Below are 57,671 nucleotides of genomic sequence, written 5' to 3'. Positions count from 1 at the left end.
AAAACTAATCCAGTTACTGATTGACCGTTGAGTAGCAGCAGCTTTAAAAATGTCGCTATGGCCAATAATCCAGTTGGTCATAAAACCTCCATAGCTTCCACCTGTCACACCTAAACGGGATTCATCGATAAATGAATATTCTTTTAGGGCATATTCGACTCCCTTCATGATATCTTCGTAATCTCCTCCTCCATAGTCGCCTCTTACTGCATCGACAAACGTTTGTCCGTACCCGTAACTTCCTCTTGGATTGACATATAAAACGGCATATCCTTTACTAGCCAGAACTTGGAATTCATGAAAGAATGTGTTTCCATACATAGTATGTGGACCGCCGTGTATTTCTACGACAAGAGGGTATTTCTTTCCTTCTTCGTAACCGACCGGCTTCATTATCCACCCTTGCACTGGCCAATCTTTGGAACCGCTGTACATAAAAGTTTCCGGTGAAGACAATTCTCTCTGTTCTAGCCAACTCCCATTCAGGTTCGTAAGTTTTTCGAGTTTCCCTGTTGGAACATGCAGAGTATATAACTCGCCAGGTTCAGTCGGCTTGCTCATTGCTACTAGCATCAATTGTCGTTCTGAATCAAAATCAAATCCATATACATGCTGCTCTTCCTGTAATAATGCCGGGTAGATAGCTCCTTCAATATGCCCATAGTAAAGAACCGTATTTCCAGTATCAGAAGCTAGAAAGTATAGACTTTCATTGTCTTTTGACCATACAATTCCAGCTTGTGAAGAGCCTTGGATACTGTCACTATTGAGATAATCCCCTACTGGTACATCCATTTCTTCTGTAAGACAAACAGATTGATCTGACTCCATCTCATATAACCATACTTTATTGTGTGTAGCATTCTCGAATTCTCGATTATGACCGACGTAAGCCAGGTACCTTCCGTTATAAGACCAGCTCGCCCCACCATAATATCCTTCTCCTGGATTCACCTTCTTTTGATTATTGTTTTCAAGATCAAAAATATATAAATCTGATTGAAAGGAGAAATCTTTCTCTTCTTTCAAATCCGCTGAAAATGCGATGTATTTCCCATCCGGGGACCAGGAATGCATTGAATAATCATGTTGATCATTTGTTAGTCTCTTTAATTCTTTCTTTTTAACGTCAACAATTGCTAACTGAGCGTAGCAATTGTCATGAAAGCCTCGATCATCTGTTTTATATTTCATAGAAGAGGTAACAAAAGGCTTCAATTTTTCCTCTTTCTCTTCATTGCATTCAATAACCTCCCCTTCTTCTAATCGAATGGAGCAAGCAATTCGCTCTCCACATGGAGACCAGACTGGGTTGGAAACTCCTTTTCTATATTCAGTTAGTTGTTCAGCCTCTCCTCCGTCATACTGAATGACATAGAGTTGATTCACTCCTGAACGATTGGATATGAAGGCAATCCTTTTCCCATCTGGAGACCATCTTGGCGAGGATATTCTTTGTTCTTCGAAAGTCCACTGACGGATACGCTTACTCTCTATGTTTATGCTATGTAAATGTGAGAAATATTCATTCTTTTCCTCACACATCATCGTTTGAATGAAAATGGCTTCCTCTCCATTAGGAGAAAGTCTTGGGTCGGATATAGCTTTTAATTCATATAAATCGTTGATTTCAATTCCTTTATGATTCATTTTATACATTCCTTCCTTTCTAACACTCACGTTATTGTATTCGACGTTATCAATGCATATCCTTTATGGATAAAGTTCTGATAAATGAAATTGTTGGATTCACTCCTTGAGGGTGATCCCTGTTGTGGAAATCAACTATTACTCGCTTTTTCAAAAGCAATAAAGTTTACTAAAACACCCTTAAGAAAAAGCCTCTCAAAAAATCACCTGTAAATAATCCAGGGATAAAAAAGACCTCTGACCTTCATAATAGAAACAAAATCACATTCTAACAACTTTCCCTATTGAAAGTAAATTGAATTCAACGTAGAATATAAATACGAACACACGTTCTATATCAAAGTGAAAAGGAGCCTTTTCATATGACCAGAATTCCAGAAAATGACCGTAACATCCTTGAGCAAGCTATTTATCTCCCTATGGTGTTAACGATTTTAAACCGAGATATGCAAATTGTTGATAGCAGTCCGTTTAAATTAAAAAGACCCTATTTAGAATTAATTGAAGAAACGATGAAAGTCATACAAGGAGAATTAGCTCATGTAAAAAAGTATATGAGGGTGAATAAAATGAAGGTAGAAAGAATTCAGTCAGATGATGCCTTTACGATGTACATGTTTTTGTACAAAGGATATGAAGAGCATCATAATTATTTTAATCCGAGGTTAAGAAACCGTGTAGAGGAATTAATGAGACATTATTTGTACCGAAGATTAATGAAGCCGACATCTGATTCAACAAAAGAAGCGTGAATAAAACTACTCTCACGCATCGGATGTCTTACTATTTCTATTCAAATAAAACGTCTTAACCTTTTTCACTTCAGTATTGACCATCGTGTATTTGCTCTCCATTTCTGATATTCTTTGTGAATAAGCGATTCGTAAGTCAGAAGTGCGAAGCATTTGATTCTCAAAAGAACTATATGAAATAGGAATATCACACGATTGACGATTTTGAAAAAAAACTTTTGTAAAACCAGCATTTGATCGATCATAACGACGTACATGGGAATGTGAAACCCAAGCACACTCTTGTTTAGTGGGCGAAACCGTCGGGAACAGAAAAATAGACATTTGAGGATTAACAATGATAGGAGCCTTATAGACAATTCCCGTTAACTTTTTAGTACCTTCTTTCCTACCTTCATATGATGAGCCAAAAAATTCACAGCTCTTCCTTAAAATTTCAAATGGTTTAAAAGGTGACACTAAAACATCATCCACTTCTAATATTTCAGTAAATGTTCTAGATCCGTATTCTATTGGTTTAAGCATCATCGTATGGGGATTAACTTCATATTCCTCTATAATTCGAGATTTCCCTCTCATTTATCCGCCCTCCATTTACATTTTTCTCCAAAATAATACCATAAAATTCGACGGTTGTCTCGAATATTTTTAAAAAATTCAGAAATTAATCTACTATTTTCATGAATAAAAAAATTTTCAGAATATTTAATTTTTTGGTTGAATTTTTTCTTCTTTCCCCATATACTAATAAAAAGAATTCAGAGGTGATCGTATATGGAAAACAAAAAATCCTATACCGAAATGATGAAAGCTTCTGCGATGACCCGGAAAAAGTCCACTGAAAAAAGCGTACTGGAAATTTACATTGACATGGTGCTGAATGAAAGCATTCTAAAAACGCGCAAAACAAAACTCTTAAAAGACATTGATGCCGCCTTAGATAATAAAAACAAGTCATTGTTCATGGAACTGACAAATGAACTAAACCAACTCAACCTTAGCTACGGATAATCAACAATAGCTGACTCCTACACGAGTCAGCTGTTTCTTTTTTTGAGGGGCGTACCTCTACATCATTCTCCACTGCCAGGCACCCCTATCTCCGAAATTGTACTCTATCTCATAGCGTCAATCCCTCACACTAATCAAAGAAAAAGCCTCGTCTCTGAAGGAAGACGAGGCTTTTTTTCCTTATTCTTTTTTCTCTAATTCATATTTCTCAAGCATGGTTAATCTCTCGAGCATCGTTGGGTGACCGTACCGGAAAATTTTCACCAGAAGCGGTGGATTCACTTGCGACAGCCCTACTTTAGACAGCTTCTGGAAGGATGAAATCGCCGCTACCTTATCACCTGTTAATTCAATGGCATATCGGTCGGCTCTCGTTTCTTCGTATCGAGAAATCCAGTTACTAAATGGACTAACGGTAAACAATAGCATAGACGTTATCATTAAGAACAGCGGTAGAGAGCTTAAGCTGGACACACTGGACACTTTCATATCATCTTTATAATTGGCTACTATACCTCTCATTAGCTTTGCTGTAAGGAATAAGCCAAAGAAGGAGAGCACCAAATAAATGGCGATGCCTATATAGATATGCTTCTCCACATAATGAGCCATTTCGTGCGCCATGACAAAGAGAATTTCTTCATCGGTTAATTTTTCGAGAGTCGTATCCCACAGGACGATTCGTGAATTGGATCCTACTCCTGTTACATAGGCATTAAGGGAATTTGTTTTTTCCGACATATCGACTTCAAAGACATGGTCAGTTGGAATCTTCGCTTTATCTGCAAGAGAAAGGATTTGTTCCTCCAATGCTTTATCCTTTAATGGATAAAAGTCATTGTATAAAGGGTCAATTAATACTGGCTGCACAAACATCATGAAAATGGTAAATGGGACGGACAGTGCCCATGCTGCCAGCCACCAACGCTGCTTGAACCTTTTCATCAGTCCATATAAAACAGTTACGATGATAAACATCATGAGATAGTTCACCCAGAAATCAGTAAACTCATCTTTCATCCACATGGAAAAGGTTTGAGTCGATATATTATAGGTTTTCGAAACTTTATATGAAATGTATTGCAACGGAAAAATAGCGACAAATGAAGCAAGAGATAACCAGAAGAGATAAATCGCTGTCTGAAGGAAGCCATTTTTCACCGTTCCTCTAGCCCATCTTTCAAACCCTTTTGAAACCCCAAGAATGAGAATCAAGAAATAAAACAGCCACTCATATGGTGTTGATAAGAAAAACAATAAATTCTTAATCTTTGAAAATTCCTCACTCAGCATGAGTTCACGATCATTCATAAAAGTGGCTGGATCCGCACTGCTCCCTTTATACATATCAGGTAGTGTGGAATCAGCCAGGAAAAATAAATACACATATAAAAATAAGCCTAATAGCAAATAAGCTAGTACAGATCGAAACGCCCATTTTCTAACCAACATACTTCCCCCCTTATCTTCTTCTATACTATATGTAATACCTTGTCCTATCATTTAGAACTTAAACACATCATACGGGGATTCTAATTAGTGGAGAATGTTTTATCTGCCGTTTTACGGATTTACATGCCAAAATGGAAAAATATCTGCCGTATTCTCATTATATCTGCCATAATTATTTTTTATCTGCCATTATTTCAATATATCTGCCATTCTATAAAATTCGACACACTCCCCCCAACATCACGCCAATCAAAAAAAGCCACGAAAGAATCGTGACTAACACTCTACATTAAGAATAACGAATAAAGGGACAAAACGGAAATCGCCCCGATGACAACGATCATAACATTGGCACCTAAAAAAGCAATGGCAAATGCCGATGCGGTCCCGACTACTCCAAACATTAGATTTCCCTCTTGGATCAATAAAATACTTGGAAAAATTAGCGCTCCCAATACAGCAAAGGGAACGTTCTTTAATACCCCTTGAATAAAGGGTGGAAGTTCTTTTCCTTTAAAAACAAGGAAGGGAAGCATTCGCGGAATATACGTAACAACCGCCATTCCAACAATCATCCACACGACTGTACTATTCATAAGCTATTCCCCCTTTTTTCAGCATTACGATGAATTCAACAATGACTGCTGAAACAAGAGTTGCTAAAACGATGGACCAGCCATTTGAAAGACTGGTGGTAAAAAGTAGGACGCTATTTAGAGCACCTGCAATCAAAGCCAAAAACATAACTTTTACACTTTTCTTCATTGAAGGAACGAGCAATCCAACAAACATAGCATACAGGGCGATAGTCATACTTGCCTGTAAAAATGCAGGCAGGATTTCACCAATGAGATAACCAATACCAGAATTCACGACCCAGCTTCCATATGAAATCAATATAACCCCAAAGGCAAAACCTGTTTTTACCTTGCCTTCTTTTACACTAATAACCGTAAAGGTTTCATCCGTAATACCAAAAGCATAGAATAGCTTTTTAAATAACCGATCATCTTCGAGTTTTTCACTTAGAGAGGCTGACATAAGGAAGTGACGGATGTTCACAATGAAAGTTGTTAAAATTATCTCAATAATTCCTGTTCCAACAGCAATCAAGCTAAGTGATATGTATTGTGCAGCTCCTGCAAAAACAAACATGCTCATAAGTATGGTTTCGAAAATCGTAAGGCCCGTAGTTCTGGCTAATAAGCCAAATGTTAATGCAACAGGCATATAACCGATGGCAATACTAAGTCCTCCCTGCAAACCATATCGAAAATCACTAACTTTTTTGGTAGAAAGAAGTGCCTCCACTCCATCACATCCTTTATAATAAAAATAATAAACTATTTTAATACTTTGATAATTTATTATATTATACATATAGACGTTATAGTATACAAGAGAGGTTATAGTATGGAAAACTTTCCGATTCAAATTGGCGATAATATAAGAAAGATTCGTAGAGAACGAGGTTTAAGCCTCGAGCAAATGTCTGAACAAACAGGGGTTAGTAAAGCGATGATCGGGCAAATTGAACGAGGAGACTCGAACCCAACCGTCGCCATCCTGTGGAAGATTGCAAACGGATTAAAGGTGTCGTTCTCATCTCTAATCGAAAAACCAACCAATCAAATATCCATCATTCATTATGAGGATGTCCAGCCTGTCCTTGAAGATAATGGAAACTACATCGTTTACCCTATCTTCCCTTTTGACCCTTTTAAAAAATGGGAAAGCTATCGTGTGGAAATGAAGCCAGGATGCTCATACAGGAATGAAGGACATCCTAAGGGTGTAGAAGAGTACATTACGGTATTGTCTGGGGAAATAGCCCTTAAAATTGATGAAGAAATCTATGAATTGGGAGAAGGCAGCTCAATTCGATTTGCGGCTGATTCCGGGCATGAATATTTGAATGTATCAGAAGAAGAAGCTGTATGTCAGATGGTTATTTATTATGGTGAGGAATAAACAGAAAAAATCCTGCATGTGAACACATATGTAGGATTTTTTAGATAAGCATTCATCAAAATGTGTCTTTCGTTTTCTAGAAAAACTCATATAACCCTTCATTAAAATATTGGAATTCAGCATTAGTTACTTTGTAGCGCTTGTATCCTTCATAGAAAGAATTTATGTATTCAGGGTTGTTTAGAAATTTTCGAATAGCTAAGGATTCATCATAACGAGGGTCCCCTACGGTCATACCGGCCACATCAATAAATAGCTTTACTTTACCATCAACTACAAGGACATTATCTATAGTACAATCTCCATGGATCATGGTTTGCTTCACCGGTAGGGGTTTGTGACTCATTAACTTCTCTAACAACTGTATGGTCCCATCTGCTTGCCCATTTTCAACATAGTTTTTTGCCTTATCCAATTGGTCATCTAGCCAATCATCCTTCTTTTCAAAGGAATCTAGTGGGTTCATTTCATGGAAGTCATGAAGAAACTCTCCAAAACTACGAATCAATGTTTTCTTTTCTGACAGGGACGTAGCTGCCTTCAAAGCAGCTGTTAAGGTCATTCCCTTTTCAAATGACATCAATAAATGGCTACTATCCTTTTCTTTAATAAACCCATAGTAATGAGGAACTGCCATCCCTTTGTGATTTAGCTTTTCTAATAGTTGAGCTTCTGACTCTAGCCAAGGACGATATTTTTCCTTAAAGGAACTTTTGAGTAAGTACAATCCCTTTCCAGTATTAAGCTTACGAACCTCTGAAGTGCACCCTTGCTCATCTAGAAAGGTTACCGAATATACTTCACCTATTACTTCTTGGATTTTTGTTTTTAATTTATCATTCATTTTACTAATCACCTATCTATTTTTGATATAACCAGTTTTCCACTTGCTCTTCAAAATCCTTTTCTTTCCATGCAATGATTGCCTTCATTTCCCCGAGCGTCATTATTTGATTTTGAAAAAATATATCTCCTAGAAAGTATCCTAATCTACTAAAGCCAAATTTTTTTCCACCATGTATAGAAAACCACTCACGAAAGATGGATTGAGGTGTTTCTGCTCTGTAGTCTTGAGCAAACTCCCATTTAATAGCATTCTTATTAGAATTAGCAAAGGTTAGCCATTCATACCCTTCTTCATTAAAGTGAAAATAAATAGAAGGATGTAAATGAGCTACATTCCCCCTGGAAAAATGAATAGCGGCTCCTTCTTGATTCAGCCAAGTGAGGGGACTGGTCCACTTAATATTTTCCCATTGAATTCCCGACTCATCTGAAAGGATATTATGAGCAGCATGACCAAATTCATGGGCAACAATGGTTTTTAGATGGTCAGGTTCTGGAGATAACTTTTCCAGTGCAAATGTGATGTTAGGAATGATCTGACGATGTGTATAGGCGTTGGATCCAAATCCTCCAATAATTAAATTCACCTCTATGGGAAAAGAGACTTTATATCGTTTATAGTATTCCTCCGTTATCTCTTTAATGATAGGGATAATGTTTTGGTGGACTTCCTTGATGTTTGATAAAACTTCTGGATACTTTGAAACAGCCTGATTAAGTCTTTCATCAGTATTTTTGCAGTGATAAGCAAAATATTCATTAAATACTTCTGGATATTCATTATAGTAATTTTTTAAATGCTCTAAAGAAGGTTGATAGTTTTTTAGAAAAAATGGGATGGTATCAATGATTTTCATGAGAATCACCTCTGTATATAGGGGGTTAATCAAAAATTTTCAATACGTATATCTCGTTTTGTGCAAAAAGGAAATCTAATGCTATCATTCTCATAGCCTTTTTCCAAATACTCTTCATATAGAAGAATACTAAAAGAGAAACTTTTGCCCCTTTAGTTAAAAAACTCCAACCACCAGGGATAATCAAACTGTCCATCAGAAATTCGAATAAACTTTCCGAATAATCCTAGATAACTTACACCGTACTCATCAAAAAATACTGGGGTATATGCAGAGAAAAAATAAAAGTTTATTCTTTCAATTTCTAAACCAGCGGGATTGGGTTGTCCTATGGACTCTTCAGAAAACTGAATATAGTCGTCTTTAGACGGGTTTGTTATGATTGCCGTAAACAGAAGAATAAATAGAAAAAAGACGAGAACATACTGGTGTCTATCCTTCCTCATAATCCCCCTCCCTAGTATGACCCTTTAGAATGCTTTAATAACTTGGAGATGTTATTTAATTCAAGCCAAAAAAAGAACCCAAAATGAGTTCTTTTTTCACAAGCAAAATCATTTCCCCTTAAACTCTGGCTTCCTTTTCTGACTAAACGCCATTAATGCTTCTACCCGGTCTTCAGTGGGAATGGTAATCTCATATGCTTTCCTTTCAATTTGCAACCCTGTTTGAAGATCTACGTTCATTCCATTTTTCACTGCGTACTTTGCTTGTTGAAGAGCAATTGGTCCGTTAGCCAGCATTGGTTCTACAAAGGCATGAACTTCATTTGAAAAATTATCTTTTTCTACTACTCTAGTCACCAATCCTAAATCTAGTGCTTCGTTTGAATTTAGTCGTCTTGCTGTAAGGATTAACTCCAGAGCTTTAGATTCTCCAATTAAACGTGGCAATCGCTGGGTTCCGCCTGCTCCCGGGATAATGGCAAGACTGGTTTCTGTTAGTCCCATTGTGGTACCAGAGACAGCAATTCGGAAGTCACACGCTAATGCCAACTCCATTCCACCTCCAAAGGCATAGCCGTTCATAGCGGCTACGGTTGGTTGCGGGAGGGTAGCAACGGATTGAAAGACTTCACCAATTTTATAGACATTACGAATGACTTGTTGTTCTGTTAAGGTTTTTCTTTCCTTCAGATCAGCTCCAACACTGAAGGCTTTTTCCCCGCTTCCAGTGAAGATGACTACTCTTACGTCTGGATTGATGCGAAGTGCTTCTACAACCTGCTGTAATTCGTTTAACGTATCGTAATTAAAGGCATTCATTGCCTCGGGTCGATTAATGGTTACGGTTGCCAGGTGTCCCTTTTGCTCTAATAAAATAGATTCCATAAATGTTCTCCCCTTTGTGATAGTGTTTCCCCTGTATGTAGCATTCGACACAAAATTCAAAAACCCTTTCCTGTTTTTAAATAGGTCTTAACACATTTTGAACAAACTGCATAAGCTAAACGTGACGCATACCCATAAAGGAGTTGAATTTCTAATGTATTACCGCACGAATCAATACCCATATCATCATCATTACCAAGTGAATTACGGAAATCAGTATAGAGAAGATCAAAGTCTCCCTGATCAGTGGGTTGAATATATCCAGCCACTTGTCACACGTGCCCTTTCTGAAGTGGAAGAAGGAATAAATCTTACTCATTTATTCCAGGAATTCATTTTATCTGGAGTATTGGTTGGTCAAGGATTTACCCCAGAGCAAGCTATTGAGCAAGTGGAGACCTGGGAAAAAGGAGAATCGAAGCTTCTTCAACAAAGTAAAGCAATGAAATAATGACAACATAAAAAGATGTTCAGTTGTTAACAACTGAACATCTTCTCTTTTAGGATTGTAAAACTTGCTCCTTCAATGCTCTTCTAAGAATTTTTCCTGTTGTATTCTTTGGAAGCTCATCTAAAAATTCAATGGACGCCGGTAGCTTATATTTTGCTAGATGCTCTTTACAATAACTCATTAATTCCCCTTCAGTAAGGGTAGAATCATTTTTAACCACATAGCAGCTTACGGCTTCACCCATTTCTGGGTGAGGTACACCAATTACGGCAGCTTCGACAACTTGAGGATGATTGTATAAAACCTCCTCGACTTCACGAGGATAGACGTTGTATCCACCCACGATGATTAGCTCCTTTTTACGATCTACAATGTAAAAATAACCATCTTCATCTACGCGTGCCAAGTCTCCAGTGTATAACCATCCATCACGTATCGTAGCAGATGTTTCTTCTTCCATTTTGTAGTAGCCCTTCATAACATTTGGACCTCTTACAATTAATTCGCCTACTTCACCAACTGCTACTTCATCACCTAATTCATCCACTACTTTATTTTCTACATTCATAATGGACGTACCGATTGATCCTGGTTTTCTAGGACGGTCAAGTGGATTGAAGCATGTTACAGGTGACGCTTCTGATAAACCGTACCCTTCAGAAATCATTACATTGAATTTTTGCTCGAAATTTTTCAGTAGTGCAACTGGTAATGAAGCACCACCAGAAATACATAGACGAAGTGTAGATAAGTCCTCTGGATTTCCTTCCGGATACTGGAATAAGAAATTGTACATAGTTGGTACACCAGCAAATACTGTCGGTTGGTAGTGTTTTGATAGTTCAAAAATTTCCTTTGGACTAAAACGTGGCACGATTAAAAGTGTTGCTCCTGTCATTAGTGGAGCATTTAAGACAACTGTAAGACAAAATACATGAAACATTGGAAGTGCCGTTATGACACGGTCTTCTTCATTCATTTTTAAATAGCTGCCAACATCTGTAGCATTAGAATATACATTCTTATGAGTCAGCATTGCCCCTTTAGGTTTCCCTGTCGTTCCGGAAGTGTAAAGGATGATCGCTACTTCCTCTTCATCTACTTCAGGCCCCTTGAAAGAAATATCCCCTTTTTCAAGAACCCCTGTAAACGATTTCATTTTAGGGTACGCCATTGAGAGCTTTTCAAGATCAATCCCTTTTGCTCTTTCGTCTCCTGATTCGCAAATAATAAAGTGATCTACAGTTGAAAGTAATGGCTGCATTTTCTCAACTAATGGCACAAGCAAGTCAAGGGTAACGATGGCTTTCACATCACCATTTTTAATAATATATCCAATCTCATCTGGCGTATAAATTGGATTTACAGGAATAACTTTTAACCCCAATCGTAAAGCTCCATATAATCCAATCACGAAATGTGGTGAATTTCCTAAAACAAGGGCAATATGATCCCCTTTTTTTAGCCCTAATTGCTCTAAGCCACTGGCGAATTTTGAAACAGCCGCATTTAACTCTCCATATGTACTAGAGGTATTTAAGAAATGATACGCTGTTTTATCTGCTTTCTGTTGAGCGATTTGTTCTAACCGTGTTGAAATATTCAATGATATCCCTCCCCTTTGGATAAACTGAATGAATAGTCATTCATCAAACTATTAAAAGTATTCAAAATATATTTTATATAAAGAATACTATTAATACAAGTATTTACAAAAAGAATTAGAGTGAATATCGAAAAGTTTCTGTCAGATTCAAATTACTGGATTATGCGTGAGTTTGTTGTATTTATTCGTGAAATATTCAATTTATCCGTAGTTCCAATAGGTTTATCCGTAAGTTTTTTCAATTTATTCGTGATATTAGCTCATTTATCCGTTTGACTGTGAATAATAATAATGATTCTAATCTATTCAATCTCCTACATAAATAAAAGGCTGCCCTCCTCTGCAGGGCAGCCTTTCTCTTTTACATCTTACTTCGTAAAAATGGCGTTGGACACAAGTCTGAATAGATAATCTGTATGATCTCTGAATGTTGGTTCTAAACCTATAAACAATACATTATCATCCTTAACCATGACCGGCTTACCTTGAGCAGATTCACTATTTTTCCAGTGCCCTGCAAGGAAAAAGTCATTGCTATCTTGATAAGTTGATAGAATTTCTGCGTTATCTGTATTTGAATACCATGTTGGTTGATACACAAACCCTATATCTTCTTTAGTGTAACCGGCAGTATACGATGATTCATTATGTGTAACATGAACGATTCCATTACTATTGGATCCACCGCTTTCTACCTTTATATCACTTAAACCAAGTTGCGTTGAGGCTTGAGAAGCACCTGCACCGATGGCGAGATATTGGCCACCATTTGCTACAAAGGCTTCAACGTTTTTCTTGAAAGCTTCGTATTGTGTCTTGTCCTTTAGTCCAAATTCTTTGTTCGCCGTGCTGTTTTGATAAGAAATCAGATTGGATTTGCCATTATAAATAAACACATCCGTCGAACCTAGTCCTTCATCTGCAACTTGTTGAGGGGTTTTTTCCACAACTGTAAAACCAAGTCGTTCTAAAGCCAATTTCGTTCCTGAGTGAGATTGAGCTTTGTTTATTCCACCGTCTTTTAGAAGAGTCACTTCTTGAGATGTGATCTCTTTAGCATCAAGGGGGATGGAAGCAGTCGGAATTGTCACAGCTGATTCTTTTACAAGCTCAGCCAACTCTTCTCTTGTATCTCCATCTGCATACAATGTTCCATCGCTCCCTCTGTAAAGGGTATGACCGCTATTTAATAACTGATTCCCAATGGCGATGGACTTAACTGAAGTATTTGGAATCGCATAAGGTCCGTCCCCGATTACTTCACCTTTTGAATCTAATGATTTGACTGTATTGGACTTTACGTTAAGCTGGGCTTGACTGCTTACTTCTACTGCTTCAAAGCCCCAAAGTTCTGGTAGGTTCCAAGCAGAGATATCATACATGCTAGGGGTGTCCTCGGTTATGTCTTCTCCGTCCCATAGCATGGTATTGGCAAGTCCGGCTTTTGCTTGGTCCATCGGGACAATGTAAGTACCTTTAGGGTATGTTACACCATTATAGACAAAGTCTTTCTTTGCTTCTTCTACTAGAATATCGTTGTCTTGAAGATGCTCTACTGCTTGAATAGTTGCTGTTTGATCATTTTCTCCATTCGGTAAAATATAAGCTGTTGGGAAGTGACCTTCTTTATGGAATGGATGGTCAAATTGTACTCCACGTTTAAACACCTCAATTTGGTCCTTCACCATGGCTTCTTTATTTTCACTTGCATAACTTAATGCTCCCATTACAGCATCGTATGTCCATTGAACTCCATCCCAATCATTGGTTGGCGCTTCAAGTGTATAGCCGTATGCCCCGTGGTACATAGCATACATGGGAGTAAAAATAGGTGGGTAATCATCCCATCCGGCTGAATCATCACGTTGCGGGATATAAGTCCCCTTCATATTTTGATAATCTACTTTCGAAGATTCTGTGTGAGTATTTTCATAGTTTCCTTTATTTGAAACAATACTAGATTCCATTGCTTCTGCCTGATTCATGGCCCATTTCGAATACAGGTCGTATTCATAATTTGGATTATGTGGCGGTGTACAAGGTTCAATTAAACCTGGTTTAGAAGCTCCACCATAGCTTTTTACGTATCCATGTAAATCGAGATAGACCATGGGATTCCACTCTGTAATCAAGTTCACCATATGCTCTGTTTCAGGCTGAGACTGGGTGATGAAATCACGGTTAAGATCAATTCCATTCCCATTGAATCGAGTAGCACCTATACGGCCATCTGGATTTGCAACAACATTAAAGATAAGAATATGATCTTGTAAAATGCTCGTCGTTTCATCATCATTAGCCGTTGCAAAACGCTCTATAAGTTGTAAAGCAGCATCTGTCCCAACAAACTCAGTTCCATGAATGGATCCATTGATCATTACAGGAATCTTTAGGTCTGGATGTTTATCAATAAAAGACTGGGCTTTCTCCGGAGATTGAATCATTTTTTTGCGGAGACCTTTATAATATCCATACTTTCCTTTTGCTGAAGGGTCAGAGATTGTAACCACATACATATCCTGCCCGAGAGCCGATTTATGCTCACTTTTTTCTAAAGAAATTCGATTACTCTCTTGAGCTAATGCTTGGAGTTTCTCTTCAATTTCTGTGTATTTTACAAAGTCGTAATGCTCACTATTAAATAAGCTTTTGTCTTTTTCTTCTAACATAGTAGATTGAATCGTTGTCTGAGGAGATTCTGCTAAAACATTAAACGGTGTGGTAGAAAGTAGAGTAAAACTAGCAATACCTGCAATGATCTTATTCTTCATTTTATACCTCCAAATTATGTAATAGTTAAATGATAGAATAATAATTCATTAAGGTACATAAATATTTAGTTCTATATTTTATATGGGATATATTGACTATAAAAAAACCAGCCTCCTATTAGTAAGGAAACTGGTTTTACTTGAACCCTAAAGTCCAAGTTTATTAGGAATCCACATTACAGCACCTTCCCAGTAGGTGATAATGAACAAAATGAATATACCCATCACAAGAAATGGCAACGTAGCTCTTACTAATCTTTCAAACCTGACTTCTGCAATGGATGAGACAATGAACAGCCCGGTACCGACTGGCGGTGTGAGGAGTCCAATTGTAAGATTAATACAAATGATAACACCAAAATGAATTGGATCAATGTGAAAGGCAGTAATAAGTGGCATAAAAACTGGTACTAAAATAATTAAAGCAGCGATACCATCAAGTACAGCACCGAGTAATAGCAATAATATATTCACCAATAAAAGAAAAACAAATGGATTACTCGAGAGGGAAGTCATTTGTGTGACGATTGCTTGTGGAATTTGTTCGAATGCAATCATCCACCCGAAAATATTTGCCATAGCAATTAAAAAGGTAACGGTTGCTGTTGACGTAACAGTATTCACTAAGATTCCAGGGATCTTCTTCCACTTTAATTCTTTGTAAAAGATCATTCCTACAATGAAAGCCACAGCAGATGCAACCGCTGCTGACTCCGTTGCTGTAAAGGCCCCACTTAATATTCCAAAGATAATAATAAATGGAACCAATAAGGCTGGCAAGACACTTAGAAAACTAGTCATCATTTCTTTACCTGATGCCCTAGTGGATTTTTTAAAATTATATTTATAGCCAAGAAAAGCGATTAAGCTTATAAAACCAATACCATACATAATTCCAGGAATAATACCCGCCATAAATAAACCGCCAATGGAGGTTCCAGAAAGGGTTCCATATATGATAAAAATCATACTTGGAGGAATGATTGGAGCTACGATAGAAGAGGCCAACGTCAAAGCTGAGGAAAACTCCCTATCGTATCCCTCCTTTTCCATTTCAGGGACCATTACTTTGCTCATCATTGCTGCTTGAGCATTTGCCGACCCCAAAATAGAGGCTAAAAACATATTTGCTATTACTGTCACATAAGCTAATCCTCCACGAACATGACCAATTAACACTCTTGCGAATTTTACTAATCTAGTGGTGATTCCCCCGCCATTCATCAACTCTCCAGCAAGCATAAATAATGGGATTGCTAATAACCCGAAATTGTCCAGTCCGGAATAGAGTCTCATTGGTGTAGACGGTAAGAGTGCCGTATTCCCAACAATAAAAAAATACAAAATCGTTGTAATTCCTAATACTAATGATATGGGAACAGCCATAAATAAAAGCAAGAAAAAGCAAATCACTACTATTATCGTCATTCTGTTCCCTCCTTTTTCACAAAATCAAGGAGGTTTGATAACACATGTATACTTGCAAAGGTTAGTCCGAGTGGCACGGCTAAATAAGGTATCCACATAGGAATGAGCATGGCAGTTGATTTTTGATACCCTACACTAGGTGATAAAATCCACATCACGCTGTAATAGATCAGTAGAACGAGAAAAACGAGCATAATGATATGCCCTAAAATAAGAATTATTCTTTTCATTTTAGTAGATACATATTCGAGAAGTATGGTAACAGAGGCTTGGGACTTATATTTCAGCCCCAAGCTCCCTCCAATAAAACTAATCCATATGAGAAGAAAAATAGATACTTCTCCAGCCCAAGACAATGGAGAATTAAGAATATAACGAAAACCAACTGCTAACGTTACGATAACGGCCATCGAAAACATTAGTATGATTGACAGTATTTTTTCTATAGATGAAATGCCGTTACTTATCGCCTTCATAATCTTTGACCCCCTATGCTAATCTATTACTTTCGGAAGGTATCAATAAACTCTTGAATAAGTGGATCAGTAGGACCATATTTTTCATCAAACTTATTCATTTGTTCGCTAAATACATCAGCATCCAATTCATAAATGGTCATTCCTTCGTCCTTTAGCGTTTGTCTAAACTCTTCTTCTTGTCCTGCTCTTGTTGTAGCTGCGAAGTCTGCTGCTGCTGCCATGGATTCACGAATGATTTTTTGATCTTCTTCAGACATACCTTCAAATGTCTTTTTATTCATCATCGCAACGGCTGGCCAAACCATATGATTAGTGACAGCCCCGTATTTCACTACTTCATGATACTTGTTTGTAATCGCAGCATCTAAGTCCATATCCATTCCATCAATAACACCCGTTTGAACGGCTGAATAAACTTCAGGAAGTGGAAGCCCCTCGGTAGAAGCACCTGAGAATTGGTAAAAATCCTGCATTGGAGGACTTGGAGTTACACGTAATTTTAACCCTTCCATATCTGAAGGACCCTTCACTTCTTTATCTTTAAACAACATTACCCGTTGCCCGGCGAATAAATAGTCAAGACCTACCAATCCTTGTTTATCGATGGTATCAAGAATCTTTTTAGCCACTTCAGAATCTCTTGCATCATTTGCTGCATTTAAATCCTCAAAAGCGTAAGGGGTAAACCAGGCTGCGAAGGAAGGTTCTCTTGAACTCATATAAGCCGCAGTTATTAAACCGAAGTCAACAGATCCCGCAGCAATTTGTTCTACCATATCGGCTTCTGTTCCTAATTGACTTGAAGGGTAAATTTCTAATTTCATGCGACCTTCTGATCTTTTTTCAAGCTCTTCTTTGAATTTTTCTGCCCCTTTGTGCCACATATGAGTTGGTGGTGTAATATGAGCCAACTTAAAGTTATACGTTTTTTCTGAGTCTCCTTCTGTTCCACTACTGGTCTTGGTTTCTCCAGATCCACAAGCAACTAGAACACCAATTACAAGGACCAAGCTTAAGAATGATAAACCCCACTTTTTCATTGTTTTCAATTTCATTTCCCCCTTATCATTAGTAAAACTCTTCAATTTTAGAAGGTTGTTAGCCTTCCTTACATTTGAAAATGCAAGCCTAATAAATTACTAGCTTCGAAATCTTTGCCCTGCTCCACAAGCTCTCTTATTCTAGTTGAGGAAATCACTACACCCTCCTCACAACAGACAGGTTCCAATGTAGTGACCTTGAATAGCTTCTTCAGTGTATCAACATTTCCTTCTCGACCATTTCCAAACCTAAATTCATTACCTACAAAAATCTCCATAGGTTTGAAGTTTCTCAGAGTTTGAATGAACTGAGCTGAAGTTTGTTTTAGGAATTCTTCGTTGAAGTTGGCAACTTTAATGTAATCAACACCAAGAGCCTCTATACGAACAAGCTTTTCTTCTAAGGTTGTTAGCATTTTCACTCCGTTAAAATAGGCTCTTGGAGGCGGGTCAAACGTATACACTAAACAGGGAATTCCTTTTTTCCTACTTTCATTAACAGCGTAAGTTATCACCGACTGATGTCCTTTGTGTACACCATCAAATGCACCGATTGTAACGATGGATTGGGGCCATTCAAATGACTGACTATGAAGTCTTTCCACCAAAGCACCTCCTATTTATTAACGATCCAATATATGTTCTTTAGGCGCACCACCGACACCCCAATTCTCTTTTGGAACCTCGTGAATTAAAACCCGTACTTGTTCAGGACTGGTTCCTAAGCATTCGCATATAGAATGAGTAATCGTTTCCATAAGCCTTTGTTTTACTTCTGCACTTCTTCCTTCAATGATATGAAGATGAGTGATAGGCACTCTTACTCATCCTTTCCGTTACTTGCATTAAAGCTAATCGAACCCAGGGGACCAAATTCAACTTTTACGGTATCTCCGTCATAAATATTAATGGCTTCCGTCATTCCTCCTGTTAAAACGACCATCCCTGCTTCGATTCCCAAACCGTCTCTATCCAACATTTCTGCTAATTTGATAATCGATTTTACCGGGTGTCCTAAGACTGCTGATCCTAAGCCGGATTGAACCTTTTCTCCGTTCCGATACATAGAAACTTCTAAGCTATCCATTGGTGAGTGAAAAGGGGAGAAAGCTTGATTACTAAGAATAAATCGGGAAGAAGAGGCATTATCTGCTACAACGTCAACAAGTGTAAAAGAAAAATTCTTATAACGACTATCAATTACTTCAACTGCCGGCATAATAAACTCAGTAGCACTCCATACATCTCGAGGAGTCAAATTCTTTCCCTTTAAGTCTTTTTTCATGACAAATGCAACTTCCGGTTCAACCCTTGGATGGATCAATCCTTTTAAAGAAAGAGTATTCCCCTTCACTTCCATTGAATTTGTCAGTCTTCCATAAATCGGTTCGTTTACTCCAACCGATTTTTGTTTTGCAATACTCGTCAAGCCCATTTTCCATCCGATTTTATTATCTTCGCGCTTCTTGGCACATTGCTCCCATAGTTCCTGAATTTCATAGGCATCCCTTACGCTCAAGTTTGGATAAGCAATCGTAAGCTTATCCATTTCAATCCCTTTCGTTTGGTGAAAATCAATATTTTCAGCTATTTGCTTTAGGCTTTGAGTTTTTGTCTCCATTATTTAACCCCTTTCAACACTGATGTAGCTCTGTTCGATAATTCATAAGCAACATCAATAATCATGTCTTCTTGTCCTCCAACGACACCTCTTTTACCTAATTCAACTAAGATGTCTCTTGAATCGACATTAAATTTATCAGCCGCTCTTTGGGCATGGAGCAAAAAGCTTGAATACACTCCAGCATACCCAAGAATTAAACTTCCTCTTGTGATTTCCTGTGGCTTCTCTAAAATGGGGGCCACAATCTCTTCTGCCAAATCCATCATTTTATATGGATCGATACAAGTGGATATGTTCATACGATCAAGAATGGAAACAAGCACTTCCGTTTGAGTATTACCAGCACCTGCCCCCAGGCATCTGACGCTGCCATCAACTCTAGTCGCTCCTTCTTCAATGGCCACAAGTGTATTAGCCATAGCTAATGAAAGATTATTATGGGCATGAAATCCCACATGGGATTGTAGATTCTGTTTTAAAGCTCTCACTCTTTCCCTTACTTCATGTGGGAGCAGTGCTCCAGCTGAATCCACAATATAAATGGTATCAGCACCGTAGCTTTCCATTAATTTTGCTTGCTGTACTAACTTTTCTACCGGAGCCATATGAGCCATCATTAAGAAACCCACTGTTTCCATTCCTAATTCTTTTGCTTTTTGAATGTGTTGTTTTGATACATCTGCTTCTGTTACATGGGTGGCTATTCTGGCCAGCCTTGCCCCTGCATCTTCAGCTAACATTAACTCTGCAACTGTGCCTATTCCGGGTATAAGCAGGACTCCGATTCTAGCTTGTGTACATACAGAAACAGCTGCTGATATTAAGTCGAATTCATTGGTTTTAGAGAGTCCGTATTGTAGAGACGATCCTCCGAGCCCATCTCCATGCGAAACTTCAATATAGGGAACGCCCGCATTATCCAATGCTTTCGCCACAGCCTCTACTTGCTCGACTGTATAATTGTGACCAATAGCATGGCTGCCATCCCTTAAAGCTACCTCAGTGATAGTAACATCCGGATGTTTCACCCTCATTCTCCTTTCTCTTAATGAATACCATCAGTATTCCTATGCTTGCTGTGCTATTGAATGTTTTGCCATTTCTTCTCCTACTTTTAGAGCTGAAGCAGTCATAATATCCAAATTACCAGCATAGCTTGGCAGGTAGTCTCCAGAACCCTCCACCTCAACAAAAACTGTCACCTTATTGTCTTCAATAATAGGGTCAGTCCGCAGACGATATCCTGGAACATATTCCTTCACTTTACTAACCATTTTCTTTATAGATTGAGTAATTGCTTCTTTGTCGACTTTTCCATTAACAAGACAATAAATAGTATCCCTCATTAAAATGGGTGGTTCAGCCGGATTGAGAATGATAATAGCCTTACCTCTTTTAGCTCCACCGATCACTTCAAGCCCTTTTGCTGTTGTCACGGTGAATTCGTCTATGTTGGCCCGTGTACCTGGTCCGGCACTTCTACTAGAAATAGTGGCTACTATTTCTGCGTATTCTACTTGGGCTACTTGATTTACACTGTGAACAATAGGTATGGTTGCCTGCCCTCCACAAGTAATCATATTTACATTAAGTTCTTGCAAGTGCTCGCTTAAATTTACTGGAGGAACAACAAAAGGTCCTATGGCAGCAGGAGTAAGATCAATCATTTTTTTCCCAAGCTTTTTTACAATTTCAGAATGATTAATATGTGCTTTTGCAGAAGTTGCATCATAAAGAATATCAGCTAAATCTGGATTTTCTATAAATCCTTCTATCCCATTAGAAATCGTATGAAGGCCATGTTCCTTAGCCATCTTTAATCCCTCTGAATTTGGGTCAATTCCAATCATTGTGGTTAAGTCTAAAACCTCAGAATGAAGCATTTTTTTCATTAAATCGGTTCCTATATTCCCTGAACCAATAATAGCAGCTTTCATTTTCATTCATGCATCCTCCCTTCCTTACCTTGCAAACGTGCAGGAAACTTTCCCAAACCAATCGAAATCAGCTGAAAATTCATCTCCGGGATGGGCAAATACGGCTGCTGATAAGGCTCCTGATAAAATGACTTCACCAGGCTCAAGAGACAGATCATAGTCAGCCAGTTTATTAGCTAACCAAGCTACACAATAGGCAGGGTCGCCAAGTGCAGCAGATCCCTTTCCAGTATTCATCAACTCTCCATTTCGAAATAGCTTCACCTGAACTTCTTTTAAGTTCACTTCATTAATTGATACTGGATGATCACCTAAGACAAACAAACCAGAGGACGCGTTATCTGCAATCGTATCTTGTAATTTGATCTTCCAATCGAGTATTCTACTATCCACAATTTCTAAGGCGGGTAACACGTAATCTGTCGCCTCTAATACGTCTTCTACTGTTACATCAGGTCCTTTTAATTCTTTTTTTAAAACAAAGGCGATTTCACCCTCTACCCTTGGTTGAAGGACTTGATTTCCTTTAACAGCTCCATTATTTTCTACTGCCATTCCATCAAGAAGATGTCCGTAATCTGGCTCATCAACCCCGAGTAGCTCCTGCATAGCAATGGATGTTAACCCTATTTTTTTCCCTATGATGGTTGCACCATTTTCAACTTTTTGGGTGATGGTTTCCAATTGAACATGGTAAGCTTCCTGAATAGAGATTGAGGGCTTCAATTCAGTTATTGGTTTCACTCCATGTTTCTTTTTTTCTGCTTCCATTAAATGACTTGAAAGACTCTTAATCTCTTTCGTCATGGTAGGTTCAAACATTACTTAACCCTCCTTTTTATAATTGGCTGTTTTCGTAAACTTTGTGGCTATTGAATAGATAAAGCGAGTAGAAGTTGATTTCCGCTCCAGGTGCTCGCTTTCCTTGGGGCGTGAGTTGAGCCTCCTCGGGCTTTGCCTTGTGGGGTCTCAACTTTCTCGCTATTCCCACAGGAGTCGAGCACCTTCCGCTCCAATCAACTTTCAAAGGCTGAGTTTCTGATACAGACTGATATAAATACCATATATGCTTGAAAAACAGCATTTTATAATATGTGTAGTGGTCAATATAACTTGTATTATAGAATGACAGCTTCTTTCGATTTACTTTTTGTCACAATAAAGCTCTGTCACTTAAACCTCTTATAGATGGTGAGGGGAACTGCGTAGACTTCTGCGGAAGTATGGGCGTGACGAGACCCCGGAAGCGAAGCTGAGGAGGCTCGGCCGAACATCCTCGGAAAGCGAAGTAGTTCCCCTCACCATCCAGCACACATTGGTTGACAGAGCCATTTAACAGACTCATGTATAAAACAACAATCTTTGAGAAAAGAGCTTTATAACTTGATGGTGATATTTGATAGTTCACTATAAAACTCAAAGCTGTGCATTCCACCTTCTCTACCAATCCCACTTTGCTTCATCCCTCCAAAAGGAGTGCGGAGATCACGTAAGTACCAGGTGTTAACCCAAATAATTCCTGCTTCTATTTGGTGAGCGACTCGATGTGCCTTTCGTAAATCATTCGTCCAAATGGTTGTTCCTAATCCGTAATGTGTATCATTTGCTTGTTCGATTACTTCCTCCTCAGTGTCAAAAGGAAGTACAGTCACAACAGGGCCAAAAATTTCTTCTCGGACACATTTAGCATTTCGATCAAGTCCCACGACAATCGTAGGCATGATGAAATATCCTTTATCTTCAGCTGTTTGTCTCTCCCCTCCAGTCAGTACAGTTCCTCCTTCATCTCTTGCTGACTGTATGTAACCTAACACTCGATCATAGTGTTCTTTACTGATTACTGCTCCAACATTTGTATCACTATTAAAGGGATTTCCCACTTTAAGTTCTCTCGTTTTTGCGGTGAATTTTTCTATGAAATTTTCGTAAACAGGGCTTTCCACATAAATTCGCGAACCACATAAACAAACTTCACCTTGATTCATAAAACTTGATTTCAATGTGGTCTCGATCACTTCATCTAAATCGGAATCCGCAAAGATAATATTAGGGTTTTTCCCGCCTAGCTCGTATGATAATTTCTTTAAGGTAGGAGCAGCAGCTTTCATGATCGCTGTTCCTGTTTTTGTTTCACCAGTAAACGTAACGGCATCTACGTCAGGGTGTTCCGTAATGGCAGCTCCAGCTGAACCTGGCCCAAATCCATGTACTAGATTGACTACTCCGTCTGGAACTCCTGCATCTTTACATATTTCTGCCAGCACTGTCGCAGTCATTGGAGTCCATTCTGCCGGCTTCATTACTGCAGTATTTCCAGCAGCAAGACATGGAGCCATTTTCCAAGTAAGGAGTAACAATGGTAGATTCCATGGGTTAATCATCCCTACCACTCCAACTGGGCGACGAATGGAATAATGTAGAGCTTGTTGATCTTGTTGATAAGCTTCCGTACCCATCGACGTTAAGTAATCTGCAAAAAAATGAAAATTATAAGCTGCTCTTGGGATATCGATTTCAAGTGACATTTGATACGGCTTTCCTGTATCCATCGATTCTAGAACAGCTAGCTCTTCTTTTCGTTCAAGAATTAAATCACCAATTCTTCTTAAAACAGCGGAACGTTGACTGGAAGTAAACGTTTTCCATGGGCCAACTAAAGCTTTCTTTGCTGCTTTTACCGCCGCATCCACTTCCCTTTTTCCACCTTCGGCAACTGTTCCTAAAATTTCTTCTGTTGCTGGGTTCATATTGTTAAAGGTTTTCAAATCGTATGAATCTCTATATTCACCATTAATGAAGTGCCTACAATCGATTGGTCTGACTTTTTGGTTAGACTTCTCTTTTAATTGCAATGAAAGAACCTCCTATTCACAGTCACTAGTTGTTATTTTGAAAAAAGGTGACAGAATCGCCACCTTTTTTTGTTACTCTACTTTAGTTAATGGATCTTCTAGTTCAACGATCATCTCTATTTCTATGGCTGTTCCTCCAGGTAATTGAGCCATCCCTACGGCTGAGCGAGCATGTCGACCCCTATCTCCAAACACTTCTACCAGTAAATCAGAGGCACCATTCATTACTTTCGGCTGATCAATAAAATCTTCTGTGGAGTTAACAAAACCTAAGATTTTAACAATCCTCTTAATTCGGCTAAGCTCCCCAACTTCAGCCTTAAGAACATTTAATAAATTCACCATGGATTGACGAGCGGCAAGGTAGCCTTCCTCGACATCTAAGTCCCTACCAAGCTTTCCATGGAATTCATCTACACCTTGACCTGAAGTGAAAATTAAATTCCCTACGCGAACTCTGCTCACGTAGTTTCCTACCGCTGGGCGAACAGGTGAAAGGTTAAGTCCCAGATTTTGAAGTTTCTCCTCTGGCGTCATTAGTTTTGGTTCCATCAGATCTAAACTCCTTTATATTTAAGAATCTCAAAGCATTTTCACCAAGTATCATTCGCTTTTGTACAGAGGTTAAGTCAGCCATTCCGTCTATTACCTTACCTGGTGGAATCTCTCTTAATAAGAAAGGATAATCCGAACCCATCAATACTTTTTCATGGCCAAATCGATCGATTAAATAATTTACATTTAATGAATCATAGTTTAATGAATCAAAGTAAAAGTTTTTCACATAGTAGCTAGGTGGGTGAGTTGTTAACCGCAATTGTGGCCATACCTTCCATCCTTGATCTAATCTTGGGAGAATGTAAGGAAATGAGCCTCCACCATGTGCAAAACAAACCTTTAAATTTGGAAATTTCTCTATTACTCCACTCCACACAAGACTGGCAGCAGCAAGAGCTGTTTCACTCGGCATTCCGATTGTGTACATGAAATTATGACGAGGTGTTCTGTCTCTCGCCAGCGTTTCCCATGGATGAATAAATAATGGAACATTCCATTTTTCAGCCATCTCAAAAAACGGTAGAAAATCAGGTGCGTCTAAATTTTCGCCATTCACATTCGTTCCAATCTCAATTCCATATAAGTTCAACTCATGGATACAACGATCCATCTCTTTAATGGCCGTTTCTGCATCCTGCATAGGAACAGTGCCTAAACCTACAAAACGGGCAGGATATTCTTGGACGGTTTTAGAGATAAAGTCATTTTGAATCTTTGCCATTTCAAGGGCAGCATCCTTTTCAGCCCAGTAAGAAAATGTCACGGGAATAGGTGAAAGCACTTGAATATCGACACCTTCTCGATCCATGTCTTGAATTCTCTTTTGAGGACTCCAGACTTGATCCGTGACCTCTCTAAATACCTTACCTTCCACCATAATATTGGCACCACACGCACATGTTTGATGAAGAACTGGCCACTTCCCTCCATATTTTTCAGCAAAATCCGGTAATTCTTTTGGAATTATGTGTGTATGAAAATCTACTCTCATTTCCATTCCTCTGCTTCTGGAGGCATTTTATAACCACAATTTTCACATATACGCAAATCTTCACTAGAATTAAAATGCTCTATCGCTTCTTTCACTTGTGTTTCAATATTTGTAAGTTGAACAGTAGCTTTGTGCATTTCATGGTCACATTTATCACAGAACCAAACAAAGCTTTCTAATTCACCCTGATTTCTTTTTCTTTCAAGTACAATTCCATAGGAATCTGCCACTCTATGTGGGGAGTGAGGTACATTTGCCGGCAGCATGAATATTTCCCCTTCGCCTACTGTCACTACTTCACGCTTACCTTCTTCATTAATACATTCAACATAGGCATTTCCTTTAACTTGATAAAAAAATTCATCTGAGGGATCCACATGAAAATCTCGGCGTTTATTCGGCCCACCAAGTAGCATTGCAATAAACTCAGAGTCTTCCCAAAGCACTTTATTGTTTACTGGTGGCTTTAGTAAGTCTTTGTTATCTTCTATTGTTTTAAATAAATCTAGTACTCTCGTTTTTAAAAATGATTTTGATTGAGTAGTCATATTACATCCTCCTAAAATTTAATATCCTTACAACACACTGCTAATATATCCAATGTCCTTAGAGATATTTTCTGCTGTACTTACGACACTTCTGATCATTTCATTTCGATTTCTTCCGTCCATATATGAAATAGGCCCCACCATATTTAGCGCCGCAATGGTTTGACCATTGTAGGAACGAATAGGGGCTGCTATTCCGTAAAGGCCAAGTTCATTTTCATTATTGCTAATGGCATACCCTTGGATCTTTATTTGTTTTAGCTCTTCCTTTAATTTTGATACGCATGTAATGGTATTAGGTGCACGTTGTAATAGACCTTTGGCAATCGTAGGTTTAATTAATGAAGGGTTATTGGCCAATAAAACCTTCCCTGTACTCGTACAGTAGGCAGGTTTAGTGGCTCCAACATAAGTGGGAATAGGCAAAGATGTTTTGGATTTTACTTTTAAGACAAATCGAACTTCTCCTGAATCAAACATTCCAATATGAACTGTACCTTGAAATTTTCGAATTAACCCTTCACAAAAAGGCGTTGCTTCACTGTAGATATCCTGTTGATACATAACATGGTTACTCCATTCTAAGAGCTTCCATCCTAACCGGTATTTTTTTCGACTGTCCTGTATTAACATTCCCTCTTCACATAATGAACGGACTAAGTGATGCACTGTACTCGCATTCATCCCAAGCTTTTCGGCAATTTCATTATTTCCTAATGCAGGCTCTTCATTGGTGAAACAGTTCAGAATTTTGGAAATTTTCTTTACAGAAGAAATCAATTCCTTATCCCCCTCATCCTACGATTGATTACCAGTACCACATTAAGGATTTGACAATTATTGTTACAATCCCTTCTTTTCAACTAATAAATAAAGCGCTTTCATTTAAGGGGTAGGTTGTTGCTCTAAGTCTTTTGAGCCCTTTAATGCTTCATCAACCATGTCAAAAGAATGCTGTTTCTTAAACCCTGCATAAAATCGCCCAAGCCTTCTTAATGGATCCCCAGAATAATAACGTTCATATTGAAGTAACCTTTGACCAAAGGCTTCTCCACATAGATCCCATGCAAGTTTAAACAACTGAACACGCTCTTGTGATGAAATCCCTTTCCGTCCTACATAGTACTTTTCAGCATCTCCACGAAGTTCAGGATTTTCAAAATCGGCAAAGGTCGGGGACATTAATAGTCCGCCAGCTCCAACTGTTTGCATCACTTCAATGGCACGAGGATATAACTTAGGCAGCATTCCACGTATCGTTTCAAGTGGTGTGCCCGCCGGTCTTACCTCTCCTAAATCAGTGGTTTCGTATTCATATTCTGCTACTCTCAATAGAGCTCTTATGGCTTCAACTGACTGCATTAATTCTCCCAACTGGGTTTGAACGTTTAAATAACCGTCAACCCCAATGGAATCTGCAACTCTAGCAGCTACCTCAGAAGCGAATTGCAGCTTCACCAAGCCTCTAACACCTGATTGGTGTGCCGGCTGTTGTCCAATTCCCGTTTTAGGGTATAAAAGATTAGCGGCTTCAATATTTTGATTAATAAAAATTCGTTCACTCGGAACAAATACATCATTGAAGACCAATAAGGCATCCATTTCTTCATATCTCGAAGCGAGTGGATGATCTAATACTGATCGTTTCCCATCTTGCATCGGTTCTCTACATATAATCCGTAATCCTGGGGTATCTATTGGAAGAGCAAATGCAATGGCATGTTTCTCATCACCCGGTTGAAAACCCGGGAAGGAGTATATAATGACTTCATCTGTAATCGGTGCAAGAGTCGCCAGCATTTTCGCTCCACGAACGATAAAGCCATCAGGTCTTTCTTCTACAACTCCTAAGTGGGTGAATTCATCTTGCTGCTCATGAGAGGATTTGCTACGGTCATTCTGAGGATTAATAATAGCATGGGTTAAAAATAAGTCATTCGTTCTAATATAATCATAGTAATTCACCATGTTCTTAGACCACTCTGGATTGTATTGATCCAGGAACCACGTATTGCTTGCCATGGCTGTTATGGTTACATTTAAAAAATCTGGAGTTCTACCCATTAAACCAAAAGTAGCTCTTGCCCAAACTTCAAAAAGTTTACTTCTTGCTTTTAAATCTTCATATGATTTTGGGACTTTAAAAGCATGGGAGAATCTTTCACCTGTTTCTTCACATATGTAGGTGATATCTTCTTTGTACTTAGGATCATTTTGAATGTCATAGAGTTTCGCGATTTCATGAATAGGCTGACGGAATACTTCTTCGTCATAAACATTCTCTACTTTTTTCCCACCTAACCAAACCTCTGGCTTACGGTCCTTCAAACCCGATATATACTGTGCTCCATTACGAATTGCCATTTATTCTCCCCCTTAATCCTACTTTTTCACATAATTATCAATGGAGTTGGTTTCTAAAAACTTTCCTTGAAAAAATACTAAACTATTACCTTCTTCATAATGGTAATCTTCTACTTCACCAATAAATAAAACATGATCTCCCCCATCGTATTCTTTCCAAGGCTTACAATTTAATGTGGCTAGAGACCCCTTAATCATCGGTCCACATTCTGAGTCTTTCCATTCAATTTGAAGACCTTGCTGTTCCTTTCCGGCAAACTGCCAGGCAACTGCTTCTTGACCAGCTGCTAAAATATTAATTACGAATGGTTTTCCTTTCATTCTTTCTTTCGCCCTGGCTTTTTTATCAATAGATACCAGTACTAGTGGAGGATCTAAAGAAACTGAAGTAAAAGAATTAACGGTAATACCATGATTTTGATTATTTTCACCTTTCCATGAAACGACTGTTACTCCCGTGGCAAATTTCCCAAAACAGTTTCGCAAATCACGTATATCCATTTTCTTAAATGCCACCTCCTTATTTCTTAATCTGACCTCTATACTAAACCTTTCTAACTAAAAAAACTCACAATAATTTCATAATGTGAAATTATTGTGAGAATTTTTTAAAAAATCTAATTTTTATTTAATTTTCTTTTTTTTATTAGGTTATTTTCGTAAAAAATGATGTTTTCAACAAAAGCCTGCTAGGCTCTGTCAATTAGTATGTACTTAGATGGTGAGGGGAACTATTCCGCTTGCAGCTAGCGTTCGACCGAGCCTCCAAAGTTCCCCTCACCACCTTTAAAAGATTTATCGTGACAGAGCTAAAAAGGTGCAAAAGAATAACAGAAAACAAATTTCTCTTCCTTAAAAGGAAATCAACTACTATTTTCTTTTCTAAGGTAGGAGAGAAATTTTACAAAAAAATCCTTTTTTAAAATAAAGTTCCTGATTTTATTAATACACCAAATCCACAAATTCTTCCTTCGTAACATTTCCAAAGTAGTGTTGAATATCAACACTTTCAAGTGCCTGGGCAATTTCATTACGTTCATAGCGTGTGCCCGTCAGCTTTTCTTCTATATCCTCTACATTCCCAACCCCAAAGAAATCACCGTAGATTTTACAGTTTTCAATAAGTCCTTTGTTTACCTCTAATCGAACGTCAATTTGGCCGACAGGAAAGCGGTGAGAATGCTGCAAGTTAAACTTAGGTGACTTTCCGTAATTCCAGTTCCAGTTTCCATAGCGTTCTATTGAAAGGTCATGAATATTCTTCCAGTCTTCTTCTGTTAAAACATATTCTTCAACGTCACTCCCATCAAAGATATATTCTAAAAGTGTTGAGCGAAACGTTTCTATGGTCATCCCTTCTGTTAAGAATTCAGAGATATTGGCTACTCGACTACGGATGGATTTGATTCCTTTTGATTCAATTTTATCTTTTTTCACATTTAGAGCTGATACGACGTTTTCCATTTCAGAATCAAATAATAGAGTTCCGTGGCTAAACATGCGCCCTTTTGTTGAAAACTGAGCGTTCCCGGAAATCTTTCTGCCTTCTGCAATGATATCATTTCGTCCGCTTAGTTCAGCTTTTACTCCCAGCTTGTGAAGAGCCGTTACCACAGGCTCTGTGAATTTCTTAAAGTTATGGAAGCTCTCTCCATCATCTTTTGTGATAAAGCTAAAATTCAGATTCCCTAAATCATGATACACAGCTCCCCCACCAGAAAGACGACGAACGACATGAAGACCTTGCTTCTCTACGTAATCTGTATTTATCTCTTCAACAGTATTTTGATTTTTACCAATAATAATGGATGGCTCATTAATATAAAACAGCAAATAACTTTCATTAATATCTAAATTTTTCAGAGCATATTCTTCAATAGCTAAATTAATTTTTGGATCCGTAATTCCTTTATTATCAATAAATAGCATTGTTCATCCTCCTAAATAATTAGTTCCATATCTTTTTGTGCTAATAAGACCTCGCCTTTATATAGACTCTTTGCTTCAGTAACCAGTTGCTCTAAGTCTCCAAAATGGGGCAGATGAGTCAGGATTAATCTTTTAACATTAGTCTTCATTGCAAGTTTCCCTGCATCTAAACTCGTCATATGTCCGGCATTTGAAGCATCCATTTCCCCGTAAAAGTTACATTCACATAAAAGTAGGTCAGCATCTTTTCCAAATGAAACAAATGATTCCAGGTAGGCTGTATCTGCTGTATAAAAGATGGATTTCCCGTCTGCTTCAATTCTCATTCCAAAACAAGGAACAGGGTGCTTAGTCTTTATAAATGTAACAGTGAATGGACCAATCGATAATGTTGATTGGCTGTTATACTCGTTTGCTTTCATTAATTCTTTATATGTAAGAGAATGAAATCCATTTTTATCCTCTGCATGGGCATAGACAGGCAATGTTCCATTATTCTTCCCGAGAAAATACTGAATTAAGAGGGCGTGTTGTAGTACACCTATATCTGCTACATGGTCAGGATGATAATGAGATAGTAGGAGGGCATCCAAATCTGTTGCCTCCACATGATTTTGCAGATTAGATAATACTCCACTCCCACAATCAAGTAGCAGTTTAAAGCCATTATGTTCAAGTAAATAGCCAGAACTTGCTTCTCCTGCCTTAGGGTAGCCTCCCCATTGTCCAATGACAGTAAGTTTCATATTGAACTTGAACCTCCCCAGTACAATATTTGATTATCATTCTTACTATACTTCATTGTGCCTATTTTTTCATTTTTTTCGCCTATTTTTAAATAAATCATTGACGAACTCCACACTGTTATAATACAATAAAATAAATTAACACATCAGTTATATAACACAAACAATTGATGGGTGAAAACAAATTTACGGAGGGTGATAAACATGGTTAAAAATATTGTGGAGTTCTTTCGAAATTTGCCGCCTAAGTCTTGTGCCCAGTGTGGAGATACAATTGAAGAGCAGCATGAATGCTACGGCATTTATTGTGAAAAATGTACGACTGATTATGAATATTAAGGGGTAATAAAAAGGATGCTCTTGACGTCAAGAGCATCCTTTTTATTGTTATTGAACTTTCACTATTTTCATTGTGTGTTCGTGAATTTCTTCTCCTTTGGTTACATGAACCTGTACATTGTAGGTACCCTTTTCAGGGAAAGCATACGAACCATTATACTTACCGGCATCACCAGCTGTTAGATCTACCCATTCATGCTTCTCTTGACCTTCTTTGTAAATCTCAAAACGGACTTCAGCATCTTCTAAAGACTTTTCTTTGCTTTCTACAAGCACCATCATTTCAGCATCTTCTTTTGCAATGATAGTATCAGGTTTCATTAAGTGAATAGAAACATGGTCTCCGTGATGGTGATCGTCGCCACTTTCTTCATGTTCCCTTGCTTCAACATCACCGATTGCAATTTCAGCTTTTGGCATTGTATGCATATCACGAGCTGTTACATGAACTTGTACTGTGTACATTCCATCTTCTTCAAAGGCTTTTTCAGCCTTGTATACTCCATCTTTCTCATGCTTCGCTTCAATCATTTCACTTTCTTCTTTTTTACCGTTTTTCCATATCTCGTATTTTACTTCTTCTGCATCATCTACATTCTCGTCACCTTGAGTGACCTTTGTAGATAGAGAAACGGTTTCACCTTTTTTCGCTTTTTGAGGAAGCTCCAGGTTCGCATCAACCTGAACCATTTTTTTATCTTCATCTGTTGAGTTTTCTCCATTTGAATTTCCGCATGCTGCTAAAAATAACGACAATACACCTAATAACATCAAAATGCCTAACTTCTTCATATGATACTCTCCTTTAAGTACAAACATTAGTTCATCACCCATTATGAACATCTCACAAATTAGTATACCATCCTCATGCATACGTAAGGTTTGTCCATTTTATGAAAGAAAGCGGGAGGTGCCATGGCACCTCCCGCCTTCTTACTTATGCTTCAACAGTTCTTGTATATTGTTTCTTAAATAGTCCTACGAAATATATAGCTGTTAGTGTTATGAACACTAGGAAGTAGCCAAGTAGGATGAAAAGGTTTTGCCACATAAAAGCAAAGTCACCACTTGAGATAACCGCTTTAAATCCTGCTACTGAATACGTCATCGGTAACAGTGCACTAATTGGTTGTAGTGCTGTGGGTATTAATTCTAATGGGAAAGTTCCCGCGCTTGTTGTTAGTTGTAGGATTAATATGATAATCGCTACGAAGCGACCTGGATCTCCCAGGATTGTAACAAGCATTTGAATTAACGCAAGGAATGTAAGGCTCGTAATAATAGTTGAAAGCAAGAATAAAGGTACACTTTCCACTTCAAGACCTAATCCTAGCAGTAAAATTCCTGCTGCAATCAGTGATTGAATAATTCCTACAGTTGTAAGAACAGTGAATTTACCTAGGAACCAACTCATTCCACTTGATGGACGATTAGCTGGTTCTTTCAATGGATAAACAATTGAGATTAATAGCGCCCCGACAAATAATCCTAGGGATAAGAAGTAAGGAGCAAAACCTGTTCCATAGTTTGGAACATGATTGATTTTCTCATTCTTCACATCCACTGGAGCTGCCATCATGTTATACGTATCGTCATTTGGATTGACACTATTAGCTTCTTTAGCAGCGTCTTTTAACTTCGACTCATATTCCGTTGTTCCATCAGAAAGTTTCGTAGAGCCTTCTGCCAATTCTGATGAACCATCAGCAAGCTTTCTAGATCCGTCTGTTAATTGAGTTGAACCATCATATACTCTGTTAAGTCCTGAACTCAAATCACTTGCTCCTGAAGCAACACTTACTGTCCCTTGATACACCTCGTCAAGCTTACCATTAAGCAGGCCGAAATTTTTCACGATTTCCTTTTGGCCAGCTTGCAGTTGATTGGAGCCTTGGTCCAGCTGGGCAGAACCATCTACTAATTGTCCTACTCCACCTTGAAGTTTCTTCTGACCTTCGTTTAATGCTCCAATTCCACCCGCGAGAGAATCAGCACCATTTTGCAGCTCAGATGCTCCAGCACTTAATGCTCCAGTTCCTGCTTGTAGATTAGTTGCTCCTTGTTTAATCTGATCAATTGCTGCTTGTAATTGAGCTTTTTTCTCCTCGGGGAGACTTCCCATGAATGGAGCTAATTCTTTTTCCAGATCTTCAGCTCCTGATCCGATAGCTTGAGCACCTGCCTTGGCATTATCTGCTCCACCTTGCAAGCTACCCAGTTTATCCGCTAAATTTTGTGAACCCGCATATAATTTAGCTGTATTGGTGACTGCACTGTCTAAGCCAACTTCTACCTCTTCTAAACCTGCTTTACTTTGGTCAATTCCTGCTGCAAGAGAGTCAATTCCTGATTGAACATCTTGCGTTCCTTTGTAAAGCTGTTGAGTCTTTCCTGTCATGATCCCAACACCGTCAGATAGCTCTTTAGAACCTTTAGCCAGTTTTTCAGCACCAGCACGAGTTTTGGCAACACCATCATTCATCTCAACATTTTTTTCAGCTAACACGGCTAAATTATCTTTTAGCTTTTTGGCACCTTGAGATAAGTCAATGGCTCCATTATTAATTTCTCCGGCTTTGTCACTCGCCGTTTGGAATCCATCTCCCATTTTCTGAATCTTATCAAACATCGTTTCAGCATATGTTTCAGATACAGATTTAGAAAGGCCAGCTTTGATTTCTTTCATTGCTGTATCTCCAATTTGAGCGGACAAGAAGTTAAAACTTTCATTGGGTACATATTTTAGAGAAAGCTTTTGAGGGGTTTCCTCTAACAATGTTGTACCGTTTTCAGAGAAATCCTCTGGAATTTCAACGAGCATGTAATATTCTTGATTCTTTAAATTCTTGTATCCTTCTTCTTTATCTACGAAGTGAAAGTCAAATTGATTACTATCCTTCAATTTTTCCACGAGATCAGATCCGATTTCCAATTCCTCTCCATCAAATTCTGCCCCCTGATCACTATTTACAACGGCTACCGGCAAGTCCTTAAGTTGTTCGTAAGGATCCCAAAACGCCCACAGAAACATACCACTGTATAGAACAGGAATGAATAAAACAGCTAAAATCGGGATGAGTAGCTTCTTATTTCGAAAAATTCCTTTAAACTCTGAACCAATAAATGATTTCTTCATGTTTTTCCTCCTTTTATTTTCACTTGCATTAGAGCGGTGAATAAGGTCATGAAATAAATGACTATTTTATTCAATTAGTCATTTATTCCCAAAAATGAAGGATTATCAGCTAGATAACCCTTTAATTAAATACAATTCAAAGAGATTAGCAATTTCATCTTTATCTAATGGGCCATGTGCTCGTTCCCAATCAAATATAAGAGAAACATATAACTTCAACATAACAAAAGCGGTCATTTCTGGATTGCATGGCTTAATCGCTTTTGAAGAAATGGCTTTTTCAATTCTTAGACTTAAAAAGTCAATCACGACTTTCTCCATTCGATCGATTACTTCTGATACAGCAGGAGTTCCCATTTCTCGCGCTTCTTGATATAGCTTAATCGTAAGCTTATGCTCTTTTCGAAATTCAAGTATACGAAAAAGTGCGTGATGTACATTTACTGAAAAGCTAGCTTCAGTATCAATTACCTCTTCCGCTTCCAGTTTCATTTCGTTAATTAATGACGAGACAATCTCGTCAAATAATTCTTCTTTATTTTTAAAGAAAGTATAAATGGTTCCTTTCCCAACATTCGCTAACTTTGCTACTTGATCCATCGTGGTCGCTTTATAGCCAAATAATGAAAATGAATTTGTTGCAGCCTCTAGAATCTGTTTCTTTCGATCAATCGCCATGAGCTCACCCCTTTTTTGACCGTTTGACCAAATTCGAAAACCAGTCATTTTACTAACATTGATTAATTTATCACATCTATTGATAACACACAAGTTATTTTTTTCATTCATTCTTCAAATAAAAATAAGCCTGCTTGAATAGGTTATAAACATAAGGTTTCTATGGGGGGTGAATGATGAATATTTATGTAGTTAAAAGCGGGGATTCACTCTGGTCGATTGCTCAACAATATGGGGTAGAGGTGAATCAAATTTTTCACGGTAACCAACTAAAAAATCCCAATTTACTAGTGATTGGACAAAGTCTTTTAATACCAGAACCTTTAAAAGAATATATCGTACAACCTGGAGATACTTTGTATAATATTAGCGAAAAGTATAATGTAAGCCTCCAAGAGCTTATTACTTTCAATCATATTTCTGTTCCCTCTCTCCTATTTACCGGTCAGTTAATCGTTATGCCATTCTTTACTCATACGGTTAAGTCTGGTGAAACTCTTTATTCAATCTCTTACAACTATAAGGTATCTTTACAAAAAATATTGAATGCAAATAATATTCAAAATCCTTCTCTAATTTATCCCAACCAACAAATTCTTCTACCTAATAACAAACCAAAAATTGAAACGAATGCCTACACCACTCGTACAGATAGTAAGGGAGTTGCTGAAGTAAATGGTTTAGGCAGCTACTTTACCTATTTATCTCCCTTTACCCACTCTATTACTGCTGAGGGTTCCATAACGGAGCTGAATGACAGTGGACTTATCACAGCTTCCTATAATCATAATGTCGATCCTCTTCTAGTTCTAACCAATTATACTGGGGGGGAATTTAATTCTGATCTTGCGGCAACTATTTTAAGAAGTAAATCACTACAAAACACGTTAATTTCTTCTATTTTAAATAAAATACAAACAAAGGGATATAAGGGGCTGAATATAGATTTCGAATACGTATACCCTGAAGACCGTGAGAATTACAATACCTTTCTAAGAAGGGTTGTTTCAGCTTTAAAGCCAAAGGGTTACTCTGTTTCAACCGCTCTTGCTCCTAAAATAAAAGGAGATCAAAAAGGACTTTTATATGAAGCACATGATTATCAAGCTCATGGTGAAATTGTCGATTTTGTTGTCCTTATGACCTACGAATGGGGTTGGGCTGGAGGGCGTCCATGGGCAATTGCCCCAATAAATGAAGTGAAAAAGGTACTCGATTATGCCGTTACTGTCATACCAAGAAAAAAAATACTTATGGGTGTACCCTTGTATGGACGAGATTGGAAGGTTCCCTGGGTTGATGGTACATTTGCCAAAACAGTTTCTCCCCAAGGAGCACTTGACATAGCTAGCAAATACGGAGTTCGTATTCAATATAATGACGAATATCAATCTCCTTTTTTTACGTATTGGGATGAGTCAGGGCAAAAACATGAAGTTTGGTTTGAGGATGCTAGAAGCATTTTATCCAAACAAAAAATGATGGAGGATTATAAACTTAGAGGCTTGAGCTACTGGGTTCTAGGAAGCGCATTTCCACAAAATTGGATGCTTCAGCATTCAAGGTATAGAGTAGTGAAATAACAGCTTGAGGAGGCTCTTCACGCCCCGGGGAAAGCGAGCACCCCTCGTAATCAACTACTACTCTCTTCTTAAAAAGCAACAAAGTTTACGAATAGAGCTTTACGAAAAGAACCGCTTCAGGTTCAGTGCTTTCCGCGTGACAGGATCATTTGCACTAGTAAACTCTCAAAGAAAAAAGACCACTAGTCTCCCAGCAGTCCTTTATTCCTTACGATTTTAAAAAAGATAATGCATTAGTTACAGCTTTTTCACCCTGTTCAATACAATCAGGAATACTCAGTCCTTCATAAGAACTGCCTCCAATAAATAATCCAGGTAAACTTGATTCAGCGGTTTGGTACATTTCTTCGATACGTTTCTTGTGCCCAACCGTATATTGAGGCATTGAATTTTTATACCTTGATACGAGGGTGAAGTCTGGATTTCCATTAATGTCAACAATCTTACTTAGATCTTCAAGAACGATTTGTTCGATTTGATCGTCCGATAGATCGACAATGGTTTCATCGCCGGATTTCCCTAGATAAGACCTCAGCAGAAGCTTTCCATCAGGAGCTGTGTGGGGCCATTTTTCATGAGTCCACGTACAAGCAGTAAGGGAGTAATCACTATTTCTAGATACCAAAAACTCTGTCCCGTCTATGTCCTTGTTTATAGCCTCTTCCGAAAATCCCATTGCTACTGTTGCTACTGATGTAGCGGGCATTTCTTTTAGAAAATCAAAAAATGAATAGGTAGAAAGCATTGATTGTAGTGCATGGTGAGGTGTTGTAACAATCACACTGTCTGCTTCTAAAATCTGGTTGCTTGCCAGTGTAAGATTGAAGCCCCCATTTCCTTTTTGTTCAATCTTATTTACTTTCATATTTTTATAAACCGTATTAGGTTCTAAGCGATTCACTACTGCATCTACTAAGGATTGTAGTCCTCCAGTAAATGTAAGAAAATCCCCTCTTTCATTAGAGTGTTGATTAGAATTTTTGTTTTTTTTCATTCCTGCTATTAAACTACGGTGTCTTTGCTCTATTTCATAGAGTTGTGGAAATGTAGACATTAAACTTAACTGATCAATGTCACCAGCAAATATGCCGGTTAAAAGAGGCTCAATTAAATGATCGACAACCTCATCGCCCATCCTTCTTCTAAAGAACTTCCCAAGAGGTTGATCTTCGTGTTTCTGTGATCGTGGAAGTACAAAATCTGCTGCCGCTCTTACCTTTCCTGTTAATGAAAACAAGCTTGTTGTTATAAATGGAACGATTTGTGTTGGAATTCCTACAATTGACCCACCCGGTATCGGATACAATTCATCATTAGCAATAACAAAAGATTTCCCTTTAACATTGCTCAGTAATGTATGATCGATACCAACTTCCTTTGCAAAACGAGTCACACTCGTTTTGCTTGATAAAAACGAATCGGGACCCTTTTCAATGATATACCCTTCTTTTTTTACGGTTTGAACCTTTCCGCCTAATCGGTGGCTTCCTTCCATTAACTTCACTGAAATAGGAAGATTTTTATCTTTAATTTCCTTTTGCAGATAGTAGGCTGTAGTTAACCCGGTGATCCCTCCACCAATTACTACAATCTTTTTGTATGGTTGTTCCAACAAAATCATCGCCTTCTTTAACAAAATATCTTCTTTTTTAAAAAAGAAGGACTAAAGCTGTGAGAGTGAACTCATACGCTCCAGTCCTTCTTTTATTTCACTCAAGTAACAAGAAATTATTTAACATGTTTTAAAACGACATCAGCCATAGCATCAATGAATTCTGGTTTGGAATTTGGCATTTCAGGACGATAATAACTTGCCCCAATCTCATCTGTTACCACTTTGCATTCATAGTCATTGTCATATAAAACTTCTAAATGATCTGCTACAAATCCAACTGGAGTGTAAACAAATGTTGTATATCCTTTTTCCTTATACAGCTCTCTCGTTAAATCCTGAACATCAGGACCTAACCAAGGATCGGGAGTATTCCCTTCACTTTGCCAACCAACAGCGTAATGCTTTACACCCGCTCCGTCAGCAATCATCTTCGCAGTAGCTTCTAATTGCTGAGGATAAGGATCTCCTGATTGTAGGATACGTTCTGGTAAACTATGGGCAGACACAATTAGGACTGCATTGTTTCGTTTCTGTTCAGGCATATTCTGATAAGTGTCCTTTACCTTTTCCACCCAATAGTCGATGAATTTAGGCTCATCATACCAGCTTTCTATTGAGGTAATATGTGGACCACCTAATTTTTCTGCCGTTTCTTTTGCACGTCCATTGTAAGACTTCACACTGAATGTTGAGAAATGGGGAGCAAGAACAATGGATACTGCTTCTTCAATTCCATCTTTATGCATTGCTTCAACAGCATCTTCAACAAATGGTTCAATATGCTTTAAACCAAGGTACATTTTGAACTCTATTTCATCTTGAATTTTATTTAAATGTTGTTCTAGACTTTCTGCTTGGTCCATGGTAATTTTGGCTAATGGTGAAATTCCACCGATTGCTTCATACCTACTGCGTAAATCTTCTAACATTTCACTAGAAGGAGCTCTTCCATGACGGATATGAGTATAGTACCGCTCTATATCTTCCTCTTTATAAGGAGTTCCATAGGCCATCACTAGTAGACCCATTCTCTTTTTTGCCATAACCTTTCACCTCTTTGTCAGTTTCATACATTACATTATTTTGCCATGTTTTCTTACGACAATCCACGCATTTACACTCGTTAATGTGTTTTTACTTAGCACTGTATTCATGAACGAAGGCTGTTAGACGCTTCAGAGTATCAGGATTCACCTGAGGAAATACTCCATGGCCTAGATTAAAGATGTAACTTGGAAGTTCCATCCCTTGATCAAGTATCGCTTTGGCTCTTTCTTCAATCACTTCCCAAGGAGCCAAAAGAATAGAAGGATCTAAATTCCCTTGGACTGTTTTGGTAATACCCATACTCCGTGCTTCTTGAATTGGAAGACGCCAATCTAAACCTACTACATCAAGTGGAAGGTCATGCCATTCTTTAGCAAGGTGACTTGCTCCTACACCAAACATAATTAAAGGAACATTTTCTTTTTTCAGCTCTGTAAAAATCTTCTCCATTATTGGTTTAATAAACGTTCGGTAATCTTGTACATTTAAAGCCCCAACCCATGAATCGAATATTTGGAAAGCAGACGCTCCTGCTTTTATTTGCGCTTTGGCATACGTAATGGTCATGTCTGCCAGTTTATTCATTAGAGCAAACCAAGCATTTGGTTCTGCATACATAAAGGCTTTTGTTTTGTTATAGTTCTTTGATGGTCCTCCTTCAATCATGTAGCTGGCCATAGTAAATGGTGCACCTGCAAAACCGATTAAAGGAACTGATAATTGTTCTTGAGTTAATAATTTTATGGTTTCTAAAACATATGGTACATCCTCTTCAGGATTGATTTCCCCAAGCTTTTCAACATCAGCAACTGTTCGGATAGGATTATCAATTACTGGCCCAATTCCTGATTTAATTTCCACGTCTACACCGATAGATGGAAGGGGTGACATAATGTCTTTGTAAAGTATTGCAGCGTCTACATCATATTGCTCTACTGGGAGCCTCGTTACGTAAGCACATAATTCAGGTTGATGAGTAATTTCAAAGAGAGAATACTTCTCCTTAATTTTACGATATTCAGGCTGTGAACGACCAGCTTGCCTCATATACCATACGGGTGTATAATCTGTTTTTTCTCCCTTTGCTGCTCTTAAAAATGTATCATTCATTGGTTTCATACCTATGTTTGTCCACCTTTCTACTTATCTCTATTAATCATTGTATAATAAATTAATTAGATTCTAAAATTGTCTACCTATACCGTTCATTTGGTAACCCTTTTAAACTATATTCGTTTTATGAAGAATTGTATAGTTTTCATGTGAAAATGTCATAAATTTGCCGATATTTCTTTGTCTAAAGATTGACGTCCATCTATTTATAGAAAATTGTTCTTAAATTAGGTTACATGAGATATAGAATAGGGAAGAGTATAATAGAGGTAACTACTATTTTGAGGTGATTTAAATGAATATGTATATGACGACTGGAACTCATGAATACTTAAAAAAGATCATGGATCAACATCCAGAAGAGAAAATGCTTCTTATGCAAGGTACAGACGCTCTTTTAGTACATGAAACAAACAGTGATAGTATTTTCCAATCTCCTAGAAGTTATGAAATTGTCGATTCCTCAGGTGAACTGGACAATAGAGGGTATGCTGTTTTTAATAACATCCCCGTCACAGATGAAGGACGTCCCCTATTTGAGTATCGATTTAAAAATCGTGCTGGCCTTATTGAAGAGGTATCAGGTTTCATTGCTATTCGTGTCCTTCGTCCATTAGACTCTGATACATATGTTATTATGACTCTGTGGGAGAACGAAAAGAGCTTCCTTGGATGGCAAGAATCAAAACAATATCAAAAAGCACATGAAAAACGAGGAACTGAAGAAGGAATTGATTCTAAAAAAGACATTTTCCCCCGTGCTTCTTATGTAACAAATTATTATATTAGTTCAGAGCAATAGTCTCTAACAAAAAGCTAACAGTTTATCTGTTAGCTTTTTTTCGTTAAAGGGGAACTTTAAAATGGTACTTTTCTTAAAGATTGTTTGCTACATCTGCTTTACATAACTCCAAAACAGTAAATCGTATAGTTTTAGATGGGTGATAGAAACAAAACTGGACCGTTCCTTTCCGCTCCAGGGAATTGCTTTCCACGGGGAGGAAGTCGAGCCTCTATTTCCCGCAGGAGTCAAGTGCCTTCCGCTACAATCCACTCTGTGCTTCTACATTTATGCACCTAATAATATAGATAGAAAAAAAACGATTTACAAAGGTGCACCAATTTAACCTCGTTATGATGCTCAAAAATCAGTTATTAGTAAATATGTATCTCCATATTATCTATACCCTCACCAACCAGCACATACTGGTTGACAGAGCAATGGGAAGAACACATATTTCAAATCACAATCTTCGCAAAAAGTATATTAATAATAGAAGAAAAAAATTAAAAATCACAAAAAAGACTCTTTAAATCTTTTGTAAAGAGTTCATTGATCATACATAATTCCATTTTTCACACAGTATACTTTATCGTATTGTTATCTATACTTGCCTTCATTCTGAAAGAGAAATACCCCTGTAAGAAGTGTCTAAGTCCACTTTAACATTAAAGGAGTAGATGAGTGATGAGTCAAACATGCTTACTTCTTATTGACTTTCAGAAGGCATTTAGTCATCCTGCCTGGGGTAAACGGAATAACGTAGAAATGGAGAAAAACGCAAAAGAATTATTATCTTTTTGGAGAGAGAAAGCCTGGCCGATAGTACATGTTCAACATTCGTCAACCAAGATGGATTCTTTATTGCATTCCAGTTCGAATGGCTTTAAATTCCTGAATGATTTCCTCCCCCTTCGAAATGAAAAACATATCATTAAACATGTTAACAGTGCCTTTATTGATACGGATTTAGATCTTTATTTTAAAAAGGAAAAATTTCTTACACTTGTCATAATAGGGTTCACCACAAACCATTGTGTTTCTTCAACCGCTCGAATGGGAGCGAATTTGGGCTATGAAATCATTATTCCCTGTGATGCTACTGCTTGCTTTGAGACCAAATCCTTTGATAGCTCGTTATTTTCTGCTGAAATTGTTCATAATCTTTCACTGGCAAATCTTCATAATGAGTTTGCTACTATTCAATCTACTCAACAGATATTATCTTTTAATACAAATAAAAATAAGTCGACCATTTATTAAACAAAACCTGAACCTAGCATAGGGGGCATAGTCAAGAGGAGTGATACAACTTACTCCCTTTGACTATGCCCCCTTGCTGATTACTCTTTTCCATCATAAAGAATTCCATTTCGATTTGCATAGATCGCTGCTTGAGTTCGATCTGAAACCCCTAATTTACTTAAGATATTACTGACATGTGTCTTTACTGTTTTAATGCCAATAAATAATTCCTCTGAAATTTCCTGATTTGTCATCCCTTCACCTAAACATTTAAGGACATCGAACTCTCTGGTCGTTAATTCTTCATGGGGCTTTTTATCTTTCGGTCTGAAACGATTCATCATTTTATCTGCTACTTTAGAAGCGATAACAGATTCTCCTTTGGACGCTTTGTACACAGCTGATGTTACTTCCTCTGCACTTGCCGTTTTTAATAAGTAACTATGGGCGCCTGCTTCAATGGCGGGAAAAACTTTTTCATCATCATAATAGCTTGTTAAAATAATGATTTTACACGATGGATGAAATGTTAATATTTGCTCTGTTGCTTCAATTCCATTTCCGTCTTCCATCAATAAATCCATAAGTATCACGTCAGGCATGTAAAGTTTTGCTAACTTAATAGCCTCTCTACCACTACTTGCTTCTCCCAGAAACTCTACCTTATCCTCAGTTAATAAATAGGTTCTCATTCCTAATCGAACCATTTCATGATCGTCTACAATCATCACTTTTACTTTATTCATAACCTTCCCCCTCCTTTAGACTGGAATTCTCAAATCAATATAAGTTCCCTCTAATTGTTTAGAGCGAATTTGAAAACGTCCTCCTATTTCTTCAGCTCTCTCCCTCATGGTTTGAAGCCCGTATGAAGTCATTTTATTTTCCTTTAAATTAAACCCTTTACCGTTATCACTTATATATACTGTTAAATAACCTTCTTTTTTTTCAGTGACAATCTTCACCCTGGTGGCTTCTGAATGACGGAGAATATTGGACAGGCTTTCTTGGATAATCCGAAATAAATGAGTTTCTGTCCCTTTCGATAAATCTTCAATTCCCTCTAAAACTGCTTCTATTTCAATTTGTGTCTTTTCTTTCAGTTCCCGAATTAAGATGGTTAGTGCTTCACACAATCCTTCTCCTTTTAAATCAATGGGTCTCAAATGCAGTAGAAGTGCTCTCATTTCTCCCTGTGCTTTCCCTGCTATTTCAGCTATTTGCTTTACAATCGGTTCAACCTTTAGTTCTTTTCCCACTGTCTTTTGGGCAGCTGACGAAAGCATGTTTAAAGCAAACAATTGCTGGCTAACGGAATCATGCAAGTCTCTTGCCAGTCTTTGACGTTCCTCCATTACTGCTGCTTGGTGGGCTTGATCGGCAAGCTCAGATTTTTCATCAGCTAAACGCTGCAAAGATTTCACTTGTTCCTGAATAAACTCTGCCAGCTGATTCAATTCATCTGACAATATACCAATCTCATCTTGTTCAAATCGATCCACTCTTGCAGAAAACTTCCCACTTCTTAAAAGAGTTACAAATGTAGAAATATCATCAATTCTTCCTTTAAAGGTATAACCCGTTCTAAATCCAAAATATATACTCAATATCAGGAGAATGGTAAAAATCCATAACGTTAAATAAATGGATAGACCAAGAGAAATACTTGGATTATCAGATACCAATATATACATTTGAAGTGATATAAAGAAGAATAATGTCCCCATTATGGACATCATGAAAAAGCTTTTAAATATCCAGTTTCTGATGTTTGAAGATTTCTTCAAGTGATTCCCCCCTTTTGCACAAGATTGTCTCTTTCCGATATTCTGTGATGGTATTTTTATATACGGGTAATTCTAATTGAACCAATTTTCACATCAATCAATAAGTTAATTTTTTTACCTGCCTGTTCATAGTCTGGGGAACGGTAAAATAGTTCCGAACGAAGATCCGCCGATTTCTGGTCGAATAATTTAACATCTCCAACCTGCACCTTCAATTTAATTTCCACTGGTATATTTTCTGGAATGATCATCTTCACATCGCCTATCCAACCTTTAATTTCTATGGGAGTTTCCCCCTCTGGAATATAAGCTTTGCTGAAGTCAAAGTAATAATCTCCAATGGCATTGTATAGTTTCATGTTTTCTAATGGCCAGTTTGGTTCAGAAAATCGAATATCCCCAACAATAAAACCTCTGTTCATTTTATTCTTCTTAGGAATTATTTCATCCAATTCTTTTGCTTTATTTATAAAATCTTTCTTCGATGGTTTCTCATACGGAAATTCGTTACTTATACTAACTTTGATTGGTTTATTTACTAATACTCGATGAATCGCTATGGCAATAATCAGTAACGGCCATAGTTTCCACCAGCTTCCATAGTGGAAGTCAACTACTTGCAACCGATCGAGCATGATCAGGGCTCCCAATGATAAGCTGAAAAGTCCAAACAGTAATTTCCCAAAGCTCTTTCTTAACATACTGTCTATTGTCCACTTCAAACCCAATACTACTAACAAAATGGGAATTATATTGACAAATATCTGCGTTATTTCCAAGGAAATGACACCAATATTCAATAGTAATAACCACACGCCTATTACCATCAATAAAAAAGAGAAAAACCACTGTTTTCTTCCTCTGTATCTCATTTAGACACCGCCTTTGCATCTACGTATTATTTTCGCTATAAAAGGTTGAATTCCTGTTATTTACTCTATTATAGATTGTTTTATTTTAGAGAATGAGGAGCATGGGCATGATTTTGTCTACGTCTTCAGACTGAAAAAATTAGTTTCCACTGAATCACACCTTTTTGCTATTTTCATAATCTATAAGTACACAAATGCGGGCGAATGCCTATTATTTGAAGTTTGAAGGAGGTCCTTAAGATGGGGATTGATTTAACATCTCTTCATTGGATTTATTTAGCTTTCATAGGGTTGATTATCCTATTTATGATTTTCCGCAAGGATACGACGATTATATGTATTCTGGGAATATTCAGTATTGCTCTAGTAGCAACGGGTTCATTAAGTGGTTCCATTAGCAGCATTTTTAATAGCTTTATCTTTGCTATAACCGAACTACTGTCTACGATACTTGTAATTTCCATTATCGTAGCTATGAGTAAAGGGTTAACATCAACTGGGATCAATGATGTAATGATCCGACCATTTACCACATTCATTCGAACTCCCACCCTTGCTTACTGGACGATTGGGCTCGTTATGATGTTTATTTCATGGTTTTTCTGGCCATCTCCAGCAGTAGCACTTTTAGGTGCAGTATTAGTTCCGGTAGCTCTCCGAGTAGGGTTACCTGCTCTTGGAATTGCCATGGCCATGAATCTATTTGGTCATGGTATTGCATTATCAGGGGATTTTGTCATTCAAGCCGCCCCTAAATTAACAGCAGATGCTGCAGGAATACCTGTTTCAGATGTCATTTCTGCAAGTATTCCACTTATTATTGTCATGGGTGTAGTCACAACCGTTACCGCTTTTATATTTTTGAAAAGGGATATGAAGAATGGAAGCCTAACTGTGGATACCAACTCTTTTGTGAATGTGGATCAAGGTGAAGAATCACCGCATCACTTGTCATCAAAATGGAAAAAAGGAATTGCTATTCTTATTCCCATCTTATTTGCTCTTGATATTACAGCGATGGTTATATTTGATTTACAAGGGGGAGATGCAACGGCTTTGATTGGAGGAACATCTATCGTGATTCTCCTCTTAATCTCTTTATCTGCCTTTAAAGGGAAGGGATTGGAGAAAACAACCAGCTTTATGATAGACGGATTTCAATTTGGGTTTAAGGTTTTTGGTCCAGTCATTCCAATTGCTGCATTCTTCTACTTAGGCGACTCCGGTTTTCAAACGATTATAGGGGATTTCCTCCCTACAACTTCACAAGGTATCGTAAACGACCTTGGTGCATCCCTTGCTGCTGTTGTTCCTATTTCTAAAGCTGTTGGAGCCATTACTCTGACAACAGTAGGTGCCATAACAGGATTAGATGGCTCAGGTTTTTCCGGTATCTCTCTTGCAGGTTCTGTAGCTAACTTGTTTGCGGAAAGCATCGGTTCAGGAATTGCTACCCTTACTGCATTAGGTCAAGTGGCAGCTATTTGGGTTGGAGGTGGAACGCTCGTTCCATGGGCACTCATTCCAGCTGCAGCTATTTGCGGAGTCGATCCATTCGAACTTGCCAGACGAAACCTGCTCCCGGTCCTCATCGGACTAACTGCCACCACCATCGTAGCCATGTTTTTGATTTAGATAAAAGAGAGAGGGACGGACCTTACAAGGTCCGTCCCTCTCTCTTTTATCTATCTTTCTTCCTGCGGTCTTTTCTCATAAAGGGTAATGCAGAGCACAAAGTAAGAATAGCCCAGGAAGAAGCCTGCGGCAACATCCGATGGGTAGTGAGCATTTTCTGCGATTCGGCTAATTCCTGTTACAAAAGCCAGTAGAAACCCACAGATGTAAAGTGTTACTTTAATTTTTATCGAGGTAAACTCTTTACTAATGTAATAAGCAATAATGAATAGAAATACAATTCCAACCATTGCATGTCCACTTGGAAAGCTGTATCCTTCTTCACCATGAGCAAAGGTTGGTCTTTCTCTCTCCATTAACCCTTTTATTACTTTATTTAGCACATTACTTCCTGCAACAGCTACAACGACTGTTAAAACTCCAACATAATCTTTCTTTTTCCACCATAAAAAAAGAATCAAAGCAATAGACGAGAAACCGATGACTAATTCAGTTCCTAATACGGAAAACATTTTAATCATTTCCCAGTTACCCATTACTTCTAATAAATAGGGATCAAAGGGAATATTCATTTTGTAGAAAACAAAATGGGCGATACTCATAAATAATATGAATGAAATAATTGCGCTTATGTATTGAGGCTTCTTCATTGAATTTCTCCTTTATTTTGTTTGATTTAACTCTTTCCCCAATTTAATTGATGTTATAATATTCTTAATCTTCAACATTTATTAGGAGGTTTTACGTTTGCTGAATGAATTATATCAGAAATTAGAAGAACGTTGGTTAGAAATGGTTAATATCAGAAGATTTCTTCATCAACATCCTGAATTATCTTTCAAAGAGGTTAACACCTCGAAATATATTGCGGATTACTATCAAAATATTGGTGTTCAAGTGCAAGAAGGTGTCGGTGGTAATGGTGTCGTTGCAACCATTAAAGGTAAACTGCCTGGAAAGACAGTCGCTTTACGTGCAGACTTTGATGCCCTTCCCATTCACGATGAGAAAGATGTTGAATACCGTTCAACCGTTCCAGGCGTGATGCACGCCTGTGGTCATGATGGCCATACTGCCACTCTTCTTGTACTAGGAAAAACCCTTCATGAGATGAGAGATCAGCTTTCAGGTACAATCGTACTCATACATCAACACGCTGAAGAATATGCTCCTGGTGGGGCGAAATCAATGATTGAAGCCGGATGCTTAGATGGTGTTGATGTTATCTTTGGAACTCACCTTTGGGCTCAGGAACCATATGGGAAAGTTCTATATAGAACAGGTCCGGTTATGGCAGCTGCTGACCGTTTTGAAATAACGATTAAAGGTTCCGGAGGTCATGGAGCTCAGCCTCACAAAACCAAGGACTCCATTGTCATTGCTTCCCAACTCGTTTCAGATCTTCAGCAAATTGTAAGTAGACGTGTAAACCCAATTCATCCAGCTGTTGTCACCATTGGTTCATTTATTGCCGATAATGCCTTCAATGTGATTGCTGATCAAGCAAAGCTAATCGGAACCGTCAGAACATTTAACCCTGAAGTAAGAGATTTTATTGAAAAAGAAATAGAACAGGTGATAAAAGGGACCTGTCTATCTGCACGTTGTGAATATGAATATAACTATGATCGAGGCTATCCTGCTGTTGTTAATCACGCTGAGGAAACGGACTTATTTGTTCAATATGCTAAACACATCGATGAAGTTCATGCTGTAGAAGAAATAGAGCCTCAAATGGGAGGAGAAGATTTTGCTTATTATTTGGAAAAAGTAAAAGGAACATTTTTCTTTACAGGTGCTATGCCTGAAAATGCGGATATTGCTTATCCTCATCATCACCCTAAATTTGATATTAATGAAAAATCATTATTAATTGCCGCTAAATCATTAGCCTCAGCAACACTTCAATACCAAGAGAAGCATTCTAAAAAAGAATCCTTTTCGCAGTAAAAGAAATTCAAAAAGGATCAGCCTCTTGGTAGAGGCTGATCCCTTCTTATTAATAAAACCGTTTCTCTTCTACTTTACTAACTGCAAGTACCCACCAAATGAGAAGGGGCTGGAATAATAAACGTACCCAAAGCAATACTTGATTTGCTTCCTCACTTCCGGGTGCAGGAATGCCTTTTATCGCTGCATATATATTGGCAGGGAAGATTAGCACTAAATATATGGCTGTAAATATCCCAGCTTTTTCACGGGTTTTAGGAAGCAATAATAATATTGCAAGTACAAATTCCACCATGCCTGTAATGTAAACCATTTCTTCCCTCATAGGAATGAATGGAGGGATCATTTGAGCAAATCCTCTAGCATGAATGAAGTGGAACACACCAGCCAGAAAGAAAAAGAGGACAAATAAAATCAAGCCGAATGGTTTTAATATTCTCTTCCGTTTATTCATAGGGAAATCACCTCTCATAGTATTATTTGTATTGATTTGTTGGAGTCTCACACCTTCACTCCAACTGTTAAAAAAAACAGCGATGTGAATCTATTCTTCCTAGCGTCCAAATATTCATCCTAACATAAAAAGAAAAGATCGATCATTGATCGACCTTTATCCATTTTCTACTTCGTTAAAATACCGGATTCGATACGCAAATTTTGCCACTTCACCCAACTGATCCAGAAGCTGATAGTTGGCATATGCCCCTACCACAGCCCCTATTCCCGGAACAAGCTGTAACATTTTCACAAAATCAATATAATCTCGATACTCCTGCTGAAATGTTCGCCAATCCAGCTCTTTAAGGCGTTCTTTCTCAATGTCCCAATTTTCGATGGTGTTCAGAACATCTTTTTTATGTTGATCACTAGAGAATGCCAATTGAAAGACATACAAAAAGAATAATCTTTCTTCATACCTCCTCGGATCAAACCCATGGATAATGGAACATTCACTTAAGAATTTCATTTTTATTGACAGGAGAAGGGGAAAATCTGCTAATCCAAGAAAGATTCCGCCTGCCCCAGTACCTGCACCTTCAATGGTTGCAGCTTTACGGTGAAATTCAAGTCTATCCTTCATAAGTCGCTCTCGATCCTGTAAAGTTGACTGTTTTGTCACTTTTGAAACCGGTACCCATTCGCTCCCTTTTAACGTCCCTTCAACCATCACCTTAATACTCTCTGTTACTACCTTATGAGCTTTTTCAGGAATCCACTGATTCAATTTCGTCTGGGCCTGTTTAGACATTCGTTGGAGTACTGATGATTTTCGAATAAATTTTCGTTTCCAAGATTCAAGCTCTTCTTTTTCATGTTGCAAGTAGAATCACCTTCTCTTTCGGAACGTTATTTTCTTTCATTTCAAACTACATTAATAGATGCTGTCTTCCATCTTTTTTAATCGCTGAACCAAGTAGTACTGACTAAACAGGAGAGAAAATGACAGTCCAAGCAATAAAGTAATGACACATTCAAGCAACATACCTTTTATTAAAAAAGGTAGAGAAAACACGACGGCTTGAAGCATCATCGATTGATTCATCACCTTTTGAAAGGAAGACTTTTTCAATTCTCTCGATACTGGATAAAGGAGTACCCAAATTTTATAATCAAAACGCTTAAACAATGGAATCAATTGAAAGCCTGTTAAATATAGGAATAACACAGCTGTTAATACACCTACTAGTAAGGATTGATTTGTATAAATTAATACTGCTCCAATCAATGTAAGCCTAACATATAGACCTGAATATTCACTCGTTCTTACTAGTGAGCGAAGGTATAAAAACCTATACGTGTACTCTTCTGAAAATGGCGTCTTTACTAGCCCGTCCAACCATTTTCTGCGGTGAATCCTTCCTTTTAATTTCGGAACATCGGTAAACATGTTTGCAATACGATAAAAAATTAACATCCTTTGCTGTTCGAGGTTAATCAATAAATCCCATTTTAAATTCTTTGTCTTCGACGTTTGATAAAAGTACAATGCGTAAAGTAGCATGATAATCCCTATCAGGATTGTCATCCAATAAGGAGCTCCAGACAAGACCAAGAACACAATAGCCCCGCTTAATAAAACTCGTAAAAGAGAATCCATCCAATGGGCTTCTTTCTCCTGAAATCGCAGCATAAACCAACGCACATATAAATTCCAAACCTTCAATGCCAGTATAAATGCAAGTAAAGGAAAGAAACGCTTAAAGGTGGATCCGGTAACGGCAACATACATTGGCATTAACGCTGCCAACACAAGCAACTGAATATAGGATTGAAACATAAAGCTAATCCAAATATTTTTGGTGAAATAACCGGATAAACGGCCTTCTAAAGGCAAAAGAAAAACAGCATCTGCTTCACGAAGAAAGGTATAAACAGGGCTCCAGGCTAGTAAAACCCCTAAGATGACCGCCATAATTATAGGAGCCGGGAATGTTGGTTCTAACGTCTTCACCCATTGATTATAAGTGAAAGCGGCTCCGCCTAATGCAAATATTAGAACAAATAATAAATGATCATTAAACATGTATTTTAAATATTTTTGAAGCTCCTGATTATACTCAACAATTCGCTTTTTCCAAATACTTTCTACATTATTCATCATGATTCTCTTCCTTTGTTAACTGGATATAGATATCATCTAATGTAGCATTTTCCATGGAAAATTCTTTACGAAGCTCTTCTAATGTACCTTTCGCTCTAATTTTCCCTTCATGAAGAATGATAAAAGAGTCACAATATCTTTCTGCTGTTGCTAATATGTGCGTTGACATAAGAATTCCAGCACCATTTTGCTTCATTTCCTCCATCCACTCTAATAATGATTGAATACCAAGTGGATCCAGGCCAACAAAGGGTTCATCAATGATATAAAGACTCGGTTGAATTAGAAAAGCACACATAATCATGACTTTCTGCTTCATTCCTTTTGAGAAGTGAGCTGGAAACCAGCTAAGCTTCTTTTCCATGCGAAACGCCTTAAGAAGCTTATCGATTCTATCCTTATATTCAACCTCTGATAATCCATAAGCCATAGCAGTAAGCTTTAAATGGTCCTCAAGAGTTAATTCATCGTAAAGAATAGGTGTTTCGGGTATGTAAGAAAACTGTTTGCGATATTCATCTGCATTCTTTTTTAATGTCTGACCATTAATGGAAACTTCTCCTTGTTTAGGCTCCATCAGGCCGATTATATGTTTTATGGTTGTGCTTTTTCCTGCTCCATTTAATCCGATTAAGCCAACAATTTCATTTGAGTGAATGTTAAAGGATATATCCTTTAACACCGGTTTACGGGTATATCCTCCAACGAGGTTTGTGATCTCTAATAATGACACGGGCAGCAACGTCCTTTCTGTTCCACTATATTAACTCTATCTTAACAAAATTCAATCATAAAGGCATGAAGGAAAACCGTCTATTCCATTTATTAGTATTCATAAGTATTGGTTTTTTGCACATCATAATATCTGAAGGGGCCAGCAATAAGAAAAACGGGGTGGTTGTTAAAGACCAGTTATCCGATTTCACTATTGTTTGCGACTTTAAAGATGGTCGTCTTCATAGTGAATGACACACTCACCATTTTCATTCGTCACTAACTTGATAAATGAGGTGTTTGTTAAAGCACATTTTGACTAAATCAACCGTCTTATTCGCTTACAGCTAAAAAGATAAGGGGATGGTCATTTTGAACAAAGTCATTCATCTTCCAACTTGTTTACACAAATCATGCTTATAGCAAATGAGGTGTTTGTCCAAGACGACTTACTATTTCTACTGTCTTAATGCTTATTAGCTAAAAGATAAGGGGATGGTCGCATTGAACAATATTCATTCTAACTTAAGAATGGTATCTTCACACAGCAGCTACTAGCAAATGAGGTGTTTATCAAAGAGAAGGAAGCTTGCCGCATAAACCTTTAAAGTAATACCCCTTCAGAAGAGAGAGGCAGGAAAATCGATCCTGTCTCTTCTTCATTTCTATACCAATTCATGTTAAAATACATTTTAAATCACGTTACATAAAAATACCATTTTGAAGGGTGGAAATAACATGAGTGATTGTATTTTCTGTAAAATCATTTCAGGTGATATTCCTGCTATGAAAGTATATGAAGATGAACACGTTCTCGCATTCCTTGATATTAGTCAAGTAACAAAGGGGCATACCTTACTCATTCCTAAAGAACATCAGGAAAATGTATATGAGCTAACACCTGAGTTAGCAAGTCACTTGTTCTCCATCGCCCCAAAAATCGCTAATAGCATCAAAACTGAGTATGAACCGGTTGGAATGAACTTGTTAAGTAATACTGGTGAACAAGCAGGACAATCTGTTTTCCATTTTCACCTTCACCTAATTCCTCGTTACGGAAAAGGAGACGGATTCGGTGCTATTTGGAAAACACATAATGATGAATACACCCAAGAAGATTTAAAGGAAATAGCTGATTCAATAGGACAGCACTTGTCATAACTAAAGCTAGAAATATCGGACCTTTTACCTTTGACAAGGTGTCATACCGTGTTATAATATACCTATCTTTTCGCTAATGGCAATGAGTGCACATTAGGAGAAGACCTATTAAAAGTATAGAATAGTTGAGGAGAGATGAGAAATGAATACAAAAACACTAGTATCCCTATCTTTATTAGTTGGGATCGGAGCCGTTCTACACACTGTTATACCAGGTATCTTTTTAGGAATGAAGCCTGATATGATGCTAACGATGATGTTTTTAGGAATTATCCTTTTTCCAGCAAGGAAAAATGTTTTGTTATTAGGTATCTTAACCGGGGTTATTTCAGGTTTAACCACACAATTCCCTGGAGGTTTTCTACCTAATCTGATTGATAAGCCTATCACAGCATTCGTTTTCTATGGTTTATTTTTAGCAAGCAAAAGGTTTACTTCAACTATTATAGGTGCTTCTGTGCTTACAGCAGTCGGAACACTTGTTTCAGGGAGTATTTTCTTGCTTTCTGCCTATTTAATTGTTGGATTACCAGGAGCATTTTTCGCTCTATTTGCAGCAGTAGTACTTCCAGCCACATTAGTAAATGCTGGTGCAATGTTTGTTGTATATCCAATCATTAACGGTATCTTAAAACGTTCAACCATTAAGGAAGCTGTTACAACTGAACAACTATCCTAATATGATATAAAGGGACAACATTCTTTTGAATGTTGTCCCTTTTTTATCTTTAATACTAAACAATCAGCCAACAAAAAACACCAACTAAAAAGGTCACCAATCCTCCAGAACCTAAAATGGCTGCTCGTTTCTTTAAAATATTCTTCGGAGGATACATACCCGGCTTTTGAATACTGATAAAATTATAAACCATACTTAAGAACAATACGCCACTAAGTGCAAAAAAACCAAAAATAATGCCGTCCATCCTTCCACACTCCTCCCCCATTCAGCCTCTTAACCTTATTTTTATGCTGAAAAGTTTAAGGATATGATTTGAGTTGTTTTTAAAATGGCATTTTAGGGAAAGGAATATAGAGATTAGTTGTAGAAATAGAGTATTATAGAAGAATGAGGTGATCAATAATGAGAAAAAAATCGTTAGGATACGGACTATTAATTGGTGGAGTCATCGGCGGAATTAGCGCCATTCTTTCAGCCCCTTCTTCAGGGAAAGATCTTAGAACTCAGCTCAAGGACAAAAAAGATGATTGGAGCCAGGTCTTTGAAGATATGAAGATTCACATTGGAGAAATTAAAGATTCAATCGGAACTCTTTCTCAAGAAGGGAAGGAAACAGTAATACAGCTTTCCAAAGACCTTCAAACTTCATTTAAGCAGTGGCAAGCTTCAACTGAACCTAATAACCAGCAGCTTCAAGAGGAACTGCAAGCTATCCAAAAATCAATTGAAGATCTTGAGAATTCTTTAAATTCACCAAAATAACCATCCCATGACCCAAATTACTTTTGTAATGAATCTTAACTTTTCAAAAGATGAGATCCATTACAAAAGTAATGAGGGTCTTTTTTCTTTAAGTTGGGGGTCTTTAGCACGCCCGTTTTCCCGCAGGAGTATAGGCAGTTCCCCTCACCATATTAAATAGATTTGCGTGACAAAGCTTAATAGTGAAAAACAGCAATTTTAAGAACAGGCTTTTTTCTTACATGTTAATATCAATCGCTGAATACTTAAAAAAAAGCTTTTTTACTCGCCTATTACTAGAAAAAAACACCAAAAATTGTAGACTTCTAAAAATTTTGTCAATTTAGACTTTATTAATTTTTATTTTATTGGCATAATAAAATATAAGCGCTTTCTTTTTTCCGATAGTAGTTTTAGTGAGGATTTAAGTACTTAAGTAGTTTCAAAAGATTTTCTAGCAAAGTGGGTGAATGAAATGAAGGAAAGAGAATTTTCTTTAAAAGAAGCCATGCTCTTTAGTCAACGAATGGCTCAGCTTAGTAAAGCTTTGTGGAAAGCCATTGAAAAAGACTGGCAACAGTGGATCAAGCCATACGACTTAAATATTAATGAACACCATATTCTTTGGATTGCGTATCACCTTAAAGGTGCTTCAATTTCAGACGTAGCGAAGTTCGGAGTCATGCATGTATCGACAGCTTTTAATTTTTCAAAAAAGTTGGAGGAAAGAGAATTATTGCAATTTTCGAAACGTGACAATGATAAAAGGAACACATATATTCAACTAACTGAAAAAGGTGAAGGAATTCTTCTGGAACTTATGAAGAATTATAAGCCAGAGAGTCATTCCATTTTTCAAGGAGTCTCTCCATTAAGAGAATTATATGGAAAGTTCCCTGAAATGATTGAAATGATGACTGTGGTTCGAAATATATACGGAAACGATTTCATGGAGATATTCGAAAAGTCATTTCACAACATTGATAATGATTTCTCAGATGACAATGGCAAGCTTAGTGAATTGTTTGAAGATAAAGAAGATCTCGCTTAATCTATAAACTCTTTTTTAACTGTTGCATTAAAGTTGGATAAATATTCTGAGCTAAACAGCTATCAACCACTTCAATCACATTCAGCTCTGAGTGCAATTCCTTTTCAAATTCTTTAAAAAGCGGAGTATTGTAAACAAATTCTTCCGCTTTTTGTTTTTCTATTTTCTTGCTCATCACATCACAAAGATTATAAAATTCCTCCACCTCTTCCTCTGTTAATCCATTCTTAATGACCAATCGATGAAAGGCATATCCTTCCTTTGGCACCATTTCAGCCATAAGTCTCTGATAATATTCAAGCTTTTCTATTATATTTAGTAAATCATCCATTTTAATCACCAATCTGTTGATAGTTTGATATGAAAAGCGACCATTAAGTCGTTTTTCCTTTGATTAGGTACGAATATAGAAAATGATCTAAAACACTCATAAAAATTCATATGATTCATACTATGTAAAATAATTGATCTTTCCCGTTTTCATTGTACAAAACAATAAAATGTATGTCTTTAAATACCTCTTGAAAAATCATTGAAAAAACTATTAAAAACCTATTGATTTTTTCCTCCAATCGTAATAAGGTATGTTAAGCGTTAAATTAAACCTTGTCGTCTATGGAGGCGATTTTTTTATGCATTGCTGGAAATCAATAAACTTAGAAAAACAATTTGGTTTTTACCGAGTCTTTTTACTTTCATCCATCATCATGATGATGGTATTCTCATTTATATACGTTCCAATTAAGTTACTATTTCCTAGTTCATTTTATGATAATCATTTAATGGTTTTCATTTTTGGACTAATTAGTATATACCCTATGCATAAGTTTTTTCATTTTCTTCCTATCTTTCCTTATGTGAGCAAAATGAAATGGAAATGTAATCGGAAATTAGCGATTCTTCCTATCGTGTCTTTACGGGTGGACATACCTATTTCAAAATACCGTTATTTATTAGCTTTAATTACTCCATTTCTGATAATTAACAGTATCTTGTTATATGGATGTTTCCACTTTGCACATTATTCCCATTACTTTACCATGCTACTTGCCTATCATTCAGGAATTTGTGCAATTGACTTTATTTATGTAAAGCAGTTAATGTCTTCACCAAAGAACGCATTAATTGAAGAAAATGAAGAAGGGTATGAAATATTAATTTATCAGTAAGGGTGATGAAAATTCGTTGACGGATTGGTCAATGATTGATGTCACCCTTCTACTTTCTTATTGGTACAGTGTACTGCTACCATTTATAGAAATAGTTTGGTATTGTAGAGCTTAAAGGAGATAACGGGGAGGGGTTTGGATGATCTCCATGTTTTTAGTTTTTGCCGTATTTATTTTATTCTATATAAATAAAATGACAAACGCTTTATGTTTACAAAAAGAAATACCTGAAGAACGCCAGCCTAAAGTCTTTAGAACCATCAATATTCTAATTACTATTCTGTTGGTTTCTTCTTATATAGAAATATTATTTACATAGAAAAGCGGAGGCGGCTCGCTCAGAGGCGACAAGCATAAGACGAACCTTCCGGAAAGGCGCCCTTTGCCTTTTTGGTAGGTTTGACTTATGACCTCGAGCCTCTAGCCGCCGGAGCTGGACAATAAGAAAAGCGGAGGCGGCTTGCTAAGAGGCGACAAGCATAAGACGAACCTTCCGGAAAGGCGCCCTTTGCCTTTTTGGTAGGTTTGACTTATGACCTCGAGCCTCTAGCCGCCGGAGCTGGACAATAAGAAAAG

61 protein-coding genes (1 of these 61 running past the window's edge) are annotated in these 57,671 nt (G+C 37.6%); 16 read left to right on the top strand and 45 right to left on the bottom strand.

Annotation, left to right across the window (positions count from 1 at the left end):
- A protein-coding gene (locus IQI_RS08285; RefSeq protein ID WP_064092182.1) for a S9 family peptidase crosses the window boundary here: on the bottom strand, positions 1-1,650 show its 5' portion. It extends 324 nt beyond the left edge of the window; only the first 1,650 of its 1,974 coding nucleotides appear in the window; the start codon lies at positions 1,648-1,650; its stop codon lies beyond the left edge, outside the window.
- Between the two features lie 362 nt (positions 1,651-2,012).
- Between IQI_RS08285 and IQI_RS08280 the strand changes: the two genes are divergently transcribed.
- Positions 2,013-2,402: a hypothetical protein gene (locus tag IQI_RS08280; RefSeq protein ID WP_064092181.1), complete on the top strand. Its 390-nt coding sequence runs from the start codon at positions 2,013-2,015 to the stop codon at positions 2,400-2,402.
- A gap of 12 nt (positions 2,403-2,414) precedes the next feature.
- Here the strand turns inward: IQI_RS08280 and IQI_RS08275 are convergent, their stop codons facing one another.
- Positions 2,415-2,981, bottom strand: coding sequence for a competence protein ComK (locus IQI_RS08275; protein WP_064092180.1), 567 nt, complete (start codon positions 2,979-2,981; stop codon positions 2,415-2,417).
- 195 nt (positions 2,982-3,176) lie between these two features.
- Between IQI_RS08275 and IQI_RS08270 the strand changes: the two genes are divergently transcribed.
- Positions 3,177-3,413: an IDEAL domain-containing protein gene (locus tag IQI_RS08270; protein WP_064092179.1), complete on the top strand. Its 237-nt coding sequence runs from the start codon at positions 3,177-3,179 to the stop codon at positions 3,411-3,413.
- 180 nt (positions 3,414-3,593) lie between these two features.
- On the opposite strand, the gene IQI_RS08265 is transcribed toward IQI_RS08270, so the two are convergent.
- From IQI_RS08265 to IQI_RS08255, 3 genes are all read right to left on the bottom strand, one after another.
- Positions 3,594-4,862 (bottom strand): M48 family metallopeptidase, encoded by a 1,269-nt coding sequence (locus IQI_RS08265; protein WP_064092398.1) that lies wholly within the window; start codon positions 4,860-4,862, stop codon positions 3,594-3,596.
- A 287-nt stretch (positions 4,863-5,149) separates the two neighbouring features.
- Complete coding sequence (locus tag IQI_RS08260) at positions 5,150-5,461, bottom strand: AzlD domain-containing protein (protein WP_064092178.1); 312 nt, start codon at positions 5,459-5,461, stop codon at positions 5,150-5,152.
- Positions 5,454-6,176 carry an AzlC family ABC transporter permease gene (locus IQI_RS08255; RefSeq protein ID WP_064092177.1) on the bottom strand — a complete coding sequence of 241 codons (723 nt, stop codon included), beginning with the start codon at positions 6,174-6,176 and terminating at the stop codon, positions 5,454-5,456. Before IQI_RS08255 ends, IQI_RS08260 begins: the two co-directional genes overlap by 8 nt.
- 102 nt (positions 6,177-6,278) lie before the next feature.
- Between IQI_RS08255 and IQI_RS08250 the strand changes: the two genes are divergently transcribed.
- Positions 6,279-6,836: a helix-turn-helix domain-containing protein gene (locus tag IQI_RS08250; RefSeq protein WP_064092176.1), complete on the top strand. Its 558-nt coding sequence runs from the start codon at positions 6,279-6,281 to the stop codon at positions 6,834-6,836.
- Between the two features lie 76 nt (positions 6,837-6,912).
- Here the strand turns inward: IQI_RS08250 and IQI_RS08245 are convergent, their stop codons facing one another.
- The 4 genes from IQI_RS08245 to IQI_RS08230 all read right to left on the bottom strand — a co-directional run bounded on the left by IQI_RS08245 (position 6,913) and on the right by IQI_RS08230 (position 9,870).
- The gene (locus IQI_RS08245) at positions 6,913-7,680 is read right to left on the bottom strand and encodes a phosphotransferase (RefSeq protein WP_064092175.1); all 768 of its coding nucleotides are present in this window, start codon (positions 7,678-7,680) and stop codon (positions 6,913-6,915) included.
- Positions 7,681-7,696: 16 nt separating this feature from the next.
- Positions 7,697-8,539, bottom strand: a complete 843-nt coding sequence (locus IQI_RS08240; RefSeq protein WP_064092174.1) for a hypothetical protein — start codon at positions 8,537-8,539, stop codon at positions 7,697-7,699.
- A 152-nt stretch (positions 8,540-8,691) separates the two neighbouring features.
- Positions 8,692-8,985, bottom strand: a complete 294-nt coding sequence (locus IQI_RS08235; protein WP_064092173.1) for a hypothetical protein — start codon at positions 8,983-8,985, stop codon at positions 8,692-8,694.
- 108 nt (positions 8,986-9,093) lie between these two features.
- Positions 9,094-9,870: an enoyl-CoA hydratase-related protein gene (locus tag IQI_RS08230; protein ID WP_064092172.1), complete on the bottom strand. Its 777-nt coding sequence runs from the start codon at positions 9,868-9,870 to the stop codon at positions 9,094-9,096.
- Between the two features lie 154 nt (positions 9,871-10,024).
- Here IQI_RS08230 and IQI_RS08225 point away from each other — a divergent pair, with 154 nt between their 5' ends.
- Positions 10,025-10,321: a hypothetical protein gene (locus IQI_RS08225; RefSeq protein WP_197489723.1), complete on the top strand. Its 297-nt coding sequence runs from the start codon at positions 10,025-10,027 to the stop codon at positions 10,319-10,321.
- 49 nt (positions 10,322-10,370) lie between these two features.
- Here IQI_RS08225 and IQI_RS08220 read toward each other — a convergent pair whose 3' ends face one another.
- The 20 genes from IQI_RS08220 to IQI_RS08120 all read right to left on the bottom strand — a co-directional run bounded on the left by IQI_RS08220 (position 10,371) and on the right by IQI_RS08120 (position 31,194).
- The gene (locus tag IQI_RS08220) at positions 10,371-11,927 is read right to left on the bottom strand and encodes a fatty acid--CoA ligase family protein (protein WP_064092171.1); all 1,557 of its coding nucleotides are present in this window, start codon (positions 11,925-11,927) and stop codon (positions 10,371-10,373) included.
- A gap of 368 nt (positions 11,928-12,295) precedes the next feature.
- A complete protein-coding gene (locus tag IQI_RS08215; RefSeq protein ID WP_064092170.1) occupies positions 12,296-14,698 on the bottom strand; it encodes a M14 family zinc carboxypeptidase in 2,403 nt (800 codons plus the stop codon).
- 147 nt (positions 14,699-14,845) lie between these two features.
- Positions 14,846-16,126 carry a TRAP transporter large permease gene (locus tag IQI_RS08210; protein ID WP_064092169.1) on the bottom strand — a complete coding sequence of 427 codons (1,281 nt, stop codon included), beginning with the start codon at positions 16,124-16,126 and terminating at the stop codon, positions 14,846-14,848.
- Positions 16,123-16,602, bottom strand: coding sequence for a TRAP transporter small permease (locus IQI_RS08205; RefSeq protein WP_064092168.1), 480 nt, complete (start codon positions 16,600-16,602; stop codon positions 16,123-16,125). The genes IQI_RS08210 and IQI_RS08205 overlap by 4 nt, the downstream gene beginning before the upstream one ends.
- A gap of 26 nt (positions 16,603-16,628) precedes the next feature.
- Positions 16,629-17,660, bottom strand: a complete 1,032-nt coding sequence (gene dctP, locus IQI_RS08200) for a TRAP transporter substrate-binding protein (protein WP_231893402.1) — start codon at positions 17,658-17,660, stop codon at positions 16,629-16,631.
- A gap of 53 nt (positions 17,661-17,713) precedes the next feature.
- Positions 17,714-18,250 carry an FAD synthetase family protein gene (locus IQI_RS08195; RefSeq protein ID WP_064092167.1) on the bottom strand — a complete coding sequence of 179 codons (537 nt, stop codon included), beginning with the start codon at positions 18,248-18,250 and terminating at the stop codon, positions 17,714-17,716.
- Between the two features lie 18 nt (positions 18,251-18,268).
- Positions 18,269-18,463 (bottom strand): tautomerase family protein, encoded by a 195-nt coding sequence (locus IQI_RS08190; protein ID WP_064092166.1) that lies wholly within the window; start codon positions 18,461-18,463, stop codon positions 18,269-18,271.
- 2 nt (positions 18,464-18,465) lie between these two features.
- The gene (locus tag IQI_RS08185; RefSeq protein WP_064092165.1) at positions 18,466-19,266 is read right to left on the bottom strand and encodes a 2-keto-4-pentenoate hydratase; all 801 of its coding nucleotides are present in this window, start codon (positions 19,264-19,266) and stop codon (positions 18,466-18,468) included.
- Positions 19,266-20,297: a 4-hydroxy-2-oxovalerate aldolase gene (gene dmpG / locus IQI_RS08180; protein WP_231893401.1), complete on the bottom strand. Its 1,032-nt coding sequence runs from the start codon at positions 20,295-20,297 to the stop codon at positions 19,266-19,268. Before dmpG ends, IQI_RS08185 begins: the two co-directional genes overlap by 1 nt.
- A gap of 39 nt (positions 20,298-20,336) precedes the next feature.
- Positions 20,337-21,212: an acetaldehyde dehydrogenase (acetylating) gene (locus IQI_RS08175; RefSeq protein WP_064092163.1), complete on the bottom strand. Its 876-nt coding sequence runs from the start codon at positions 21,210-21,212 to the stop codon at positions 20,337-20,339.
- 18 nt (positions 21,213-21,230) lie between these two features.
- A complete protein-coding gene (locus tag IQI_RS08170; RefSeq protein WP_408007182.1) occupies positions 21,231-22,028 on the bottom strand; it encodes a 2-keto-4-pentenoate hydratase in 798 nt (265 codons plus the stop codon).
- Positions 22,029-22,582: 554 nt separating this feature from the next.
- Positions 22,583-24,058, bottom strand: a complete 1,476-nt coding sequence (locus tag IQI_RS08165) for an aldehyde dehydrogenase (RefSeq protein ID WP_064092162.1) — start codon at positions 24,056-24,058, stop codon at positions 22,583-22,585.
- A gap of 72 nt (positions 24,059-24,130) precedes the next feature.
- Positions 24,131-24,610: a RidA family protein gene (locus tag IQI_RS08160; protein ID WP_064092161.1), complete on the bottom strand. Its 480-nt coding sequence runs from the start codon at positions 24,608-24,610 to the stop codon at positions 24,131-24,133.
- Entirely contained in the window at positions 24,558-25,613 is a 1,056-nt protein-coding gene (locus IQI_RS08155) for an amidohydrolase family protein (RefSeq protein WP_064092160.1), read from the bottom strand. The genes IQI_RS08160 and IQI_RS08155 overlap by 53 nt, the downstream gene beginning before the upstream one ends.
- Positions 25,604-26,155: a 3-hydroxyanthranilate 3,4-dioxygenase gene (locus IQI_RS08150; protein WP_064092159.1), complete on the bottom strand. Its 552-nt coding sequence runs from the start codon at positions 26,153-26,155 to the stop codon at positions 25,604-25,606. Before IQI_RS08150 ends, IQI_RS08155 begins: the two co-directional genes overlap by 10 nt.
- A 27-nt stretch (positions 26,156-26,182) precedes the next feature.
- A complete protein-coding gene (locus IQI_RS08145) occupies positions 26,183-26,935 on the bottom strand; it encodes an IclR family transcriptional regulator (protein WP_064092158.1) in 753 nt (250 codons plus the stop codon).
- Positions 26,936-27,040: 105 nt separating this feature from the next.
- Positions 27,041-28,519, bottom strand: coding sequence for a 4-hydroxyphenylacetate 3-hydroxylase family protein (locus tag IQI_RS08140; RefSeq protein ID WP_064092157.1), 1,479 nt, complete (start codon positions 28,517-28,519; stop codon positions 27,041-27,043).
- Positions 28,520-28,537: 18 nt separating this feature from the next.
- Positions 28,538-29,020 carry a flavin reductase family protein gene (locus IQI_RS08135; RefSeq protein ID WP_064092156.1) on the bottom strand — a complete coding sequence of 161 codons (483 nt, stop codon included), beginning with the start codon at positions 29,018-29,020 and terminating at the stop codon, positions 28,538-28,540.
- 441 nt (positions 29,021-29,461) lie between these two features.
- On the bottom strand, positions 29,462-30,448 hold the full coding sequence (locus tag IQI_RS08125; protein WP_064092154.1) for a lipoate--protein ligase: 987 nt from the start codon (positions 30,446-30,448) through the stop codon (positions 29,462-29,464).
- Positions 30,449-30,459: 11 nt separating this feature from the next.
- On the bottom strand, positions 30,460-31,194 hold the full coding sequence (locus IQI_RS08120; protein ID WP_064092153.1) for an MBL fold metallo-hydrolase: 735 nt from the start codon (positions 31,192-31,194) through the stop codon (positions 30,460-30,462).
- A 204-nt stretch (positions 31,195-31,398) separates the two neighbouring features.
- Here IQI_RS08120 and yhfH point away from each other — a divergent pair, with 204 nt between their 5' ends.
- On the top strand, positions 31,399-31,533 hold the full coding sequence (gene yhfH, locus IQI_RS20270) for a protein YhfH (protein ID WP_079533738.1): 135 nt from the start codon (positions 31,399-31,401) through the stop codon (positions 31,531-31,533).
- A gap of 48 nt (positions 31,534-31,581) precedes the next feature.
- Here yhfH and IQI_RS08115 read toward each other — a convergent pair whose 3' ends face one another.
- From IQI_RS08115 to IQI_RS08105, 3 genes are all read right to left on the bottom strand, one after another.
- Positions 31,582-32,325 carry a FixH family protein gene (locus tag IQI_RS08115; protein WP_064092395.1) on the bottom strand — a complete coding sequence of 248 codons (744 nt, stop codon included), beginning with the start codon at positions 32,323-32,325 and terminating at the stop codon, positions 31,582-31,584.
- A gap of 145 nt (positions 32,326-32,470) precedes the next feature.
- On the bottom strand, positions 32,471-34,669 hold the full coding sequence (locus IQI_RS08110) for a YhgE/Pip domain-containing protein (RefSeq protein ID WP_064092152.1): 2,199 nt from the start codon (positions 34,667-34,669) through the stop codon (positions 32,471-32,473).
- Positions 34,670-34,774: 105 nt separating this feature from the next.
- Complete coding sequence (locus IQI_RS08105; protein ID WP_064092151.1) at positions 34,775-35,347, bottom strand: TetR/AcrR family transcriptional regulator; 573 nt, start codon at positions 35,345-35,347, stop codon at positions 34,775-34,777.
- A 176-nt stretch (positions 35,348-35,523) separates the two neighbouring features.
- Here IQI_RS08105 and IQI_RS08100 point away from each other — a divergent pair, with 176 nt between their 5' ends.
- Positions 35,524-36,930, top strand: coding sequence for a LysM peptidoglycan-binding domain-containing protein (locus IQI_RS08100; RefSeq protein WP_064092150.1), 1,407 nt, complete (start codon positions 35,524-35,526; stop codon positions 36,928-36,930).
- Between the two features lie 208 nt (positions 36,931-37,138).
- Here the strand turns inward: IQI_RS08100 and hemY are convergent, their stop codons facing one another.
- The 3 genes from hemY to hemE all read right to left on the bottom strand — a co-directional run bounded on the left by hemY (position 37,139) and on the right by hemE (position 40,711).
- Positions 37,139-38,542 carry a protoporphyrinogen oxidase gene (gene hemY / locus IQI_RS08095; protein WP_064092394.1) on the bottom strand — a complete coding sequence of 468 codons (1,404 nt, stop codon included), beginning with the start codon at positions 38,540-38,542 and terminating at the stop codon, positions 37,139-37,141.
- 116 nt (positions 38,543-38,658) lie between these two features.
- A complete protein-coding gene (gene hemH / locus IQI_RS08090; RefSeq protein WP_064092149.1) occupies positions 38,659-39,588 on the bottom strand; it encodes a ferrochelatase in 930 nt (309 codons plus the stop codon).
- A gap of 91 nt (positions 39,589-39,679) precedes the next feature.
- Complete coding sequence (gene hemE, locus IQI_RS08085) at positions 39,680-40,711, bottom strand: uroporphyrinogen decarboxylase (protein WP_064092148.1); 1,032 nt, start codon at positions 40,709-40,711, stop codon at positions 39,680-39,682.
- Positions 40,712-41,000: 289 nt separating this feature from the next.
- Here hemE and IQI_RS08080 point away from each other — a divergent pair, with 289 nt between their 5' ends.
- Both IQI_RS08080 and IQI_RS08075 read left to right on the top strand, forming a co-directional pair.
- Positions 41,001-41,507, top strand: a complete 507-nt coding sequence (locus IQI_RS08080; protein WP_064092147.1) for an antibiotic biosynthesis monooxygenase family protein — start codon at positions 41,001-41,003, stop codon at positions 41,505-41,507.
- Positions 41,508-42,173: 666 nt separating this feature from the next.
- Positions 42,174-42,749, top strand: coding sequence for a cysteine hydrolase family protein (locus tag IQI_RS08075; protein WP_064092146.1), 576 nt, complete (start codon positions 42,174-42,176; stop codon positions 42,747-42,749).
- Positions 42,750-42,829: 80 nt separating this feature from the next.
- On the opposite strand, the gene IQI_RS08070 is transcribed toward IQI_RS08075, so the two are convergent.
- From IQI_RS08070 to liaF, 3 genes are read right to left on the bottom strand one after another with little or no spacing between them, the layout of a single operon-like run.
- Entirely contained in the window at positions 42,830-43,477 is a 648-nt protein-coding gene (locus IQI_RS08070) for a response regulator transcription factor (RefSeq protein ID WP_064092145.1), read from the bottom strand.
- 15 nt (positions 43,478-43,492) lie between these two features.
- A complete protein-coding gene (locus tag IQI_RS08065; protein ID WP_231893400.1) occupies positions 43,493-44,518 on the bottom strand; it encodes a sensor histidine kinase in 1,026 nt (341 codons plus the stop codon).
- A gap of 56 nt (positions 44,519-44,574) precedes the next feature.
- The gene (gene liaF / locus IQI_RS08060; protein ID WP_064092144.1) at positions 44,575-45,390 is read right to left on the bottom strand and encodes a cell wall-active antibiotics response protein LiaF; all 816 of its coding nucleotides are present in this window, start codon (positions 45,388-45,390) and stop codon (positions 44,575-44,577) included.
- Positions 45,391-45,630: 240 nt separating this feature from the next.
- On the opposite strand from liaF, the gene IQI_RS08055 reads away from it, so the two are divergent.
- Positions 45,631-47,025, top strand: coding sequence for a hypothetical protein (locus IQI_RS08055; RefSeq protein ID WP_064092143.1), 1,395 nt, complete (start codon positions 45,631-45,633; stop codon positions 47,023-47,025).
- Positions 47,026-47,075: 50 nt separating this feature from the next.
- On the opposite strand, the gene IQI_RS08050 is transcribed toward IQI_RS08055, so the two are convergent.
- A complete protein-coding gene (locus IQI_RS08050) occupies positions 47,076-47,675 on the bottom strand; it encodes a phosphatase PAP2 family protein (RefSeq protein ID WP_064092142.1) in 600 nt (199 codons plus the stop codon).
- 97 nt (positions 47,676-47,772) lie between these two features.
- On the opposite strand from IQI_RS08050, the gene IQI_RS08045 reads away from it, so the two are divergent.
- Positions 47,773-48,975, top strand: a complete 1,203-nt coding sequence (locus IQI_RS08045; RefSeq protein ID WP_064092141.1) for a M20 metallopeptidase family protein — start codon at positions 47,773-47,775, stop codon at positions 48,973-48,975.
- A gap of 49 nt (positions 48,976-49,024) precedes the next feature.
- Here the strand turns inward: IQI_RS08045 and IQI_RS08040 are convergent, their stop codons facing one another.
- The 4 genes from IQI_RS08040 to IQI_RS08025 form a co-directional block, all read right to left on the bottom strand.
- Positions 49,025-49,429 (bottom strand): DoxX family protein, encoded by a 405-nt coding sequence (locus IQI_RS08040; protein ID WP_064092140.1) that lies wholly within the window; start codon positions 49,427-49,429, stop codon positions 49,025-49,027.
- A 156-nt stretch (positions 49,430-49,585) separates the two neighbouring features.
- Positions 49,586-50,296 (bottom strand): EcsC family protein, encoded by a 711-nt coding sequence (locus IQI_RS08035; protein WP_064092139.1) that lies wholly within the window; start codon positions 50,294-50,296, stop codon positions 49,586-49,588.
- A 51-nt stretch (positions 50,297-50,347) separates the two neighbouring features.
- Entirely contained in the window at positions 50,348-51,577 is a 1,230-nt protein-coding gene (locus tag IQI_RS08030; RefSeq protein ID WP_231893399.1) for an ABC transporter permease, read from the bottom strand.
- Positions 51,567-52,310, bottom strand: coding sequence for an ABC transporter ATP-binding protein (locus tag IQI_RS08025; protein ID WP_064092138.1), 744 nt, complete (start codon positions 52,308-52,310; stop codon positions 51,567-51,569). Before IQI_RS08025 ends, IQI_RS08030 begins: the two co-directional genes overlap by 11 nt.
- A 719-nt stretch (positions 52,311-53,029) precedes the next feature.
- On the opposite strand from IQI_RS08025, the gene IQI_RS08020 reads away from it, so the two are divergent.
- Complete coding sequence (locus tag IQI_RS08020) at positions 53,030-53,452, top strand: HIT family protein (protein ID WP_064092137.1); 423 nt, start codon at positions 53,030-53,032, stop codon at positions 53,450-53,452.
- A gap of 142 nt (positions 53,453-53,594) precedes the next feature.
- The gene (locus IQI_RS08015; RefSeq protein ID WP_064092136.1) at positions 53,595-54,131 is read left to right on the top strand and encodes a tryptophan transporter; all 537 of its coding nucleotides are present in this window, start codon (positions 53,595-53,597) and stop codon (positions 54,129-54,131) included.
- A gap of 55 nt (positions 54,132-54,186) precedes the next feature.
- On the opposite strand, the gene IQI_RS08010 is transcribed toward IQI_RS08015, so the two are convergent.
- Positions 54,187-54,378 carry a hypothetical protein gene (locus IQI_RS08010; RefSeq protein WP_064092135.1) on the bottom strand — a complete coding sequence of 64 codons (192 nt, stop codon included), beginning with the start codon at positions 54,376-54,378 and terminating at the stop codon, positions 54,187-54,189.
- A 158-nt stretch (positions 54,379-54,536) separates the two neighbouring features.
- Here IQI_RS08010 and IQI_RS08005 point away from each other — a divergent pair, with 158 nt between their 5' ends.
- Entirely contained in the window at positions 54,537-54,896 is a 360-nt protein-coding gene (locus IQI_RS08005; protein ID WP_064092134.1) for a YtxH domain-containing protein, read from the top strand.
- Between the two features lie 454 nt (positions 54,897-55,350).
- Positions 55,351-55,926, top strand: a complete 576-nt coding sequence (locus IQI_RS08000; RefSeq protein ID WP_064092133.1) for an HTH-type transcriptional regulator Hpr — start codon at positions 55,351-55,353, stop codon at positions 55,924-55,926.
- Position 55,927: 1 nt separating this feature from the next.
- On the opposite strand, the gene IQI_RS07995 is transcribed toward IQI_RS08000, so the two are convergent.
- Complete coding sequence (locus tag IQI_RS07995; protein ID WP_064092132.1) at positions 55,928-56,257, bottom strand: DUF1878 family protein; 330 nt, start codon at positions 56,255-56,257, stop codon at positions 55,928-55,930.
- Between the two features lie 301 nt (positions 56,258-56,558).
- On the opposite strand from IQI_RS07995, the gene IQI_RS07990 reads away from it, so the two are divergent.
- A complete protein-coding gene (locus IQI_RS07990; protein ID WP_064092131.1) occupies positions 56,559-57,095 on the top strand; it encodes a DUF3267 domain-containing protein in 537 nt (178 codons plus the stop codon).
- A gap of 139 nt (positions 57,096-57,234) precedes the next feature.
- Complete coding sequence (locus tag IQI_RS07985) at positions 57,235-57,414, top strand: hypothetical protein (RefSeq protein ID WP_034763303.1); 180 nt, start codon at positions 57,235-57,237, stop codon at positions 57,412-57,414.
- Positions 57,415-57,671 lie beyond the last annotated feature (257 nt).

Source organism: Rossellomorea aquimaris TF-12 (assembly GCF_001648555.1).
In the GTDB taxonomy this organism is placed as follows: Bacteria; Bacillota; Bacilli; order Bacillales; family Bacillaceae_B; genus Rossellomorea; species Rossellomorea aquimaris.
The sequence above is the reverse complement of the archived record's forward strand: the minus strand, read 5'-3'. Positions and strand labels throughout refer to the sequence as shown.

Bases quoted from the DNA above. Each gene is read 5' to 3' on its own strand.
- IQI_RS08280 (WP_064092181.1), top strand. From the start codon at position 2,013: ATGACCAGAATTCCAGAAAATGACCGTAACATCCTTGAGCAAGCTATT.
- IQI_RS08275 (WP_064092180.1), bottom strand. From the start codon at position 2,981: ATGAGAGGGAAATCTCGAATTATAGAGGAATATGAAGTTAATCCCCAT.
- IQI_RS08270 (WP_064092179.1), top strand. From the start codon at position 3,177: ATGGAAAACAAAAAATCCTATACCGAAATGATGAAAGCTTCTGCGATG.
- IQI_RS08260 (WP_064092178.1), bottom strand. From the start codon at position 5,461: ATGAATAGTACAGTCGTGTGGATGATTGTTGGAATGGCGGTTGTTACG.
- IQI_RS08250 (WP_064092176.1), top strand. From the start codon at position 6,279: ATGGAAAACTTTCCGATTCAAATTGGCGATAATATAAGAAAGATTCGT.
- IQI_RS08245 (WP_064092175.1), bottom strand. From the start codon at position 7,680: ATGAATGATAAATTAAAAACAAAAATCCAAGAAGTAATAGGTGAAGTA.
- IQI_RS08240 (WP_064092174.1), bottom strand. From the start codon at position 8,539: ATGAAAATCATTGATACCATCCCATTTTTTCTAAAAAACTATCAACCT.
- IQI_RS08235 (WP_064092173.1), bottom strand. From the start codon at position 8,985: ATGAGGAAGGATAGACACCAGTATGTTCTCGTCTTTTTTCTATTTATT.
- IQI_RS08230 (WP_064092172.1), bottom strand. From the start codon at position 9,870: ATGGAATCTATTTTATTAGAGCAAAAGGGACACCTGGCAACCGTAACC.
- IQI_RS08225 (WP_197489723.1), top strand. From the start codon at position 10,025: ATGTATTACCGCACGAATCAATACCCATATCATCATCATTACCAAGTG.
- IQI_RS08215 (WP_064092170.1), bottom strand. From the start codon at position 14,698: ATGAAGAATAAGATCATTGCAGGTATTGCTAGTTTTACTCTACTTTCT.
- IQI_RS08210 (WP_064092169.1), bottom strand. From the start codon at position 16,126: ATGACGATAATAGTAGTGATTTGCTTTTTCTTGCTTTTATTTATGGCT.
- IQI_RS08205 (WP_064092168.1), bottom strand. From the start codon at position 16,602: ATGAAGGCGATAAGTAACGGCATTTCATCTATAGAAAAAATACTGTCA.
- dctP (WP_231893402.1), bottom strand. From the start codon at position 17,660: ATGAAATTGAAAACAATGAAAAAGTGGGGTTTATCATTCTTAAGCTTG.
- IQI_RS08185 (WP_064092165.1), bottom strand. From the start codon at position 19,266: ATGGAGACAAAAACTCAAAGCCTAAAGCAAATAGCTGAAAATATTGAT.
- IQI_RS08175 (WP_064092163.1), bottom strand. From the start codon at position 21,212: ATGAAAATGAAAGCTGCTATTATTGGTTCAGGGAATATAGGAACCGAT.
- IQI_RS08170 (WP_408007182.1), bottom strand. From the start codon at position 22,028: ATGTTTGAACCTACCATGACGAAAGAGATTAAGAGTCTTTCAAGTCAT.
- IQI_RS08160 (WP_064092161.1), bottom strand. From the start codon at position 24,610: ATGGAACCAAAACTAATGACGCCAGAGGAGAAACTTCAAAATCTGGGA.
- IQI_RS08155 (WP_064092160.1), bottom strand. From the start codon at position 25,613: ATGGAAATGAGAGTAGATTTTCATACACACATAATTCCAAAAGAATTA.
- IQI_RS08150 (WP_064092159.1), bottom strand. From the start codon at position 26,155: ATGACTACTCAATCAAAATCATTTTTAAAAACGAGAGTACTAGATTTA.
- IQI_RS08140 (WP_064092157.1), bottom strand. From the start codon at position 28,519: ATGGCAATTCGTAATGGAGCACAGTATATATCGGGTTTGAAGGACCGT.
- IQI_RS08135 (WP_064092156.1), bottom strand. From the start codon at position 29,020: ATGGATATACGTGATTTGCGAAACTGTTTTGGGAAATTTGCCACGGGA.
- IQI_RS08125 (WP_064092154.1), bottom strand. From the start codon at position 30,448: ATGCTATTTATTGATAATAAAGGAATTACGGATCCAAAAATTAATTTA.
- IQI_RS08120 (WP_064092153.1), bottom strand. From the start codon at position 31,194: ATGAAACTTACTGTCATTGGACAATGGGGAGGCTACCCTAAGGCAGGA.
- yhfH (WP_079533738.1), top strand. From the start codon at position 31,399: ATGGTTAAAAATATTGTGGAGTTCTTTCGAAATTTGCCGCCTAAGTCT.
- IQI_RS08115 (WP_064092395.1), bottom strand. From the start codon at position 32,325: ATGAAGAAGTTAGGCATTTTGATGTTATTAGGTGTATTGTCGTTATTT.
- IQI_RS08110 (WP_064092152.1), bottom strand. From the start codon at position 34,669: ATGAAGAAATCATTTATTGGTTCAGAGTTTAAAGGAATTTTTCGAAAT.
- IQI_RS08105 (WP_064092151.1), bottom strand. From the start codon at position 35,347: ATGGCGATTGATCGAAAGAAACAGATTCTAGAGGCTGCAACAAATTCA.
- IQI_RS08100 (WP_064092150.1), top strand. From the start codon at position 35,524: ATGAATATTTATGTAGTTAAAAGCGGGGATTCACTCTGGTCGATTGCT.
- hemH (WP_064092149.1), bottom strand. From the start codon at position 39,588: ATGGCAAAAAAGAGAATGGGTCTACTAGTGATGGCCTATGGAACTCCT.
- hemE (WP_064092148.1), bottom strand. From the start codon at position 40,711: ATGAAACCAATGAATGATACATTTTTAAGAGCAGCAAAGGGAGAAAAA.
- IQI_RS08080 (WP_064092147.1), top strand. From the start codon at position 41,001: ATGAATATGTATATGACGACTGGAACTCATGAATACTTAAAAAAGATC.
- IQI_RS08075 (WP_064092146.1), top strand. From the start codon at position 42,174: ATGAGTCAAACATGCTTACTTCTTATTGACTTTCAGAAGGCATTTAGT.
- IQI_RS08070 (WP_064092145.1), bottom strand. From the start codon at position 43,477: ATGAATAAAGTAAAAGTGATGATTGTAGACGATCATGAAATGGTTCGA.
- liaF (WP_064092144.1), bottom strand. From the start codon at position 45,390: ATGAGATACAGAGGAAGAAAACAGTGGTTTTTCTCTTTTTTATTGATG.
- IQI_RS08055 (WP_064092143.1), top strand. From the start codon at position 45,631: ATGGGGATTGATTTAACATCTCTTCATTGGATTTATTTAGCTTTCATA.
- IQI_RS08050 (WP_064092142.1), bottom strand. From the start codon at position 47,675: ATGAAGAAGCCTCAATACATAAGCGCAATTATTTCATTCATATTATTT.
- IQI_RS08040 (WP_064092140.1), bottom strand. From the start codon at position 49,429: ATGAATAAACGGAAGAGAATATTAAAACCATTCGGCTTGATTTTATTT.
- IQI_RS08030 (WP_231893399.1), bottom strand. From the start codon at position 51,577: ATGATGAATAATGTAGAAAGTATTTGGAAAAAGCGAATTGTTGAGTAT.
- IQI_RS08020 (WP_064092137.1), top strand. From the start codon at position 53,030: ATGAGTGATTGTATTTTCTGTAAAATCATTTCAGGTGATATTCCTGCT.
- IQI_RS08015 (WP_064092136.1), top strand. From the start codon at position 53,595: ATGAATACAAAAACACTAGTATCCCTATCTTTATTAGTTGGGATCGGA.
- IQI_RS08010 (WP_064092135.1), bottom strand. From the start codon at position 54,378: ATGGACGGCATTATTTTTGGTTTTTTTGCACTTAGTGGCGTATTGTTC.
- IQI_RS08005 (WP_064092134.1), top strand. From the start codon at position 54,537: ATGAGAAAAAAATCGTTAGGATACGGACTATTAATTGGTGGAGTCATC.
- IQI_RS08000 (WP_064092133.1), top strand. From the start codon at position 55,351: ATGAAGGAAAGAGAATTTTCTTTAAAAGAAGCCATGCTCTTTAGTCAA.
- IQI_RS07995 (WP_064092132.1), bottom strand. From the start codon at position 56,257: ATGGATGATTTACTAAATATAATAGAAAAGCTTGAATATTATCAGAGA.
- IQI_RS07990 (WP_064092131.1), top strand. From the start codon at position 56,559: ATGCATTGCTGGAAATCAATAAACTTAGAAAAACAATTTGGTTTTTAC.
- IQI_RS07985 (WP_034763303.1), top strand. From the start codon at position 57,235: ATGATCTCCATGTTTTTAGTTTTTGCCGTATTTATTTTATTCTATATA.